The 57,671-nt window shown below is 67.1% G+C and carries 54 protein-coding genes (2 of these 54 running past the window's edge); 8 read left to right on the top strand and 46 right to left on the bottom strand.

Annotated elements, in window-relative coordinates; translation table 11 throughout:
• Positions 1-234, top strand: the final stretch of a protein-coding gene (gene ald / locus FHU31_RS12400) for an alanine dehydrogenase (protein WP_167158651.1). Its footprint begins 882 nt before the window's first position; 234 of the gene's 1,116 nt are visible here — the last part of the coding sequence; the start codon falls outside the window, past its left edge; it ends in the stop codon at positions 232-234.
• Between the two features lie 54 nt (positions 235-288).
• Here the strand turns inward: ald and bla are convergent, their stop codons facing one another.
• The 6 genes from bla to FHU31_RS12370 all read right to left on the bottom strand — a co-directional run bounded on the left by bla (position 289) and on the right by FHU31_RS12370 (position 6,922).
• A complete protein-coding gene (gene bla / locus FHU31_RS12395) occupies positions 289-1,191 on the bottom strand; it encodes a class A beta-lactamase (protein WP_167158649.1) in 903 nt (300 codons plus the stop codon).
• Between the two features lie 16 nt (positions 1,192-1,207).
• Positions 1,208-2,551, bottom strand: a complete 1,344-nt coding sequence (locus FHU31_RS12390) for a M16 family metallopeptidase (RefSeq protein ID WP_167158647.1) — start codon at positions 2,549-2,551, stop codon at positions 1,208-1,210.
• Positions 2,529-4,775, bottom strand: a complete 2,247-nt coding sequence (locus FHU31_RS12385; protein ID WP_167158646.1) for a polyribonucleotide nucleotidyltransferase — start codon at positions 4,773-4,775, stop codon at positions 2,529-2,531. The genes FHU31_RS12390 and FHU31_RS12385 overlap by 23 nt, the downstream gene beginning before the upstream one ends.
• A 273-nt stretch (positions 4,776-5,048) precedes the next feature.
• A complete protein-coding gene (gene lppU, locus FHU31_RS12380; protein WP_420372086.1) occupies positions 5,049-5,546 on the bottom strand; it encodes an LppU family putative lipoprotein in 498 nt (165 codons plus the stop codon).
• Complete coding sequence (rpsO, locus tag FHU31_RS12375) at positions 5,543-5,812, bottom strand: 30S ribosomal protein S15 (RefSeq protein ID WP_090356648.1); 270 nt, start codon at positions 5,810-5,812, stop codon at positions 5,543-5,545. Before rpsO ends, lppU begins: the two co-directional genes overlap by 4 nt.
• A 96-nt stretch (positions 5,813-5,908) precedes the next feature.
• Positions 5,909-6,922, bottom strand: coding sequence for a bifunctional riboflavin kinase/FAD synthetase (locus tag FHU31_RS12370; protein ID WP_090356650.1), 1,014 nt, complete (start codon positions 6,920-6,922; stop codon positions 5,909-5,911).
• Between the two features lie 91 nt (positions 6,923-7,013).
• Between FHU31_RS12370 and mntR the strand changes: the two genes are divergently transcribed.
• Positions 7,014-7,715, top strand: a complete 702-nt coding sequence (mntR, locus tag FHU31_RS12365) for a manganese-binding transcriptional regulator MntR (protein WP_167158642.1) — start codon at positions 7,014-7,016, stop codon at positions 7,713-7,715.
• A gap of 21 nt (positions 7,716-7,736) precedes the next feature.
• On the opposite strand, the gene FHU31_RS12360 is transcribed toward mntR, so the two are convergent.
• The 20 genes from FHU31_RS12360 to FHU31_RS12265 form a co-directional block, all read right to left on the bottom strand.
• On the bottom strand, positions 7,737-8,342 hold the full coding sequence (locus FHU31_RS12360) for a type II toxin-antitoxin system Rv0910 family toxin (protein ID WP_167158640.1): 606 nt from the start codon (positions 8,340-8,342) through the stop codon (positions 7,737-7,739).
• 171 nt (positions 8,343-8,513) lie between these two features.
• Entirely contained in the window at positions 8,514-10,535 is a 2,022-nt protein-coding gene (locus tag FHU31_RS12355) for an Ig-like domain-containing protein (RefSeq protein ID WP_167158638.1), read from the bottom strand.
• A 731-nt stretch (positions 10,536-11,266) separates the two neighbouring features.
• Positions 11,267-12,622 (bottom strand): NlpC/P60 family protein, encoded by a 1,356-nt coding sequence (locus tag FHU31_RS32040; RefSeq protein WP_167158636.1) that lies wholly within the window; start codon positions 12,620-12,622, stop codon positions 11,267-11,269.
• An 18-nt stretch (positions 12,623-12,640) separates the two neighbouring features.
• Complete coding sequence (locus tag FHU31_RS12345) at positions 12,641-14,554, bottom strand: TolB family protein (RefSeq protein WP_167158634.1); 1,914 nt, start codon at positions 14,552-14,554, stop codon at positions 12,641-12,643.
• A 113-nt stretch (positions 14,555-14,667) separates the two neighbouring features.
• A complete protein-coding gene (locus FHU31_RS32035) occupies positions 14,668-16,083 on the bottom strand; it encodes a sensor histidine kinase (RefSeq protein ID WP_167158632.1) in 1,416 nt (471 codons plus the stop codon).
• A gap of 56 nt (positions 16,084-16,139) precedes the next feature.
• Positions 16,140-16,853 (bottom strand): response regulator transcription factor, encoded by a 714-nt coding sequence (locus FHU31_RS12335; protein WP_208410211.1) that lies wholly within the window; start codon positions 16,851-16,853, stop codon positions 16,140-16,142.
• Positions 16,854-16,971: 118 nt separating this feature from the next.
• Positions 16,972-18,471 (bottom strand): aldehyde dehydrogenase family protein, encoded by a 1,500-nt coding sequence (locus tag FHU31_RS12330; protein WP_167160962.1) that lies wholly within the window; start codon positions 18,469-18,471, stop codon positions 16,972-16,974.
• On the bottom strand, positions 18,464-19,327 hold the full coding sequence (locus FHU31_RS12325; RefSeq protein ID WP_234901414.1) for an SDR family oxidoreductase: 864 nt from the start codon (positions 19,325-19,327) through the stop codon (positions 18,464-18,466). The genes FHU31_RS12330 and FHU31_RS12325 overlap by 8 nt, the downstream gene beginning before the upstream one ends.
• 50 nt (positions 19,328-19,377) lie before the next feature.
• A complete protein-coding gene (locus FHU31_RS12320; protein WP_167158628.1) occupies positions 19,378-20,964 on the bottom strand; it encodes an acyl-CoA synthetase in 1,587 nt (528 codons plus the stop codon).
• On the bottom strand, positions 20,961-21,794 hold the full coding sequence (locus tag FHU31_RS12315; protein ID WP_167158626.1) for an alpha/beta fold hydrolase: 834 nt from the start codon (positions 21,792-21,794) through the stop codon (positions 20,961-20,963). Before FHU31_RS12315 ends, FHU31_RS12320 begins: the two co-directional genes overlap by 4 nt.
• Positions 21,791-23,065 carry an acyl-CoA dehydrogenase family protein gene (locus FHU31_RS12310; protein ID WP_167158624.1) on the bottom strand — a complete coding sequence of 425 codons (1,275 nt, stop codon included), beginning with the start codon at positions 23,063-23,065 and terminating at the stop codon, positions 21,791-21,793. Before FHU31_RS12310 ends, FHU31_RS12315 begins: the two co-directional genes overlap by 4 nt.
• Complete coding sequence (locus FHU31_RS12305; RefSeq protein WP_167158622.1) at positions 23,062-23,931, bottom strand: SDR family oxidoreductase; 870 nt, start codon at positions 23,929-23,931, stop codon at positions 23,062-23,064. The genes FHU31_RS12310 and FHU31_RS12305 overlap by 4 nt, the downstream gene beginning before the upstream one ends.
• Before the next feature lie 3 nt (positions 23,932-23,934).
• Positions 23,935-24,825, bottom strand: coding sequence for a MaoC/PaaZ C-terminal domain-containing protein (locus tag FHU31_RS12300; RefSeq protein WP_167158620.1), 891 nt, complete (start codon positions 24,823-24,825; stop codon positions 23,935-23,937).
• Entirely contained in the window at positions 24,822-25,262 is a 441-nt protein-coding gene (locus FHU31_RS12295) for a type II toxin-antitoxin system Rv0910 family toxin (RefSeq protein WP_167158618.1), read from the bottom strand. Before FHU31_RS12295 ends, FHU31_RS12300 begins: the two co-directional genes overlap by 4 nt.
• Before the next feature lie 23 nt (positions 25,263-25,285).
• On the bottom strand, positions 25,286-26,476 hold the full coding sequence (locus FHU31_RS12290; protein ID WP_167158616.1) for a lipid-transfer protein: 1,191 nt from the start codon (positions 26,474-26,476) through the stop codon (positions 25,286-25,288).
• A 298-nt stretch (positions 26,477-26,774) separates the two neighbouring features.
• The gene (locus tag FHU31_RS12285; protein WP_167160960.1) at positions 26,775-27,458 is read right to left on the bottom strand and encodes a PE-PPE domain-containing protein; all 684 of its coding nucleotides are present in this window, start codon (positions 27,456-27,458) and stop codon (positions 26,775-26,777) included.
• An 81-nt stretch (positions 27,459-27,539) separates the two neighbouring features.
• Positions 27,540-28,187: a TetR/AcrR family transcriptional regulator gene (locus FHU31_RS12280; RefSeq protein ID WP_167160958.1), complete on the bottom strand. Its 648-nt coding sequence runs from the start codon at positions 28,185-28,187 to the stop codon at positions 27,540-27,542.
• Between the two features lie 198 nt (positions 28,188-28,385).
• The gene (gene truB, locus FHU31_RS12275) at positions 28,386-29,294 is read right to left on the bottom strand and encodes a tRNA pseudouridine(55) synthase TruB (RefSeq protein WP_167160956.1); all 909 of its coding nucleotides are present in this window, start codon (positions 29,292-29,294) and stop codon (positions 28,386-28,388) included.
• 20 nt (positions 29,295-29,314) lie between these two features.
• Positions 29,315-29,980: a 4'-phosphopantetheinyl transferase PptT gene (pptT, locus tag FHU31_RS12270; protein WP_167160954.1), complete on the bottom strand. Its 666-nt coding sequence runs from the start codon at positions 29,978-29,980 to the stop codon at positions 29,315-29,317.
• Positions 29,977-30,939 carry an ACP phosphodiesterase PptH gene (locus FHU31_RS12265; RefSeq protein WP_167158614.1) on the bottom strand — a complete coding sequence of 321 codons (963 nt, stop codon included), beginning with the start codon at positions 30,937-30,939 and terminating at the stop codon, positions 29,977-29,979. Before FHU31_RS12265 ends, pptT begins: the two co-directional genes overlap by 4 nt.
• A gap of 157 nt (positions 30,940-31,096) precedes the next feature.
• Here FHU31_RS12265 and FHU31_RS12260 point away from each other — a divergent pair, with 157 nt between their 5' ends.
• Positions 31,097-31,669: a DUF3558 domain-containing protein gene (locus FHU31_RS12260; RefSeq protein WP_167158612.1), complete on the top strand. Its 573-nt coding sequence runs from the start codon at positions 31,097-31,099 to the stop codon at positions 31,667-31,669.
• Positions 31,670-31,697: 28 nt separating this feature from the next.
• Positions 31,698-33,350, top strand: coding sequence for a CocE/NonD family hydrolase (locus tag FHU31_RS12255; protein WP_263988100.1), 1,653 nt, complete (start codon positions 31,698-31,700; stop codon positions 33,348-33,350).
• Here FHU31_RS12255 and FHU31_RS12250 read toward each other — a convergent pair.
• A complete protein-coding gene (locus FHU31_RS12250; RefSeq protein WP_167158610.1) occupies positions 33,339-33,908 on the bottom strand; it encodes a DUF1802 family protein in 570 nt (189 codons plus the stop codon). The two genes, FHU31_RS12255 and FHU31_RS12250, sit on opposite strands and share 12 nt — an antisense overlap.
• Positions 33,905-34,171: a DUF2277 domain-containing protein gene (locus FHU31_RS12245; protein WP_167158608.1), complete on the bottom strand. Its 267-nt coding sequence runs from the start codon at positions 34,169-34,171 to the stop codon at positions 33,905-33,907. The genes FHU31_RS12250 and FHU31_RS12245 overlap by 4 nt, the downstream gene beginning before the upstream one ends.
• Before the next feature lie 22 nt (positions 34,172-34,193).
• Here FHU31_RS12245 and FHU31_RS12240 point away from each other — a divergent pair, with 22 nt between their 5' ends.
• Positions 34,194-34,955: an enoyl-CoA hydratase gene (locus FHU31_RS12240; protein ID WP_167158606.1), complete on the top strand. Its 762-nt coding sequence runs from the start codon at positions 34,194-34,196 to the stop codon at positions 34,953-34,955.
• 66 nt (positions 34,956-35,021) lie between these two features.
• A complete protein-coding gene (gene deoC / locus FHU31_RS12235) occupies positions 35,022-35,711 on the top strand; it encodes a deoxyribose-phosphate aldolase (protein WP_167158604.1) in 690 nt (229 codons plus the stop codon).
• Positions 35,712-35,715: 4 nt separating this feature from the next.
• Here the strand turns inward: deoC and FHU31_RS12230 are convergent, their stop codons facing one another.
• The 7 genes from FHU31_RS12230 to rimP all read right to left on the bottom strand — a co-directional run bounded on the left by FHU31_RS12230 (position 35,716) and on the right by rimP (position 43,433).
• The gene (locus FHU31_RS12230; protein ID WP_409371244.1) at positions 35,716-37,029 is read right to left on the bottom strand and encodes an MATE family efflux transporter; all 1,314 of its coding nucleotides are present in this window, start codon (positions 37,027-37,029) and stop codon (positions 35,716-35,718) included.
• Positions 37,030-37,034: 5 nt separating this feature from the next.
• Positions 37,035-38,033: a DHH family phosphoesterase gene (locus FHU31_RS12225; protein WP_167158602.1), complete on the bottom strand. Its 999-nt coding sequence runs from the start codon at positions 38,031-38,033 to the stop codon at positions 37,035-37,037.
• On the bottom strand, positions 38,008-38,502 hold the full coding sequence (gene rbfA / locus FHU31_RS12220) for a 30S ribosome-binding factor RbfA (RefSeq protein WP_167158600.1): 495 nt from the start codon (positions 38,500-38,502) through the stop codon (positions 38,008-38,010). The genes FHU31_RS12225 and rbfA overlap by 26 nt, the downstream gene beginning before the upstream one ends.
• Before the next feature lie 36 nt (positions 38,503-38,538).
• Positions 38,539-41,391, bottom strand: coding sequence for a translation initiation factor IF-2 (gene infB / locus FHU31_RS12215; protein ID WP_167158598.1), 2,853 nt, complete (start codon positions 41,389-41,391; stop codon positions 38,539-38,541).
• A 101-nt stretch (positions 41,392-41,492) separates the two neighbouring features.
• Positions 41,493-41,768: a YlxR family protein gene (locus FHU31_RS12210; protein ID WP_263988024.1), complete on the bottom strand. Its 276-nt coding sequence runs from the start codon at positions 41,766-41,768 to the stop codon at positions 41,493-41,495.
• Positions 41,769-41,898: 130 nt separating this feature from the next.
• Positions 41,899-42,900: a transcription termination factor NusA gene (gene nusA, locus FHU31_RS12205; protein WP_167158594.1), complete on the bottom strand. Its 1,002-nt coding sequence runs from the start codon at positions 42,898-42,900 to the stop codon at positions 41,899-41,901.
• Positions 42,897-43,433: a ribosome maturation factor RimP gene (rimP, locus tag FHU31_RS12200; RefSeq protein WP_263988025.1), complete on the bottom strand. Its 537-nt coding sequence runs from the start codon at positions 43,431-43,433 to the stop codon at positions 42,897-42,899. The genes nusA and rimP overlap by 4 nt, the downstream gene beginning before the upstream one ends.
• A 152-nt stretch (positions 43,434-43,585) precedes the next feature.
• Here rimP and FHU31_RS12195 point away from each other — a divergent pair, with 152 nt between their 5' ends.
• Together FHU31_RS12195 and FHU31_RS12190 are read left to right on the top strand one after the other, a co-directional pair.
• Positions 43,586-44,125 (top strand): hypothetical protein, encoded by a 540-nt coding sequence (locus FHU31_RS12195; protein ID WP_167158591.1) that lies wholly within the window; start codon positions 43,586-43,588, stop codon positions 44,123-44,125.
• Positions 44,122-44,646 (top strand): ferritin-like domain-containing protein, encoded by a 525-nt coding sequence (locus tag FHU31_RS12190; RefSeq protein WP_167158589.1) that lies wholly within the window; start codon positions 44,122-44,124, stop codon positions 44,644-44,646. Before FHU31_RS12195 ends, FHU31_RS12190 begins: the two co-directional genes overlap by 4 nt.
• Before the next feature lie 3 nt (positions 44,647-44,649).
• Here FHU31_RS12190 and FHU31_RS12185 read toward each other — a convergent pair whose 3' ends face one another.
• From FHU31_RS12185 to mqo, 11 genes are all read right to left on the bottom strand, one after another.
• A complete protein-coding gene (locus FHU31_RS12185; protein WP_167158587.1) occupies positions 44,650-46,392 on the bottom strand; it encodes a proline--tRNA ligase in 1,743 nt (580 codons plus the stop codon).
• 11 nt (positions 46,393-46,403) lie between these two features.
• A complete protein-coding gene (locus FHU31_RS12180) occupies positions 46,404-47,087 on the bottom strand; it encodes a VOC family protein (protein WP_167158585.1) in 684 nt (227 codons plus the stop codon).
• Positions 47,084-48,718 carry an MFS transporter gene (locus FHU31_RS12175; RefSeq protein ID WP_409371224.1) on the bottom strand — a complete coding sequence of 545 codons (1,635 nt, stop codon included), beginning with the start codon at positions 48,716-48,718 and terminating at the stop codon, positions 47,084-47,086. Before FHU31_RS12175 ends, FHU31_RS12180 begins: the two co-directional genes overlap by 4 nt.
• Positions 48,615-49,934: an alpha/beta hydrolase gene (locus tag FHU31_RS12170; RefSeq protein WP_263988026.1), complete on the bottom strand. Its 1,320-nt coding sequence runs from the start codon at positions 49,932-49,934 to the stop codon at positions 48,615-48,617. The genes FHU31_RS12175 and FHU31_RS12170 overlap by 104 nt, the downstream gene beginning before the upstream one ends.
• A gap of 96 nt (positions 49,935-50,030) precedes the next feature.
• Positions 50,031-51,602: an MFS transporter gene (locus FHU31_RS12165; RefSeq protein WP_167158581.1), complete on the bottom strand. Its 1,572-nt coding sequence runs from the start codon at positions 51,600-51,602 to the stop codon at positions 50,031-50,033.
• A gap of 32 nt (positions 51,603-51,634) precedes the next feature.
• Entirely contained in the window at positions 51,635-52,834 is a 1,200-nt protein-coding gene (gene cobA, locus FHU31_RS12160; RefSeq protein ID WP_167158579.1) for a uroporphyrinogen-III C-methyltransferase, read from the bottom strand.
• A complete protein-coding gene (locus FHU31_RS12155) occupies positions 52,831-54,180 on the bottom strand; it encodes a cobyrinic acid a,c-diamide synthase CobB (protein ID WP_167158577.1) in 1,350 nt (449 codons plus the stop codon). Before FHU31_RS12155 ends, cobA begins: the two co-directional genes overlap by 4 nt.
• Before the next feature lie 14 nt (positions 54,181-54,194).
• On the bottom strand, positions 54,195-54,809 hold the full coding sequence (gene cobO, locus FHU31_RS12150; protein ID WP_167158575.1) for a cob(I)yrinic acid a,c-diamide adenosyltransferase: 615 nt from the start codon (positions 54,807-54,809) through the stop codon (positions 54,195-54,197).
• 10 nt (positions 54,810-54,819) lie between these two features.
• Positions 54,820-56,706: a magnesium chelatase subunit D family protein gene (locus FHU31_RS12145; protein ID WP_167158573.1), complete on the bottom strand. Its 1,887-nt coding sequence runs from the start codon at positions 56,704-56,706 to the stop codon at positions 54,820-54,822.
• A 23-nt stretch (positions 56,707-56,729) separates the two neighbouring features.
• On the bottom strand, positions 56,730-57,197 hold the full coding sequence (locus FHU31_RS12140; RefSeq protein ID WP_090356696.1) for a GNAT family N-acetyltransferase: 468 nt from the start codon (positions 57,195-57,197) through the stop codon (positions 56,730-56,732).
• 13 nt (positions 57,198-57,210) lie between these two features.
• Positions 57,211-57,671, bottom strand: the final stretch of a protein-coding gene (mqo, locus tag FHU31_RS12135) for a malate dehydrogenase (quinone) (RefSeq protein ID WP_208410906.1). The gene runs 979 nt beyond the window's last position; 461 of the gene's 1,440 nt are visible here — the last part of the coding sequence; its start codon lies off the right edge, out of view — the gene reads right to left on this strand; it ends in the stop codon at positions 57,211-57,213.

Here is a 57,671-nt window from a genome sequence, read left to right as displayed (position 1 = left end):
TTCTACTGCGTGGCCAACATGCCGGGCGCGGTGCCGCGGACGTCGACCTACGCGCTCACCAACGCCACCATGCCGTACGTGCTCAAGCTCGCCGACAAGGGGTGGCAGGCTGCGTGCGCCGCGGATGCCGCACTGGCCAAGGGACTCTCGACACACGAGGGCGCACTGCTCAACGAGCACGTCGCCAACGACCTCGACCTGGCGTTCACCGACCCGTCGACCGTCCTGATCTGATACCTCACCCCCACCATCGCCCGGCTGGATCTCTCCGGCCGGGCGATGTGTATGTCACGGGTGATTCGGATCCAGCAGGTAGGGCAGCACCAGGGTGGTGAGCTCACCGATCAGCGGTCGCAGGGCGTCGGCCTTGGGATCGTCGGCGGCGGAACGCGTCATGATCGCCAACAGCACGCGCTGGCCCTCGGGTCCGAACGCGACACCGACGTCATTGGTGCTGCCGTAGTCGCCGCTGCCCGTCTTGTCCGCCGTCGTCCAGCCCGTCGGCAGACCGGCTCGCATGCTGGATGTCTGATTGGCCCGCATCCACTGCTCCAGCAGCAGCCGTTGCGGTGGAGCCAGCACATCCCCGGTCAGCAGCGCGCGATACCCGCCGGCCAGGGCCGCCGGCGTGCTGGTATCACGGGGGTCGCCCGGGATCGCCGAGTTCAGCTCCGTCTCCCAACGGTCCAGGCGGGTGCGGTCGTCGCCGACGCTGCGGGCGAACGCCGTGATCGCGGGCGGGCCGCCGAGGCGCCTCAGCAACAGGTTGGCGGCCGTATTGTCGCTGCGCTGCAACGCCGCCTGACACAACTCGGCCAGCGTCATCTGACTGCCCGCCCTGGGCCCGGTCACCGGCGAGTTCGCGACCACTGCACTCGGGTCGACGAACTCCGTTGCCTCTAAAGATAATTCACCACGGCCGACCTGCTCAAGCACCCGACCGGCGGCATAGGCCTTGAAGGTCGAGCACATCGCGAACATCTGGTCGGGCCGATGCGCCACCGTCCCCGGGGAATTCAGGTTCACGGCCGACAGACCCACGACGGCATTGTGCCTGCGCTCCAACGCACCGATCTGCTGGTCGAGCGGTGGCAGCGGTTCGGCGGGGTCGGCGTGCACGCGTTCGGCACTGCACGCGGCCACCGCGAAGGTCAGGCCGCCGATCAGGACAGTTCGCCGGGACAACCGCATGTCCCGACTGTACCCATCAGCCCGCGATATGACGAAGACGTTGCGGTAGTGAGCGTTTCGACTTGTACGGCCCCAAGACCGCGGCACCGAGCGGTTTGCTCAGCAGTTTGCGTGCCACCGCGTTCACCTCGTCGAGGGTGACAGCATCGATCTGTTCCAGGGTCTGGGCGATGGTGCGGTGTGCGCCGTAGTTGAGCTCGCTGCGGCCCATCCGGTGCATCCGCGACCCCGAATCCTCTAGGCCCAGCACCAGGCCACCCCGCAACGAGCCCTTGGCAATCCGGCATTCGGCTTCGGTGAGGCCGTCGCGGGCCACCTCGTCGAGCACGTCGGTGGCCAGCCGCACCACCTCGTCGAAGCGTTCCGGCAGGCAGGCCGCGTACACCGACAGCGCACCGGCGTCGGAGAACATGTCGATGGTCGAATACACCGAGTAGGCCAGTCCCCGGGACTCCCGGATCTGCTGGAACAGACGGGAACTCAGACCACCACCGAGCGCGGTGTTGAGTACCGACATGGCCCAGCGGTGTTCCCAGTACCGTCCGGGTGTACGCACACCGGCGAGCACGTGGCTCTGTTCGCCGTCGCGGTTGACCACCAGCAGACCGGGCCGTCCGGGCACCCGCCCGGCACCCTTGCGGGGCGGGAGCGGGGTGCGCCCGCGGACCAGATGCGGGCCGAAATACTCGCGCGCCAGGGCGACGACCTGCTTGTGGTCGACATTGCCGGCCACCGCGAGCACCATGCGTTCCGGCGTGTACCGGCGCACATGGAACGAGTGCAGCTGGGTGCGGGTCATCGCCTCGATGGACTCCGCGCTGCCGATCACCGGGCGCCCGACGGGGTGATCGCCGAACATCGCTGTCAGGAACACGTCACCGAGGGTGTCCTCGGGATCGTCGTCGCGCATGGCGATCTCTTCGAGCACGACATCGCGTTCGACTTCGACATCCTCGGCGGCACAACGGCCGCGCAGCACGACGTCGGCCACCAGGTCGACGGCGAGCTCCAGATCGGCGTCCAACACGTGGGCGTAGTAGCAGGTGTGCTCACGCGCGGTGAACGCGTTGAGCTCGCCGCCCACCGCGTCCATCGACTGGGCGATATGAACCGCCGAGCGCGTGGGTGTCGACTTGAACAGCAGATGTTCGAGGAAGTGCGCGGCGCCGGCCACCGACGGACCCTCGTCGCGCGATCCGACGTTGACCCACACCCCCACCGACGCGGAATGCACCGACGGGATGTACTCGGTGACCACCCGCAACCCTCCGGGCAGTGCGGTGACCCGCACTGCCTCGGAGGTGTCTGCGCCGCGACTTCCGCGGCGTAATGCGGGTTTAGGCGTCAGCGGTCGCGGCATCTGTGGCTACGGGCTCCGCCGAATCATCTCCGGTGGCCTCGCCCTCTTCGGCGACCAGCACCAGCGAGATCTTGCCGCGGTTGTCGATATCGGCGATCTCCACCCGGAGCTTGTCACCGACCTTGACGACATCCTCGACCTTGGCGATGCGCTTGCCGCGGCCCAGCTTGCTGATGTGCACCAGCCCGTCACGGCCCGGCAGCAGCGACACGAACGCACCGAAATCGGTGGTCTTGACGACGGTGCCGAGGAACCGCTCCCCGACCTTGGGCAGCTGCGGGTTGGCGATCGCGTTGATCATGTCGATCGCGGCCTGGGCCGCCTCGCCGTTGGAGGCGCCGACGAACACGGTGCCGTCGTCCTCGATGGAGATCGACGCACCCGTCTGCTCGGTGATCGAGTTGATCATCTTGCCCTTGGGCCCGATGACCTCGCCGATCTTGTCGACCGGCACCTTGATCGTGGTGATCCGCGGTGCGTACGGGCTCATCTCGTCGGGCTCGTCGATAGCCTCGGCCATCACGTCGAGGATGGTCAGGCGCGCGTCCTTGGCCTGGGCCAGCGCACCGGCGAGCACCTTGGACGGAATGCCGTCGAGCTTGGTGTCGAGCTGCAGCGCGGTGACGAAGTCCTTGGTGCCGGCGCACTTGAAGTCCATGTCGCCGAACGCATCCTCGGCGCCGAGGATATCGGTGAGCGTGACGTAGCGGGTCTCCCCGTCGACCTCGTCCGAGACCAGCCCCATAGCAATGCCTGCTACCGGCGCTTTCAGCGGCACACCGGCGTTGAGCAGCGACATGGTCGAAGCACACACCGAGCCCATCGAGGTGGAACCGTTGGAGCCCAACGCTTCTGACACCTGGCGGATGGCGTAGGGGAACTCCTCGACCGAGGGCAGCACGGGCATCAGGGCCCGCTCGGCCAGCGCGCCGTGGCCGATCTCGCGGCGCTTGGGCGAACCGACGCGACCGGTCTCACCGGTCGAATACGGCGGGAAGTTGTAGTGGTGCATGTAGCGCTTGGAGGTCTCCGGTCCCAGCGAGTCGATCTGCTGGGCCATCTTGACCATGTCGAGGGTGGTCACACCCATGATCTGAGTCTCGCCGCGCTCGAACAGTGCGCTGCCGTGCGCCCGCGGGATGATGGCGACCTCGGCGCTCAGGGCGCGGATATCGGTGACACCGCGACCGTCGATGCGGAAGTGGTCGGTCAGGATGCGCTGGCGCACAAGCTTCTTGGTCAGCGATCGGTAGGCGGCACCGATCTCCTTCTCACGGCCCTCGAACTGGCCGGCCAGGCGCTCGAGCACCTCACCCTTGATCTCATCGGTGCGCTCATCGCGCTCGGCCTTGCCGGCGATGGTCAGCGCCTGCGACAGCGCCTCGGTGGCCACCGCGGCGACCTGGCCGTAGACGTCGTCCTGGTACTCGGGGAACAGCGGGTACTCCGCGGTTTCCTTGCCGGCGGCCGCGTGCAGTTCCTCCTGCGCGGTGCACAGCGCGGCGATGAACGGCTTGGCGGCCTCCAGGCCCTCGGCCACCACGGCCTCGGTCGGCGCACCCGCGCCACCGGCGACCAGCTCGATGACCTTCTCGGTCGCCTCGGCCTCGACCATCATGATCGCGACATCGTCGCCCGCCTTACGGCCGGCGACGACCATGTCGAACACCGCACCCTCGAGCTGCTCGACGGTCGGGAAAGCGACCCACTGGCCGTCGATCAGGGCCACGCGCACGCCACCGACCGGGCCGGCGAACGGCAGGCCGGAGATCTGGGTGGACGCCGAGGCGGCGTTGATGGCGAGCACGTCGTACAGATCCTTGGGATCCAGGCTCAGGATGGTGACGACGACCTGGATCTCGTTGCGCAGGCCGGACACGAACGTCGGGCGCAGCGGGCGGTCGATCAGGCGACAGGTCAGGATCGCGTCGGTCGACGGGCGGCCCTCGCGGCGGAAGAACGAACCGGGGATGCGACCCGCGGCGTACATCCGCTCTTCGACGTCGATGGTCAGCGGGAAGAAGTCGAAATGGTCCTTCGGGGACTTGCTGGCGGTGGTCGCGCTCAGCAGCATCGTGTCGTCATCGAGGTAGGCGACGACGGAACCGGCGGCCTGGCGGGCCAGCCGGCCGGTCTCGAAGCGGATGGTGCGGGTGCCGAAGCTCCCGTTGTCGATGACGGCGGTGGATTCAAACACGCCTTCGTCGGTTTCAACTGCAGACATAGGTGTCCGTACAGCCTCTCTTGGTCAGGTATTCAACTGTTTCGCGCGTCAGCGAACGTGAGACCCGTCCCGGATACGGCTACGGCCGTCGATCGAAGCGGCCGGGATGAACTCCCGGCAGCCACTACCGAAGACCGCCCGATACCTCGAACGGTGCGGTGACGCACAGGAACGGTGCGCGCGGAAACACGCGAACCGCACCAAGTGTCAGGGCCCAGTGGCCTAAAACACCCCCATGTTACACCGGGACGACACGGCCATTGGCAAGCAGTGTCACGAGACGTCCTCGACGCACACGGTGAACTCGCGCTGGTCGTACGGGTAGCCCAGGCCACTCCCGCACTGATCGACATTGGCCACCCCTTGCAGGATCTGCGTGGCGCGCTGGCGATGCGGCTGGGTGCTGTCGCCACAATCCACCCGGATGGGGTCGCGGCCGTGCTCCGGATCGATGCTCATGCAACCGCCGGGCACCCAGTCGATATCCATACAGGTGGTGCCGCCACCGTCACCGAAGGTGCTGTGCATGGAGTAGTACGAGTCGGCATCGGTCGGACACTCGTCGCCGGTGGCGACGGTGGCGATGACCTTGTAGTTCGACTCGGCGCTTCCGCACTGCGCCTTGATGGCCTCCGGGCGGTCCGGCGGACCGCCCACTTTCAGGCAGTCCCCGGTCCGCAGATCCGCGGCAGCAGCCGACGAACAGCCGGTGGTGAGTCCCCCCACGAGAAAACAGAACGCGGCCAGCACGGCCGCGGCCCGCCGCGTCAGCGACGCAGACCGAGGCGCTCGATCAGCGACCGGTAGCGCTCGACGTCGACCTGCGCGACGTACTTGAGCAGCCGGCGCCGACGACCCACCAGCAGCAGCAGCCCCCGCCGCGAGTGGTGGTCGTGCTTGTGCATCTTCAGGTGTTCGGTCAGATCGGAGATCCGCTTGGTCAGCAGGGCCACCTGAGCCTCCGGCGAGCCGGTGTCGGTGTCATGCAGGCCGTACTGGCCGAGGATTTCCTTCTTCTGTTCGGCAGTGAGCGCCACGAAACAACTCCATCAAAAAGGTCCGCGAGGATTATCTGAGGCACGGCCGCCGCGAACTGCAGCACGCGCTGGGTCGCCGCGAAGTCTAGCAGCACCTCACTGCGCAGCGAGAATCGTGCGCGCCTTGGCGGTATCGCCTTGCATGGCGACCACCAGGTCGTCGACCGAGTCGAACTTCTCCTGGCCACGGATGCGCGCCACGAAATCGACGGCGACGTGCTGGCCGTACAGGTCTGCCTCGGTGTCCAGCACGAAAGCCTCGACCGTGCGGGTGCGCCCGGAGAAGGTCGGGTTGGTGCCTACCGACACCGCCGCCTGGTAGCGCTGTCCGGGTGTGACGGTGCCGACCACCGGGCCGTGCCCGAGCACGGTGAACCACGCCGCGTAGACCCCGTCGGCGGGGATGGCCGAATGCATGGGTGGCGCGACATTGGCGGTCGGGAAGCCGAGCACGCGGCCGCGCCCGTCACCGCGCACCACCACACCCTCGACCCGGTGCGGCCGGCCCAGCGCCTCGGCGGCGGCGACCACGTCACCGGCATCGACGCAGGACCGGATATAGGTCGACGAGAACGTCACGGTCTCGTCCCGCAGCAGTACCCCGTCGCTTCGCTCGCCCAGACCGGGTTCGGCCACTTCGGACACCAGGGTCATCCCTTCGACAGCGAAGCCGAAACGCTCACCGGCCTTGCGCAGCAGGTTCACATTGCCCGCCGCCTTCTTGCCGAAGGTGAAGTTCTCCCCCACCACCACCTCGACGGCATGCAGGCTTTCCACGAGCAGCTCGTGGATGTAGCGCTCCGGGGTCAGTTTCATGAAATCCGCGGTGAACGGCATCACCAGGAAGACGTCGATACCGGTCTCCTCGACCAGTTCGGCGCGCCGGGTCAAGGTGGTCAGCTGCGCCGGATGGCTACCGGGAAAGACCACTTCCATCGGATGCGGGTCGAAGGTCATGAGCACGGTCGGCACACCGCGCGAGCGCCCGGATTTCACCGCATGATTGATCAATTCGGCGTGTCCGCGATGAACACCGTCGAACACCCCGATGGTCACGACACATCGTCCCCAGTCTGTGGGGATGTCTTCCCGGCCCCGCCACCGTTGCACAACGCAAGCCTACGGCGCGCACGCCTCGCCGTCTGCTCCGGATCCCCGGATCAGGTGATGATTGCCTAAACTTTCTCGGTGTGAGGTCCACGTGAGTCCCAACGGCAACCCGCACGACCTGACGACGGTTGCGCAGGACTACCTGAAAGTCATCTGGACCGCGCAGGAGTGGTCCAGGGAAAAGGTGAGCACCAAGCTGCTCGCCGAACGGATCGGCGTGTCGGCGAGCACGGCGTCCGAATCGATCCGCAAGCTCGCCGATCAGGGCCTCGTCGATCACGAGAAGTACGGCGCGGTGACACTGACCGACGCCGGCCGGCGTGCCGCGCTGGCGATGGTGCGCCGACACCGATTGATGGAGACGTTCTTGGTGCGCGAACTCGGCTACGGCTGGGACGAGGTGCACGACGAGGCCGAGATCCTCGAGCACGCGGTCTCCGACCGCATGCTGGACCGCATCGACGCCAAGCTGGGCTTCCCCACCCGTGATCCACACGGAGATCCGATCCCGGCCGCCGACGGCAGGGTGCCCACACCGCCGGCCCGCCAGTTGTCGGCATGCAACGACGGCGATACGGGGACCGTGGCACGCATCTCCGATGCCGACCCGGAGATGCTGCGCTACTTCGACAGTGTGGGCATCAGCCTGGACTCGCGGTTACGCGTGCTGGCCCGGCGTGACTTCGCCGGCATGATCTCGGTGGGTATCGAAGGCGACGGCACCGAGGACGACGCTCAAACTACCGTCGACTTGGGAAGCCCTGCGGCACAGGCGATTTGGGTTGTCCCCTAGCGAGCTCGATGACCCGGTCGGCTAACGCACCAGGCGCAACTTCGGGCGCGCCGACGCAGCGCGGGCCTGCACTTCGCGGGCGCGCATGTCCAGCCCGGCCAGGCTGTCGACCAGCCGGCAGACGCCGTCGGCCTCGACGGCCTCCAGCAGCGCCGGACTCAGCAGCGCGGCGCTGAACTGTCCGCTGGCGGTGATCCACGACCCCGAACCCGCGGGTGACACGCGGAACATCAACCGCACCGACAGTCCCTCGGCGCCGGTAGCGGCCAATTCGATTCGGGTGCCCTCGTCGACCGACTCGACAACCCAGTCCAGGGTGTTGGTGACGCCCAGCATGCGCAGCTTGGCGCTGAGCCGGGTACCCGCGGCGACGGTGGCAGGCGGCTGCGTGACCCAGCTGTCGTGCACGGCGAACCACTGACCCCAGGTGCGGGGGTCCGTGAGTACCTGCCACACCGCTGCCGGGGAAGCGGACAGATGCTGCGATGCATCGATATAGCCGACGGGCGCTTCACGTTCGCGGTGCGGGAAGATCCGTGCGCGGTCTCGTCGCGACACAAGGCGCCGTCCATCGCTGTGGTCCGCGGCGTATCCGAACCACTCGGAGGGATGAGCGGGCAGCTGCATCGTCATATCTTGAACAACGCAACCCGCACGACCGCGGTTCCCGTGAATTCTTGTGGTGCTGATCTCGAATTGGTCACGACACCGGGATGGACGACAACACGCCGGACGCGTGTTTCGGATGTGGCACATGGGGCTGTGGTGAATCACGGTAGGTCGACACCGTCTGTGGTTTCAGACGGGCGTGCCCATCGTCAGATGATTTCCATCGAGCGACGACTCAACCGTGCCCGTCATCGACAGCTGATTGACGATCTTGACGTTCTCCGCCGTCAGGTAACCCCGCTCGGTGCCGTCGAAACCGGTGACGGTGATATTCGCGCTGTAGGTGATGTTGGTGTAGGTCGGGTTGTTCGTCGTCGACTCGCTGCCGTTGAGGATCATGCCCGACTCGTCTTCGAAATCGGTGTAGGTCACGACTGTTGTGGTGATATTGCCGTTTTTGGTGGTGACCACGTCGGCCCGTCCCCCCACCCTGCCCGCCCGCGAGGGCTCCAACGGGGTCTGCTTCGGCACAACGGTCGACAGCGCCGGCGCCCACGACGACGTATCGGGGGTGGCGATATCGGACGGCATCGTTCCGCCGTCAATATTGTGCAGCTGCGCCACCACCAAGCGGGTATCGGTCGGATCGGTCGAACTGCGCTCCCAGAACGCGATGCTGTCGCCATCCGGACTCCAATTTGCCACCGGAACAGAGATATATGCTCCGCTCGGGTCGCCGAGGAACACTCCGTTCTCACCGGCAAGCTCACCCTCACGCGAAACGACCCAGGCTTGGTTGAGCGTGCCCTTCTTTGCCTGAAACGTGGGGAAGACAACGTAAGCAGGAACGAACGTGGGACGAACGATCTGCGACATCGGGGTGAGATAGTCCCTTGTTCGCGAGCTGCCGACCGCCAGCCATTCCCCGTTGGGTGACATGTCGACCGACTCGTCGTAATCGAGGTTCCCGGTAATTCGAGATACCCGCCCGGAGCCCAGGTCGACAAGGACGTCGTCGGCGTTTCCGGCTTCGTACTTGCCGGAAAAGTCTGTCACCATGACACCCTTACCGTCCGGCGTGAAGTTTTTCAGCTCACCTCCGACGTACACCACTCGGGCGTCCTCGACGTCGTATCCCGTATCGGAACGCTGCAGGGTGCCCACCGACGACACCAATTGCGTGGCCGTGCCCGCGCCCAACAACTGAGTGAAGCCGACGTGGATGCCGTCGGGGGCGACTCGCAACTCCCGCTCCTTTTGTATGACCGTCACGCCCGGTGCCACGGTGGTTGGCACTCTGATCTGAAGCAGCGTCGATCCAGCTCCACAGGAGCTGACCCCACCCGCACACTCGAGGATGTAGTGGTCGGCGGTTTCCCCGCCCGAATCGGATTGCGTTCCCGCGCTCAACAGCACGCGATTGCCGTCATCGAAGACGAACGGCTTTGACAGATTCGTCGTGAGATCGGGTGCGAGACCCGCGGTGAGACACTGCAAGCCCGTTCCGTCGAGGTTCACCCGATAGATCTCCGAGCGGGTGCCACCCGCTGGCGTCGCGCGGAAAACGAGCGCCTGTCCGTCCGCGGTGAAGGCAGCATTCTGCGGCTGGAGGATGTCGTCAGGTAGCGGCACGACGAAGCGCTGCGCACTGGGCAGGATGCTGTCGACACTGAGCCCAATGACCGCCTTACGCGAACCGTGATCCCAGCGGAAGAGATCGCGAACGCTCCACACGTTGTCAGTCACCTTCACCACGAACGAATCGCTACCGCCCGCCTGCGCGTAGTCCAGATCAGGTGTGTAGGTGAAGCTTCCGCTGGCTTGATCGATGGTGACGATGCCGTGTTGAGGGCCCTTCACCAGCTTGTACGCAATCACGTCGCCTTCTGGGTCCACGGCACCGATGTTGCCGGTGACGACACCGTACTGTGCCTGCACGTTGATGGTGGGGTCGTAGTGCAGCGATGGTGATTTGTTGAAGAATGACCGCCTGACCCAGGCCAGCAGCGCTGACGCGAAGGGAGGCTCGACAGGCTTGCCGGCCGGTCCAGTGTCGATGAGTGGATTCGTGACCGAGGCAGCGACTCTGGCGATACCGACGGGCGTCGGTGTGACGGCCGCACTCTCCGTGGCAGACCTAGGCCTCCCCGAGACCCCAACCGAAGAAGACGAATCGTTCGCGCCAGGCGCAGTGCGATGAAACGGTTTCACCGGACGCGCTGCGTGCGTGGGAACATCCCTGCCGCCTGCTCGTTCCGACCCATCAGCTTCGTTCTCCGAAGGCACATCTCGCCGGGGCGCACCGCCTGGCGTTGGCAACGAGACGTCATTCCGCCTATCAGATGCGGGGCCGGTCTCCGAATCTTGGGCGGACTGGCCGGATCCGCCACCGGACTCTTCGCGGCTCGACTGAGTTCTCGATTTCGGCTGCGTTGCAGGATGTTTCCTACCCGACCGCGACTTTGCAGCGGGATCGGTTGACGCGTCCCCTTGACTCGAGACCGACGCAGACGCCCCGCCGTGCGCGGTCGAATCGCTTTCCGAAGCGTCAGCATGGGCGAAACCATGGCCAGGACCCAGCGCCAGCGCGGCGACAGTTGCCAGAGCCACCGAGCCGTACTTGACCGCAGGCACGAGCTTGTCTCCCCAGCCGAGATCCGCCGGTGACACGGCGTCTCTGCGCGCGCGAAGACCGGGATCAGCATCGGCGTGGGCACCTCCGGCATAGGAAAGCGGTCTGGCTTCGGGGCGATTCGGCACGATACCTCCACATGTCTTCGTCCAGCGACAGATACATACATACTCGACTGCATGTATATGCTGCGAACTGTAGGCGACCGATCCGACCATGGCAAGAAATTGTCGGTTCCGATGATTCCTGTCGCACCTCATCACCTTGCCGGCCGAAATCGTCCCCCGGCGGTGCCCCCTTCCCTGGGTGCTCAGGACTCGATGTACCTCACCGCGTACGGGGCCATATCGCTGGTACGCAGTGGCGACACAGTGACGACACCGCCCGGAGTCGGCGCCTCCACCATCACGTTGTCGCCGAGATAGAGCGCCACGTGCTGTCCGCCGCCCTCGCCGTAGAAGACGACATCGCCTCGGCGCATCTGGGCCACCGGGATCTTTCTGCCCAACTCGTACTGCCGGCCGGAGAAGTGCGGAAGTTCGATCCCTACCCCCGCGAACGCGTACAGAATCAACCCTGAGCAATCGAAGCCCACCGTGTCGGCGCCCCCGCCGATACCGCGGCTGGGCCCCGTCGCAGTGCCGCCGCCCCAGGAATAATCCACGCCCCGCTGCGTCAGGGCTCGCGCGATGACGTATTCGCTTGCCCGCCTTCCCGCACTCACGGGTATAGGGCCCGATGAGGTCGGTCGAGCCGGCAGTGCCGGAATATCCTGTGCCGATGTACTCAATCGCGCCAAGAAGGTACGGCCCATGGCGGCGGTGGCATGAGACGATGTCTCCGCGAGCGCGAGCAACCGGTCGACCGCTTCCGTCGGGTCGGAGGACGACTGCGGCACAGGGACCGGACTCGGGTCTTGTGGCATGTTCTCATGGCTACCGGTGACCGCATCGAGCCTCTCCTGCAGCTGATTACGCTGCGCCACCAGCTCATTCAACGTGCGCTGCCAGTCGGCAGCCGCATGCTGCGAATTCGCTAGCGCCCTGACGGCATCAGCGCGGCGCTCTTCTGTCTCGACCAACGCGCGCTCAGATTCTTCCGCCGCCGCCCGAGCGCGTTGCAGGTCGTCCACCCGCCGAGTTCGCGCCTCCGACAGATCGTCGGCGGCATTCTTCCTACTGAGGACTATCGATTCCGTCAGCGCAGCGGTTGCCATCAGCTCAGCCGGGTCAGCGATCGTTTCAGCAGAGGCGATGGGGCCGTACACATAGCTCGCAGCCGCAAAGCGGTCGAATCCCTTCTGCAACAAGTCCAGTCGTCCCTCCGCGTCACCGAGCGCTCCGCTCGCCCGCAGTTCGTTTCGGTGCGCCTCGTCCGCCGCAACTCGCGCCTGCGCCGCGTCGGCAATGAAGGCATTGACCCTTTCCCGATCCTGGGCGGCCAGTGCCTGCACACGGTGCACGTTCTGTTCGGCCTCGGCGACCGCACTCACCAGTGTGGTCAGCGCATCGACGTCGATGGTTGTGGGAGCCGCATGTGCCCTGCCGGACAGGAGAAGTACCAGCACTACCAGCCCCAGGGAGATTGCTGATTTCATTTCATCGACCTTCCGACGGGCAACGATTGCAGGCGGAACCGACCCGGCCGTGCGTTCGGTGCGCTGCACGGCCGGGCCGAGCCCGTATCAGGAGCCGGCAACCTCGGTGGACGTCGCCTTGAAGCCGTCGGCTTGGGCGTTCACGGTGGTTCCGGCGGGTACCGCGATACGTGCGAATCCGCGGTCATCGGTCGTCGCACTGGCCGAGCCTGCAGTGACCTTGGCACCCCGGACGGGCCGTGGATTCGCGTCCTCGGACACGGTTGCGGTGACCTGCACGCCGCCATCCGATGCTGATACCGCCAGCGCGGGCATTCCGGGAGAAGGACAATCCCCCTGCGTCGGGATGCCGGAGTACCTCTTGCCGTTGATCTCGGAAGTCACCTCACCGGAGTACTTGTTCTGCGCGCCGATAGTGATGTTGCCCTTCAGATAACCAGAGCGTTCACCTTTACTCGTGAGGTCCGCCGACCATTCGGCGCTTGCCGCGGCGTACGGGACCACAATCCGCTCTGTTCCATCGATGAACGTCTTGCCGTCATCCGAGTAGTTCTTGTAGGCAACGGCATACGATCCGATGGCGTAGGCACCCAGGTACTGAATCGTTGCGGTTCCGGACTTCTTGCCCTTGAGCACCTTGAGCGGAGCTTGCCTGCCCATCATGGGGTTGAAGTCTTTGATCGGCACGGACCATTTTGCTATCGCCGCCGGGTTCTGGTGCACCGGTGACATCGGTGCGGTTGCATTGCGGGTCGAGAACCGGACGATGCTTGTCCGCCAAGGTGTGTCGGGCGCACCCGGACCTTGACTATCTGCGGGCCGTTCCTGTTCGTTGATGACTGCACGCGTGGAATCGGGAAACCAACTCCACCCCCGCACCGTCCAGGCCGGGTCGATGATGATGGGTTGCCCGGAGTATCCGCCGAGTTGTTGCCCCGGATCCATCTGCATCATCCACGGCTCGTTCATGCAGCGGCGGTTGTTCCACAGGCTCACCCTGGCAATCTGGCCGAATGCCCCGCTGTCGATCAGAGACGGCCTCTGCAATGCCGTGAAGACATCCATTCGGTCGAGACCGCGGGCCGAGGTGAAATACACGGTCCTACCATCCGGGGCGATATCTGCAGCCTCGTTGTAGTCCAGATCGGTGGTCAGCTGTCTCCGTTCCCCAGTGGCCGTATCCAGCAGGTAGATGTCGTAGTTGAGACCGGTCGAAGTCTCCTGGTACTTCAGGATCCGACCGCCCTCATGCCAACTGGCACCCTCGTAGAACCGCATGGCATTCTCTCGATCGGCGGCGAAGTCGGACTTCTTGACCCACGGAGGGCTGAAGACCCGCTGATCGGTCAGCTCGTATCCTTTATCGGTCTTCGCCAACTTGGCGATACTCATCCGGGTGCCTTCGATGGCTGACACCTCGTTCCACGTGACGTACTCCCCGAACGGATCCGGCTTGGCCTCGCGATTCTGCGCAGGCAGGTTCCGCTTGTCGGAAGGGAACTTCACCTTCGTGTTGCTCTTCTGCCGGCAGTCGTAGATCGACGGCGAGCACTCAAGAAGGGAGTAATTGATACTGCCTGTGCCCCCGCTGCCAGGGTCATCCGTCGACTGCTGCCCGGAAGTGTCCGCGTACCAGATTCGCTTACTATCTTCCAGTGCAAGGACTTTGGTGGCATTCGTCGCTGTTCCGCACGAGATGCATTGATAGTCGGCGCCGTCCAGGTTTGTCGATGCCACCTGTGTTTTTCCGTCGACCACAACCTCGACAAGCAGGTGCTGTGCGTCGGGACTCAAGTCGGCGGTGTTGGCCGTCACCCCCGAAGGCAACTGGAATTGGATGACTTTCTCGACACTGAAGGGCTCCAGCGCCGGCGAGGCCGGCGGTGGAGCACCGGCAGGTGCCGGTAGCGCCTGCGGCGCCGAAATCACGGATCCTAGCGCGAGGATCGACCAGGCGGCCATTGCGCCGATGACAACCCTGTGCGGTGAATGCGCAACCATGGAACTTCCTTCAGTCGTCGGGAACGTGCGATCCGGGACACTGAGGTGAACTGGCCCGGTCGTCCATAAGTCGACCGCTTCCGCTTTACCGACCCTGGATGGTTTCCTGACGATTACCTGTCGATCCTCAGCCCCCCGCCGGATGTGCGACGAACACGAGGAAGTGCGATCGTCACCTTTGTTCCCCTGCCTGGTTCCGACCACAGTTGCACGGATCCCCCGTAGCCGCTGACAATCGCCTGCACGATCGACAGCCCGAGACCACTGCCGGACCCGGTCCCCCGGGTCCTGGTGAAGAAGCGGTCGAACACCCGCGCCCTGTACACCGCAGGAATTCCCACTCCGTTGTCGGACAGCACTATTCGGACCGAAAGGTCATCCGTCTCGACGGCAATATCGACCACGGCGTCGTCGCCGGCATGGGCAAGGCTGTTGCCGACCACATTGCGTAGGACCTGAGCGAGCCGGTCTTCGTGTGCAACCACGAACACCGGATCACTCGGGAGCCGCGTTGTCACGCGTCGGTCCGGAGCAACGACCGCGACATCCTCGGCCACCACGGCGCACAGCGCGCACACGTCGACATGTTCGGTGGGTAGCTGCTGGGGCGCCTCGGCGCGGGCCAGCAGCGTCAGCTGGTCGAGCAGACCACGCATCCGGTCGCATTCCTCCACGATGCTGCGCATGGCGCGCTCGGTGCGCTCCGCCTGCGGCGGCGTTTGGAAGTGGAGTTCGGACCAACCCTGGATCTTGGTGAGCGGCGTCCGCAATTCATGTGATGCGTTCGCGACGAACTCGCGCAGTTCGGCTTCGATCCGGGCGCGACGGTCGACCAAACCTGCAATGGCATTCGCGAGCGTCGAGGACTCCTGGTACCGACTCATGCTCACGCGGCCACGTCGCAGGGACCCGACGGGCGGACGATCACCGAGCGCACCGACCAGGTCCGCCAGCCGGCTGAGCGGACGCATCGTGGCCCGCACCATGATCGTCACGGCAAGCGCAGCCCCTACCATCGTGACGACCGTGATCGCCGCCGATACCCCGATCATCACGCGAAGCAGCTTCACCGATGAACGGGTTCCCAGCGCCACGACAGCTGAGTCCGCCGCTCTCAGCTCGCCGGTCACCTTGTCTTGCAACAACACCGGAGTACCGAACCGCAGCAGCTGCGCCTTGACCATGTGCTGCACAAACGGCACATCGACGACGCCACCGGATGCGACGGACTGAAGCAGCCGCTCGAGTTCGCCTGCCGCGGGATCACCCGGCGCGGTCGACCACACCACCCGAGTACCACCACCGTCGGCAAATACAATCGTTGCCGTCGAGGGCATTCGCGCGGCGAACTGGTCGGGATCGATGATCTGCGACTGCTGCCGGCCCGAACCGACAAACGCAAGGACGCCCGCCGCCAGATCGACCTGCCTACGGGTGTAAAGGTCGAGCAGCGAGGCCAGTCCGAGCACTGCCGTCGCCGAGATCAGCAGTACAGCAATGCACAGGATCGCCACGGTCCGGCTTCGCACAGTTGCCACCATGGACGGCAAGCCCCGCGGCACCCGTCTGCGAAACGGACCAACTCTCACGAACCGGCGCTCCGGCGCAAGGTATATCCGAATCCACGCACGGTCTGAATCAGCGGCTCCCCGTTGGCATCGACCTTCTTGCGTAGGTTCGACACCACCTTCTCGACCACGACACCTTCGCCCTGAAAGCTGTATTGCCACACCTGATCGAGGATCTGACTGCGCGACACGACACGCTCGGCGTTGCGCAGAAGGTAGACCAGCAGTCTCAGCTCCGTCGGCGTCAATGCCACCGGATGTCCCGCACGTTCGACGATCAGGCGCTGCAGATCAACCGTCAGGTCACCGTAGGACAACCGTTCTCCGTCTCCGTCATGGGACCGGCGCAGCACAGCCTCGATACGGGCAACGACCTCAGTCGGATGAAACGGTTTGGTGACATAGTCGTCAGCCCCGCCGCGAAGAGCACCCACCTTGGACTCGATGTCATTTCGGGCGGTGAGCAGAATGATCGCTGTCGTCGGGCTCCGCTGGTGGATACGCGGAATCAGAGTGATGCCATCGACGTCCGGCAAGCCGATATCGACTAACGCCAGGTCAACCTCATGGGTGGACAACACGGTGACGGCCTTCAGTCCGTCGTTGGCCCGCAGCACCGAGTATCCGGCAAGGTCCAGCACCGATTCCAGCAGGTCACAGATGCCCTGATCGTCGTCGACCACCAACACCGTTGCGGGTGGATGTGCCGGTTGCCGCAGGTCACTGTACACCGCCGACTCCCGTCATCCCGCCGTCACAAACATACTAAGGGGAACGCATGTTATCGATCTACGACTCGCATACGACACGCGGAGCCTGGCCCTGCCGGCTTGGAAACCGGGGGCGCCGTCACCGGCAAAACTGTCGGATGACATCGCGCGCACCAAGGATGCGCGATACCCGATGCACGAACGCCCCACGCAGCGGCGCATACGGATACCAGGTCGGTTCGCGGCGCGGCCGGAACCGTGCGGTCACCACCGCTTGTGGCCGGCAGTACTTATAGACGGCACCGCTACCGTTCCGGGTACCGACACCCGATTCACCGCGGCCCCCTTGCGGGAGCGCCAGGGTGAACAGATTCGCGAAAACGTCGTTGATGTTGACGGCACCCACATCGAGCCGATGCGCCATCCGGTGCGCAAGCTCGACATCCTCGGCGAATATCGTGGCGGACAGTCCGTACCGAGAGTTGTTGACCAAGGCAATCGCTTCGTCATCGGTGGTGAATCGCATCACCGGCAGGATCGGACCGAACGTCTCGTCCCGCATACAGCTCATCGAATGGTCGACATCGACCAGCACGATCGGTGGATACAGGTTGGACGAACTCGGACACGACGGCACCCGGCCGGCGCCAGCCACCCTGGCGCCCTTGCGAAGGGCGTCGTCCACATGTGCACTGACCACCCCCCACTGCGCCGCGGTGGTCAGGGGCCCGACATCGAATCGGTATCTACGATCGTCGCAGCCGACTCGTAGCTCACCGACCTTGGCGGCGACCAGGGAAACGAATCTGTCATGGATATCGGCGTGGACGTAGACGCGTTCGATGGAGGTACACATCTGTCCTGCATTGGCCACCGCGCCCCAGACCGCCGCGTTGGCGGCACGGTCGAGATTGGCATCAGCCCGGACGATCAGCGCGTCCTTGCCGCCAAGTTCCAGCCCGCAGGGAATGAGCCGTTCCGCAGCCCGGTGCGCGACAACGCGGCCGGTGGCGGACGAGCCGGTGAACTGGATATAGTCCACGCTGTCGACAAGAGCACCACCAGCCACCGCACCGCCAGTACATACCGAAAGCACCGGCGGTGCACCGATTGCCGCCCATCCGCGCACTGCAGCACAAACCGTCAACGGGGTGTATTCCGACGGCTTGATCGCCACGGCGGCGCCGGCGACCAATGCCGGAACCGCGTCCAGCAGCGACAAACCGAGCGGGAAGTTCCACGGGGTGATGATGCCGACCACCGGATACGGGTGCCAGCGCAGCATCTGGCTCTTGCCCAGCGCCAGAGGGCCGTGTCTTCTGACGGCCTTCGACCGTAGCTGGCCAGGCGCCAGCCGCCCGTAGTAGTTGATTGCTTCGACAATATAGGGAATCTCCAGATTCGCTTCTGCCCAGGGCTTCCCAGTCTCATCCTGCAGCAACTTTGCGAGCGCGTCCTCATGATCCAATAGCCAGTCTCGATATCGATGAAGCCACCGAACACGTTGCGTGACGGCCATATCTGCCCAATCACCTTGCGAAGCATGCAGATTGTCGACCGCCGCGACCACGTCGTCGCCGGTCATATCGGCCACCCGCCCCACGATCTGACCCGTTGCCGGCGCCGTGACGTCAAACATTGTCACGTCTGGTCTCCAGAATCCGCCCGTGGTAGCGCGCCCGGGCATCCGAATCCGTGGCGGTGAAGGCGGCGTCGAGATGCGCCAACCGTTCCAATCTGCTGCGCACACGCGTCGGCAGCAGTTGCACGGCTCCGAGCAGGACACCGAGCGATCGCGGCACCACGACCTTGTCACGACCACGCACAACTGCGTCGACGACAGCCGAAGCCACATCCTCGGGATCCACTTCGCTGACCGGTCGGACCCACAGCGGTGTTCCGCTCCCTGCCGACAGATCTGTTCGCACCAACCCCGGAAGGACCAGCGTCACACCGATTCCGCTATCGCGCAGTTCGAGGCGAAGCGAATCCGAGAACCCGACCACTGCATGTTTGGTGCCGCAGTACGTGGCTACACCGCGGTGCGCGCTGATGCCCGCCAGCGAGGCGATGTTGACGATGCGGCCGGTGCGTCCGGAGAACCTCCGCACTGCCAGTTTGGACCCGTTCAGCACACCTGCGAGGTTGATGGACACCATGAGGTCGGTCATCGTGTCGTCCTCGTCGGAGAACAACCCGGTGGGCATGATGCCGGCATTGTTGACCAGCGTGTCGAGCGGGCCCAATCGAGACTCGGCCGCGTCCAGAAAATCCGTGAAGGCAGATCGATCAGTGACGTCTAGGGGTAATCCGCACACCTGTCCGCCGGTCGCCCTGGATATCTCGTGCGCGACATGGGCTGCCAGATCGCCATCGATGTCACCGATGGCGACTCGAGCTCCTGCTCCCGCGAATGCCTTGGCGGTGGCGCGACCTATACCACGGGCACCACCGGTCACCGCAACGATCCGGTGAATATTGTGATAGCGACGCATCATTGAACATCCCCTCTGATAGCGAATTCGAATCGGCGCACCTTCCCCGTTCACTCCCGCCCGAGCTGAACCTTGAGGAGCTTTCCTGTTTCGTTGCGTGGCAACGCGTCAAGGAAGACCACATCGCGTGGCACCTTGTGCCGTGCCAGATATGTCCGCACATAGCTTCTGATGTCGTCGGCAGCCAATTTCACGCCCGGAACACCTACGACATACGCACGCAGACGTTTTCCGAAGTCAAGGTCGTCCACGCCCACGACGGCCACATCGAGCACCGCGGGGTGCCCGGCAAGCAGGTTCTCGACTTCGAGCGGGAAGACGTTCTCGCCACCTGAGACGATCATCTCGTCGTCGCGACCGTCGACAAACCACAGTCCGTCCGCGTCGAAGTGGCCGGTGTCCCCCGAGGAGAGCAATCCGTCGACGGACTCCTTCTGCCCGCCATCTGTGTAGCCCGTGAAGCTCAGTCCACTCGATACGAAGAGCGTTCCGACGCAGCCCGGTTGGGTGATCCTGCGCCGCTGCTCGTCATAGGCGGCCAGCGTGCAGCCAACTGGCGGTCGCCCCACCGTACCGGGAGCAGCGCGCAATTCGCTCGGTGTCGCCACTGCGGCAACCGCCACCTCGGTAGACCCGTACAAGTTGTAGAGAACGTCTCCGAAGGTCTCAGCGGTCCGCCGGCACAGGTCCGGCGACAGCGCCGAACCCGCCGCGAACACGACTTTCAGCGATGACGTGTCGTAGCGAGCCAGCACCTCGGGCCCTACATCGAGGATACGGACCAGCATGGTGGGCACGAGAATCAGCGCCTCGACCCGGTGACGCTCGATCGCAGCGAGGGTGGCCTCGGCGTCGAATCGTCTGGCCAACACAACCCGGTTCCCGAGCGCGAGACCAAGTGCGCAGGTAGCCAGCCCGGTGGCGTGGAACATCGGCGCGGCAACGTAGTACGCGCCACCCTTCGGCCACGGAATGCGGTCGAGCAGTTGCGCAGACTGCAGCGGGCTCACCTTGTTGCGAGGTGCGCCCTTGGGGACGCCGGTTGTGCCGCTGGTCAGCAGAACCATGCCACCGACGCCCCCCGGAACGGGCAGGCGCGCCACCGACCGCCCGGCGGCCAATGACGCCAAACCCGCGCCGGACCAGCCGACTATCTGATCGATATCCGGTGAGAGAGTATCGAGCAAGCCACGGTATTCCTCATCGGCGATGACGACGGTGACATTCTCCCGTCGGCACACGTCGGTCAACTGAGGGGCAGCGAATCCGGTGTTCAACAGCACCACCTTGACGCCCAGCTTCCCGGCGGCGAACAGCGCCAACAGCAGGCCGCGGTGGTTACGAACCAGCAGGCCGATCACGCCGGTGACACCGCGCTCGCCTAATCCGCGCGCCAGTGCATTGGAAGTATCCTCGAGTTCACGGAAGCTCAGGGTGCCGTCCTCGTCCGTGAGTGCCGGGGCATCTCCGTATCTCGCTGCGGTATGTTCCGAGAGTCCACCGAACGACCCGTAGCGCCGCAGTGCCTGGGAGGCGCGCAGCGCCTGGTGCGGTTTGCGAACGTCGACCATTCCCCTGTGCTGTAAGACCAGGGCAGCCGAAGCGATATCACGCAGGTGGCGCAGAATCCTTGTCATGTATCACCTTTCAGCGCGACGATCAGTCGCGCGACGGCATCTGGATCGTCGAGTTGCGGGCAGTGTCCCGATCCCGGAAGGACCACCAGTTCGCTCCCCGGAATCTGTTGATGTAGAACGCGGCTCGCGTCGACTGGGATGATTCTGTCTCTGGCTCCGTGCACCACGACCGTCGGGCAGCTGACGCGGACGCCACAGTGACCGGCCGCGGTCTCACGTGCGTACTGAAGGGCGTATCGGCCGAGGTTAGCGACCGCGGCCTGACTGGCCACCGTCCGGTTCCACCGGGCGAGCACATCGGGGTCCGCGGGCGCGCCCGGACCGTAGAGCACCCGACGCACGCCCCGCTCGGTTGCCCAACGTAACGTGACCGCGGGTATGGGTAGCCGAGCTGCAGTGCGCCAAAACCCGGTCGGAACCTCACGGTAGCGCGCGGCGCGGGCCAACCAGTGCCTGGCGTTGATCGGATCATCCAAAGCCACCAGTGCCCGCACAACGTCCGGACGGCGATCGGCGGCGCGCACCGCCGTAGCCGCGCCCAGTGAATTCCCCACCAGGACTGCGGGTCCCGTATCGTCGAGCAGGGCGTCGGCGAAGGAGTCGAACTGTGGGAGCATCGGACCCGACCGGCGTCGACCTGCCCGGCCGAAGCCGGGCAGGTCGACGGCCAGCGCCCGTCGCCCGGCTGCCGCTAGCCGGGCGAGCACGGCCCGCCAGGTGTCCGCGCTGTCGGCGTAACCGTGCAGCAGGATCACCGGGGTTCCGCACCCGGACACCGATAGCACCCGGGTGCCCACACCGTTGTAGGTGGCCCGAGATTCGGCGATCATCCGGCGAGCAGGCCCTTGGCAATGTGGGTGACCTGTACCTCGTTGCTGCCCGCGTAGATCATCAGCGACTTGGCGTCACGGGCGAGTTGTTCCACCCGGTACTCGGCCATGTAGCCGTTACCGCCGAATAGCTGCACGGCCTCCATCGCCACCTCGGTGGCCGCCTCCGAGGAGTACAGCTTGATCGCTGACGCCTCTGAAAGGCTGGGTAGTGAGCCATGTTTCAGGCGCTCCAAAGTCTGGAACACCATGTTCTGCACGTTGATCCGGGCAATCTCCATCTTGGCCAGCTTGAGCTGGATCAGCTGGAAGGTCGAGATCTGCTTACCCCACAGCGTGCGGGTTTTTGCGTAGTCCAGGCACAGCCGGTGGCACTCGTTGATGATGCCGAGCGACATCAGCGCGACCCCTACCCGTTCGGCTGCGAAACTGGCTCGAGCGCTGTCGCGTCCGTCGCCGCCGGTGTGGGACTCCGTTTCTCCGAGCAACCGGTCCGGGGTGAGCCGGACGTTGTCGAAGAAGAGCTCACCGGTCGGCGAGGACATCATGCCCATCTTCTTGAACGCTTTGCCCTGAGTCAGTCCGGGCATCCCCGCGTCGAGCACGAACGTCAGCACCGGGCGGTCCCGTCGATCGATACCGCTGCCATCGTCGAGCTTGGCGTAGACGATCAGAATGCCGGCCTCCGGGCCGTTGGTGATGAACGTCTTCTGTCCGTTGAGGATATAGGCCCCGTCACCATCACCGGAGCGCTTGACGGTGGTCTTCATACCGCCGAAGGCATCCGAGCCGGCATCCGGCTCGGTGATCGCCCACGCCGCGATCTTGTCCAAGGTCATCAGTTCGGGCAGCCAGCGCTCCTTCTGTGCCAGCGTGCCGCGACTCATGATGGTTGCCGCGCCCAGTCCCAGACTGACACCGATGGTGCTGAGCAGGCCGATGCTCACGCCGGCGAGTTCGGAGACCATCACCGCGGCCATCGACGCCTGCGCACCGATATCGCCGAGACCACCTCCCTCGTGGGAGACCTTGTCCGTGGCGGTTGCGCCGGCAGCGACGGCCGTCTCTTTGGCCCGTTGCTTGTCCAGCATCGTCTTGACTGCTTCGGCGGCCATGGCGTCAAGACCGAATTCGCTGAACAGCTTGCGAGCCAACGGATACGGAGACATCTCTCCACGCTCCAGGACATCCAGGTGCGGTCTGATCTCCTTGTCGATGAACTCGCGGACGGTATCCCGCATGATCACATCGGTATCGGACCATTCGATCATGACGGCAGCCGCCCAGCGATATCATCGATGCGCCACAGCCCGTCGGTCTCGATGGTCTCAGTATCGTGCCAACCTCGCAGTTGCGAGATCGCACCGCCTTGAACGGCGTACACCTGACCCGTCACCGGGCACTTCTCAGTCGCAAGATAGGCCACCAGTGGTGAAATGTTGGCAGGGCTGAACAGGTCGACCTCGCCGTCGTCCGGCTCTGCCATCAACGCACCCATTCCTGGAGTCGCCAGGGTGAGCCGGGTCCGCGCGATCGGGGCGATGGCATTGACACGCACACCGTAGCGTTCCAACTCATCGGCCCCGACCAAGGTCAGCGCCGCGATGGCGGCCTTGGCGGCCCCGTAGTTGGCCTGCCCGGCATTGGGAATCGTGGTACCCGATCCCGATGCGGTATTGATCACCGCCGCGTTGGGCTGATCACCCGCCTTGGACTGCGCCTTCCAGTACGCCGCAGCGTGGCGCAGCACCGAGAAGTGACCCTTGAGATGTACCGCGATCACGGCGTCCCAATCGGATTCAGCCATCGTGGGGATGAACGCGTCCCGCAGGATGCCGGCATTGTTCACCACCACATCGAGCCGCCCGAACTCGTCGACTGCCTGCTGCACCAGCGACTGGGCGCCGTCCCAGGTAGCTATGTTCTCGGTATGGGCAACGGCGGCGCCTCCGGCCGCCCGGATCTCGGCGACGACTTCGTGCGCCGGGCCAGCGTCGGTGCCGTCCCCGGAGTTGGTGCCGCCCAGATCGTTCACCACGACGCTGGCTCCCTCTGCGGCGAACAGCAGTGCATGCTCGCGCCCGATCCCCCGACCTGCGCCGGTGATGACGGCAACGCGCCCGTCCAGTGCTCCCATATGTTATGCCTCCTCGGCAATTTCGGCCAACCCGTCGGTGATGACCAGATCAGCTCCACGTGCGGTTTCGAATGCGTAAGTGGTGACTCCGGCTGCGCTGGTGCTCTGCCAGATACGCGTCTGCAGATCGTCGCCGGGCAACACCATCTTCGAAAAGCGCACCGCGAACCGCTTGAGCCGGTGCACGTCCGAACCCGCCAGCTCGGTCAGCACCGCCCACGAGGTGAACGCCATGGTGCACAGACCGTGGGCGATGATGCCGGGCAGTCCGGCATCGCGAGCCACCTCCTCGTCCAGGTGGATCGGCATCGGATCGCCGGCCGCTGGACTGTACCGGAACGTCTGATCATCATCGATATGCTGAACCACGGTGGCGACAGGAGCCCTAGCACGCAGCGCCTCGTCGAAGCGGTGGGTGGGGCTGAGCTCCCCCACCGCCTTACCAGCATCGAATCCCCGGACGAACGTGGTGACATACTGTTCATTGACCAGTTCGCCGTCTTCCGTGCGGCATTCGAGATAGATCGCCGCACGGGTGCCGTTTTCCAGTCCTTCGTAGCCGATCATCTTGCCGCGCGATACGAGCTTGTCCCCCGGCCTGATCGGACGATGGAAGTGAAAGTCCTGCTCCCCGTGCACCACTCGCGGGATGAGTTCGACAGGCAGCACATCGACGGCAGGAACCAATAGTGCCTCGAATACCGGGACGATGGCGAACACCGGAGGCGCGACCTCGCCCGAGCGATGCGCCGGGATCGGATCGTTGGTGGCCGCCGCGTACTCGGCAAGCCGATCTCGGGTCACATCGAATCGCTCTTCATCGGTCCAGGTGTTCAGGCCGCTGTCATCGAAGACGAGTTCGTCGGTGTCCGCAGCGCTTTTCGTCGACGTCATGCGGACGCCGCGGCTCGTGCGTCGAGCGCATCGAGGCTCTTGTCGAGCTGCTTTACGCCGTCCTTCTCGACGGCCTTCGCGAGGGCGCCCTTGACGAGAGCTCCTTCGAAGTCGCCGCTGACGGTGAACCGGGACCCGCCGGCGATCGGTTGGATGTCAAAGACAAATCGAGCTTTGACACCGGCCATTCCCGTGCCACCCAGCACGAGGCTGTGGGGAGCGTCGACGGATTCGATATTCCATTCGATCTTGTTCGCCATACCCAGCATGACGATCTTGGCGGTGAGTTTCGTCCCGGGAGTGAGCGTTGCGGGCGGTTCCTCCAGCCACTTGTCGTGCACGGTGAACCAGTCACCCCAGGTGTTGGGGTTCGATACCGTCGCCCACAGTTCGTCGGGGCCGGCGGCCAGCTCGCGGGTTGCCTCGATATGTCCCATTGGTGTTCTCCTCTTGTGTTCGGTCAGCGCTCGGCGCGCTGATAGGCGGTGACGACGGCGGCGCCACCGAGGCCGATGTTGTGTTGCAGAGCTGCGGTTACGTTGTCCACCTGCCGTTTATCGGCGATACCACGCAGCTGCCAGGTGAGTTCGGCGCATTGGGCCAACCCGGTGGCTCCTAGCGGGTGCCCCTTGGAGATCAGCCCACCCGACGGGTTGACGACCCATCGCCCACCGTAAGTGGTGTCGTTGTTGTCGATCAGCTTGGCCGCTTCGCCTTCCTCGCACAGGCCCAATGCCTCATAGAGCAGCAGTTCGTTGGCAGAGAAGCAGTCGTGTAGCTCGATGACCTGGAAGTCTTCGGGCCCCAGACCGGACTGCTGGTAGACGCACTGCGCCGCAGCGACATTCATGTGGTACCCGATGAGCGCTTTGCAGCTGCCGTCGAAACTGTTCGCAAAATCGGTGGTCATCGCCTGGCCGACGATCTCCACCGCCTTCTCGGCCAACCCGTGCTTGTCGACGAAGTCCTCGCTGGCGAGGATGGCGGCGCCCGAACCGTCCGAGGTCGGTGAGCACTGCAGTTTGGTAAGGGGGTCGTAGATCATCCGCGCGCCGAGGATGTCATCGAGACTGTACTCGTCCTGAAACTGGGCAAATGGGTTGTTGACCGAGTGCTTATGGTTCTTGTACCCAATCTTCGCGAAATGCTCAGAAGTAGAACCGTATTGCCGCATATGCTCTCGGCCGGCCGCCCCGAACATCCACGCCGCAGGCGGGAACAGCACCTCTGAGATCTCGGCCAATGCCAGGAAGTGTTTGGCCATCGGCTGCTCGCGGTCGTCGTAAGTGGAACCGAGCGACCCTGGTTGCATCTTCTCGAACCCCAGTGCGAGCGTACATTCGGCGAGTCCGCTACGGACCGCCCGCGCAGCGAGGTACAGCGCGGTGGATCCGGTCGAGCAGTTGTTGTTGACATTGACGACCGGGATGCCGGTCATGCCGAGTTCGTAGACAGCCCGCTGGCCCGAGGTCGACTCGCCATACACGTAGCCGACGTAGGCCTCCTGGACGTCTCGATAGTCGATGCCGGCGTCGGCCAGCGCTTTCGTCCCCGATTCGCGAGCCATATCGGGGTAGTCCCACCCCTCGATCGCTCCGGGCTTCTCGAACTTCGTCATACCGACGCCGATGACGTATGTCTTCCTGGGCATGGCCCTCTCTTTCCGTGGGATGGATTTAACATACCATCCTGTTGGTATGTTTTACAAGAAGTGGCCAGGTCTGTTCCGTGGTGCCGTGTGAATCAGGTGTGCGAAGTCCCCGGAAGGGCCTACTGTGCGGTCGACTACGCCACCAGATCGCCTCCGTCCAAAGCCGCGGATTGATTCGGGTCGGTGGTGGCACCTGCCTAGGACCCGGGTCCATCGCCACGATTTCGAGCGCGTCGGACATCATCAGTCCTTCCCGCCAGATTCGCGCCCGGCGTGTCAGACCAAGTCAGGTCCACCGTTATTCAGACAATCCCCCACCAGCGGCCCGCGCCTTTGTGCCTTTCGGGGCATCGGAGTGTGCCGTTTTCAGAGCTCGATGGCTCATCCCACGTAGGACGCGCCCAGCCGCTCGGTTGCTAGCCCGGGCAGTGCGATCCGTACCGGAACCCTCGAATTCCGACTGCGGTTCAGCCGCCCCAGGTCGTTCGCCGCTGTAGCCGGTGTTGATGATCCGTCGCAGCGGTCTGTCCATCCGGTTCACTATCTTGTCCGGTACGCCGACAGACCTCGCGGTCGCGTAAGCGGAAGCTCGTCGGTTGGTTACCAACACGTGAGTAGTGGTGCCGCCCAATGAGTTCGTACTTGTCGTTACGACGTTGCTCGGATCTGAAAGATCGACGCCGCGCTTGTTGGGGTGCTCATGTACGACGCCGGCAAGAGCGTTCAAGTCGGCCAGCAGATTGAGCGGTCTATCGGGGAAATCCGCATAGCCGTCGTACTCATGGACGATCTCGACCGTGTTGTACGGCGTTTCGACGGGAGGCTTCGGAATGGTCGCATCCAAGATCGGTATGTGGAGATGAGGAGGTCTCGCCCGGAGGCCACCGTCGATGTTTGTGGGGTCCCCGATCGTGACTAGCGAGATGTCTTGTGGCGGTGGCGGACTCGGAAACCGGAGTCCAGCTGAGACAGTGACATACAGTCATCGCGGTATGTATATATCGCAAATGACTGGGCAGGATTGGGTCAGCCCCGCCACATCGCTTCCCCACCTGACAAAGTCCTACGAGGAGCGCAGCTCCGGGCTCAGAGAATCAGCGAGTAGATCGCGCAGCTGTCCGCATACCCGGTCCCATCGCTTACGCGCCCGCTCGGGATCACGGTCGGCAAAGCTGGACAGCAGGATCCCTCGCAATGCGTCCATCGCGGTGAACGCCAGATCGCGGAGATTTTTCTGAGCCGCTTGATCCGGGACCATCTGAGCCAATGCGCCAATCAGCGCGCCGGTAACGATGGGCTCAACTCGCTCGATCTGCGCCGCGAGCACCGCATCGGTACGTGATGCAACCCAAAGTTCCAGGGTGGCAACGAATACCGGACCTTGATGCGACTCCCAGAGATAGTCAAGAACCAACGACGCAGCATCCGGCGCCTCCGACACCCGACCGAATTCACGCACCGCCGCCTGCACGCGCTGTTCCGCAAGATGCTCGATAGCAGCCACCACGAGGTCCTCCTTGGACCGGAAGTGATGAACCTGGGCCCCACGGGTAACCCCGGCGACCTCCGCGACACGCTGCGTAGTGGTGCCGGCGTATCCGTACGTGACCAGGCACTCCACCGTCGCGTCCAGCAGTCGCGTGCGCATCGCCGCGCTGCGCTCGGCCTGCGTACGCCGCCTGTTCGGCCCATCGACAGGTGCACTCACCAACACATGCTAACCGGCATCGACGCATGATCCGTTGAAAGAAACGTTTCGGACGGTATGTACATCCAAGGCGCGGGGATCGCGCACACGGTGAGCACGCGCCCGCGGTGAACTACAGAAGCTCAAATACCGACTCGACCGGCAGAGATTCAGCCAATACCGCCGGCGACATCAACACGCGCACAGGTAGCCATCCCCCGACTACAGGGTGGCCGGCCGCAGCACGACGACCGATTTGGTACGGGCGGAACCGTCCTGCAACAGCGCGATCACCCGGCCGTCCGGCGCGGTGGCTGCGTACACCCCGTCGATACCCGCGGGCGTGAGCGCCCGCCCATGCCGGGCGTCCTCGGTCTCGGCATCGGTGAGATCACGCCTCGGGAACCCGAGCAGGCAGGCCGCGTCCAACCCGTAGGACAACCGCGCGGCGTCACCCAACTCGTCGAGCGTGCGGGCCTCGTCGAGTCCGTAGCGCCCGACCCTGGTGCGCCGCAGCGCGGTCAGGTGCCCGCCGACCCCCAGAGCGGCACCGACATCGCGGGCCAGCGCCCGGATATAGGTACCCGACGAGCAGTCCACCTCGACGTCGACATCGACGAATTCGCCGGCCGCCGGCCCCGCGGCCTGAGCGTCCGATCTGCGCACGGCGAGCACCTCGAACCGGTCGATGCGCACCGGCCGCGCGGGCAGTTCGACTGTCTGCCCTTCCCGGGCCAGCTTGTAGGCCCGCTGGCCGTCGACCTTGATGGCGCTGACCGACGAGGGCACCTGGGAAATGTCTCCGCGCAGGGCCGCCACCGCCGACTCGATCTGCTCATCGGTGAGATGCGTCGCGGAGATGTCTTGGAGCACTTCGCCTTCAGCATCCTCGGTGGATGTGGTCCGGCCGAGCCGGATGGTCGCGGCATAGGACTTGTCGGTGGCGGTGAGCAGCCCGAGGATCTTGGTGGCCCGTTCGATGCCGACCACCAGCACGCCGGTGGCCATCGGATCCAGCGTCCCCGCATGTCCCACTTTGCGGGTACCGAACAGCCGCCGGCAGCGGCCCACCACGTCATGGCTCGTCAGGCCGGCCGGCTTGTCGACGATCACCAGGCCCGGCGGGATCACGCTGCTGCCCGCGGTGCCGGTCACAGCGTGATCGCCGTCAGCGCCAGACCGTCTCGCACGGTCCACCGCCCGGCCAGCACCTTCAGCGGCGGCCCGGACTCGGCGGCGGGATCGATGAGGATTCTCGACTCGAAGGTGCCGGCCGAACCCGAAGAGTCGGTGGTGAACTCGATGTGCGCATCCTCGAATCCCAGCCAGCGATGGGTCAGGGGAAACCACGCCTTGTAGGTGGCTTCCTTGGCGCAGAACAGGATCCGGTCCCAGTGCAGTCCCCCCGGCAGGCCGCCGAGCGCGAGGCGTTCCGCGGGCAGACTGATCGCGTCGAGCACACCCTTGGGCAGCGTGTCGTGCGGTTCGGCATCGATCCCCAGCGCGCGCACCTCGGCGCTGCGGCCCACCACCGCGCCACGGAACCCGTCGCAGTGCGTCAAACTCCCGACCACCCCGTCGGGCCAGCACGGTTCGCCCTTGTCTCCCTTGAGGATCGGCACGGGCGCCAGCCCGAGTTCGCCGAGGGCTTGCCGGGCACAGTGGCGCACCGTGACGAATTCGTTGCGCCGCTTGGCCACCGAACGCGCCACCAACGGCTCCTCCTCCGGTAACGGCGCCAGGCCGGGAGGATCGTCATAGGTTTCGGCGGTCACCACGACCTCCGACACCACCGTACGCAATAAACTCACGGTCAGTACCCCCGCCGGGTCTTGATGCGTTCCTGCATCTTCTGGGCGTTCTCGCGCATCTCCGTGGTGATCTCGAAGTGCCCGCCGAATTCGTTGAGGTAGCCGGGTGCGTAATTGGGGTCCGGCAGGATCTGCCGCAACCAGCGATATGGCTTGCGGCGCCGCCATTCCCGCGGATAGCCGACCGAGACCTCCTCGAACCGCACGCCGTCGTACCAGGTGGTGCGCGGGATGTGCAGATGCCCGTACACCGAGCAGATGGCGTTGTATCGGGTATGCCAGTCCTTGGTCGCCGTGGTGCCACACCACAGCGCGAACTCGGGATAGAACATGGCGTCGCAGGGTTCGCGCACCAGCGGGAAATGATTGACCAGCACCGTCGGGTTCATCCAGTCCAGATCCTCCAGGCGCTTGCGGGTCTGGGCCACCCGGTCCCGGCACCACGCGTCGCGGGTGGCGAACGGTTCGGCGGACAGCAGGAACTCGTCGGTCCCCACCACGTTGCGTTCCCGGGCCACCGCCAGTCCCTCGGCCTTGGTCGCGGTGCCCTCGGGCAGGAACGAGTAGTCGTAGAGCAGGAACATCGGCACGATGGTGGCCGGGCCGCCCTCCTCGTTCCACACCGGGAAGGGGTGCTCCGGGGTCACGATGCCCATCTCGTCGCACATGGTGACGAGGTAGTCGTACCGGGACTGCCCGAAGATCTGCATGGGGTCCTTGTTGGTGGTCCACAACTCGTGGTTGCCCGGCACCCAGATCACCTTGGCGAACCGCCGGCGCAGCAGATCCAGCGCCCAGCGGATCTCGTCGGTGCGCTCACCGACGTCACCGGCCACGATCAGCCAGTCCTCGGGCGAGGACGGGTAGAGCGATTCGGTGACGGGCTTGTTCCCCGTGTGACCGGTGTGCAGGTCGCTGATGGCCCACAGCACAGGCCGGCGCTGATCTCGTGACGTCGCGGACACAACGGATCAGCCTACTTGCGCCACCCGTGGCCCTCCGGGCCAGCACGCGCCGAGCAACTAGAACCTGTTCTCATTTCCTGTCCGGACGACCGATGCACCCTTGTACACTCCCCCGCAGTGCTCGATTGGGACGCACTGCGAAGTTCGAGGGGGTGTGATGGCTGCCAAACTGCGTCTGCTGTCGGCGCTGTGCGCGCTGGTGGCCGCGGTGATCGTGGTGTGGCAGGCCAACCCGGCCGGCGCTCCTGTGCAGGTCCGCGCCGCAGACCTGCCGCTGACCAACGTCTCCACGACCATCAAGTGGCCGGTCATCGAGACCACCGATCCGTCCCCGTTCGACCCCTGCCGGGACATTCCGCTGGACGTGGTGCAGCGCATCGGGCTGGCCTTCACGCCGCCCACCCCGGAGGACGGACTGCGCTGCCACTACGACGCCGGCAACTATCAGATGGCCATCGAAGCCTTCGTCTGGCGGACCTACGAACAGTCCCTGCCCGCCGATGCGGTCGAACTGAACATCGGCGGCCACCGCGCGGCGCAGTTCTGGATCATGAAGCCCACCGACTGGAACGACCGCTGGTGGATCACCTGCATGATCGCCTTCAAGACTAGTTACGGCGTCCTGCAGCAATCGCTGTTCTACTCGCCGATCGATTCACCGGATCGTCCGGACTGCCTGCAGACCAACCTGCAGCGCGCCAACGAACTGGTTCCGTACTACAAGTTCTGAGCCCGCCAGCGTGGGTAATGTTCGTTAGGTGAGCTCCAGACTCTCGCAGCTGTCCCGGCACGCCCTCGGCCGCGCCCTTCACCTCCCTCCGCCGATCTGTGACTACGCCGTGCGTCGGGCGGTGCCGGTACCCATGCGCGACGGGGTGGAGCTGCTGGCCGACCATTACCGTCCACTGACCCCCACCCCCGCTGGCACCCTGCTGGTTCGCGCCCCGTACGGACGCCGATTCCCGTTCACCATATTTTTCGGCAGTATCTACGCCGCCCGCGGCTACCACGTCGTATTCCAAAGCGTGCGTGGGACGTTCGGATCCGGTGGCACGTTCACGCCGATGGTCAACGAGGTCTCCGACGGGATCGACACCGCCGCCTGGTTGCGCGAACAACCCTGGTTCACGGGGACCTTCGCCACCATCGGGTTGTCCTACCTGGGCTTCACCCAGTGGGCGCTGCTCACCGATCCCCCACCGGAACTGGTCACCGCGGTGATCAGTGTCGGTCCGCATGACTTCGCGCAATCCTCCTGGGGCACCGGGTCGTTCTCGCTCAACGACTTCCTCGGCTGGAGCCACATGATGTCCCATCAGGAGGACCCGAACCTGGTGCGGGCGGTCGTGCGTCAGGCCCAGGCCGGCCAGCGCGTCGGCGCCGCGACGATGGATCTGCCGGTGGGCGCGGCCGGGCGGCGGCTCCTGGGCGACGGTGCACCCTGGTACGAGTCCTGGCTACAGCCGCCGGACGCAGACCCCGAGCAGTGGGCCCGCCTCGCGGTGACCGAGGCGCTGGACCGGGTCGACGTCCCGGTGTTGTTGATCAGCGGTTGGCAGGATCTGTTTCTGGACCAGACGCTGGCGCAGTACCGGCATCTCCGCGAGCGCGGCATCGACACCGCGCTGACCGTCGGGTCCTGGACGCACACCCAGTTGATGCAGCGGGGCGCCTCGGTTGTCCTGCGCGAGACGCTGGACTGGCTGGGCACCCATCTGGCGGGGCGGCCCAGCACGCCTCGCAGTCCGGTGCGGATACACGTCAACGGCGGTGCGCCCGGGGATGGCTGGGTCGATCTGCCGGACTGGCCGCCTGCATCGACGGACCACGCGCTCTATCTGCAGGCCGCGGGCGGGCTCTCGGACGCACCCGGACAGGGTGGTCTCACCTCGAGTTTCACCTACCATCCCGCCGACCCCACCCCCACCGTCGGCGGACGGCTGCTCTCCGCCAAGGGCGGCTACCGTGACGACACCGCGCTGGGCGCCCGCGCCGACGTCCTGACCTTCACCGGCGCCCCGCTGCCCGCGGATCTGTATGCGGTGGGAGTTCCCGTGATCGAACTGGCCCACCACACCGACAATCCGCATCACGACCTGTCCATCCGGGTCAGCGAGGTCGATGCACGGGGGCGGTCACGAAACGTCACCGACGGTTTCCGGCGATACACCGGCCGCTCCGCGGACGTCGTCCGGATCGAACTCGACGCGATCGCCCACCGCTTCGCCGCCGGTACCCGCATCCGGGTCGTGGTGGCGGGCGGGTCGCATCCGCGGTTCGCCCGCAACCTCGGCACCGGTGAACCCACCGAGACCGGTCAGACGCTGCGCCCGGCGACCCACACCATCACCCACGACGATCGGTCACGGCTGATCCTGCCTACGGGCCGCCCGACCCCGTCAGCCGACTGAATCGCGGACCCGGCCGGCGATCGCCGCCAGCGTCTGCGCATCGTGCACCGGCGCACCGAAATCCTGCGGCGCGGCGAGCTGTACCCAACTGGCGCAGCCCGCGTGTTCGGGTGTGCGGGGCAGCCGGATCGGTACCGCCAGCGGGTGGGCCTGCACCACCAGCACGGTCAGGCGATGTCTGGGGCGGAAATCCAGCCGATCGGCCCGCACCGACTCGGCGGTCCAGATGTGCAGGTCGGCGATCTCTTCGATGGCCTCGGGCCGATTCACCTGCACCGCGGCCACCACCTTCGCCCCGGCCCGCAGCACGACCGCCTCCTCGGTGCTGTCGGCCTCCTGACCGTCGGGGGCCAACAGGTCCCGGTGCTCCGGGCGTACCCGCTGCGCGTGGCTGTGCGCCACCGTGGGAAACAGCAGAAACGGCGCCGCGGCCGCCGCCGCCGGATCGAGGGCGAAGCGCTTCTCGTGGATACCGCCCTTGCGCAGCAGCACCGTCTGGCGGCCGTCGAGCAGGGCCCGCACCGCGGCGCTCCACTCCTTGAGCGCAGGTGAATTCACTTGGCCGCCAGGCGAGCCCGCACCTCGGGACGCCGCAGCGGCGGCACCGTCTTGGGCGGTTGACGGCGCGGCGGCAGTTGCCGCAGCAGCCTGGTGGTGATCTCGGTGACCTCGGCGACCGCCGTCTCGAACGCCGCTTCGTTGGCGGCGGTAGGCCGGCTGATTCCGCTGACCTTACGAATGAACTGCCGGGAGGCGGCCTCGATCTCCTCAGCGGTGGCGGCCGGTTCCAGACCGCGCAACTCGGTGATGTTTCGGCACATACCCCCACGATATGTTCATGCGATGACCTCTGCTGACGTCCTTCTCATCGAGACGACCGACCGTGTCCGCACACTGACGTTGAACCGCCCGCAGGCGCGTAATGCGCTCTCGGCGCAGCTGCGCACCGCGTTCTACGCAGCGCTGCGCGCCGCCCAGGCCGATGCCGCCGTCGACGTGGTGATCCTCACCGGTGCCGACCCGGTGTTCTGCGCAGGGTTGGACCTCAAGGAGCTCGGCGACACCACCGAACTACCCGATATCTCCCCCAAGTGGCCGGCGATGACGAAACCGGTCATCGGCGCGATCAACGGTGCCGCGGTCACCGGCGGACTCGAGCTCGCGCTGTACTGCGACATCCTCATCGCCTCCGAACAGGCCCGCTTCGCCGACACCCACGCCCGGGTCGGATTGCTGCCCACCTGGGGCCTGTCAGTGCGGCTGCCGCAGAAGGTCGGCGTCGGGCTGGCCCGGCGGATGAGCCTGACCGGGGACTACCTGTCCGCCGCCGACGCGCTGCGCGCCGGACTGGTCACCGAGGTCGTGGCCCACGACGAGTTGCTGCCCGCGGCGCGCAAGGTCGCCGCCTCGATCGTCGGCAACAACCAGAAAGCCGTTCGCGCCCTTCTGGATTCGTATCACCGAATCGATGCCGAGCAGACCCAGGCCGGTCTGTGGATCGAGGCCGAGTCGGCGCGGGCCTGGATGTCGGACACCTCCGGCGACGATATCGCCGCCAGCCGGGCATCGGTCTTCGAGCGGGGCCGCGAGCAGGTGCGCCCGTAGCCGCTGCACCGGCCTGATCCTGATCGCGGCCTGACCGCACCTCACGACCACACCCGAAGGAACCCGATGAGCATCTCCCCCACGCCCACCGCCCCCGCCGTCGCGGCCGTCATCGACCACACCTTGCTCAAGCCGGAAGCCACAGCCGCCGACGTCGCCGCACTGGTCTCCGAAGCCGAGGAACTGGGCACCTATTCCGTGTGTGTGTCACCCTCGATGCTCCCGATCACGGTGCCCGCACGCCTGAAAGTGGCCGCGGTATGCGGGTTTCCCAGCGGGAAGCACACCTCGGCCGTGAAGGCTGCCGAAGCGGCCGAGGCCGTGCGCAACGGCGCTGACGAGATCGACATGGTCATCGACGTCGGCGCCGCCAAGGAGGGGGCATTCGACCGGGTGCAGGCCGATATCGCCGCCGTGCGCGCGGCCGCGCCGGCACCGACCGTCCTGAAGGTGATCATCGAATCCGCGGCGTTGACCGACCACGAGATCGTCGAGGTGTGCCGCGCCGCGGTGGCCGCCGACGCCGATTTCGTCAAGACCTCCACCGGGTTTCATCCCGCCGGCGGGGCGAGCGTGCACGCGGTGGAGTTGATGCACCGCACCGTGCGCGACGCCGGGTTGCAGGTGAAGGCGTCCGGCGGGGTGCGCACCATGGAACAGGCCGTGGCGATGATGGCCGCCGGGGCCACCCGGCTGGGGGTGTCCGGCTCGCGTGCGCTGCTGACCAGCGCCGGCGGCGGGGACACCACGTACTGACGCCTCAGCCGGTGCCCGCCACCAGCCATCGTCCCGAGAACGCGCGCCAGCCGACGAACACCAGGCGCAGCACCATGAAGGTGCTCAGCCCGGACCAGATCCCCACCAAACCCCAGCCGAACGCCAGCGACAACCAGATCAGCGGCAGAAACCCGACCAGTGCACTGATCAGGGTGGCGTTGCGCATGAACTTCGCGTCCCCGGCGCCGAGCAGCACACCGTCGAGGGCGAACACCACCCCGGCAACCGTCAACTGCCCCACCATGAACCACCAGGGCGCGACGATCTCGTCGAGCACCGCGGCATCGGAGGTGAACAACCCGGGCAGCATCGGCGCCCCGAGCGCGAACATCAACGCCAGCACCGCGGCGGCCACCGTCGAGTACACCGTCACCCGCCACGCCACCCCTTTGGCGTGTCCCAGCCGGCCCGCCCCCAGCGCCGCACCCACCAACGACTGCGCCGCGATGGCCAGCGAATCCAGTACCAGCGCAAGGAAGTTCCACAACTGCAGGACCACCTGATGGGCCGCCACCGCGGCCGCGCCGAAGCGAGCCGCGACCGCCCCCGCCGAGACGAAACAGGCCTGGAACGCCAGCGTCCGCAGTGCCAGATCGCGGCCCATCACCAGCTGGGCCTTGAGCAGCGTCGGCCGGATGCCCAGCGGTACCCGCTCCACCAGCAGGGCCCGCACGAACAAGCCGGCGGCCAGCCACTGCCCCACCAGGTTGGCCACCGCCGACCCGGCCAGCCCGAGCCGCGGAGCCCCGAGGAGGCCGTACACCAGGGTCGGGCACAGCAACGCTGAAACAGCGAAGCCGACAAGCACATAGCGCAGCGGGCGGGCGGTGTCCTGCACGCCGCGCAGCCAGCCGTTACCGGCCATCGACACCATGATCGCGGGGGCACCCAGGATTGCGATCCGCAACCAGGGCAGCGCCGCGGCGGCGATCTCCCCGCCTCCGGAGATGGCATTGCACAGCGGCACCGCGAAGATCTGCACGATGAGCACCACCAGCAGCCCCAGCCCCAGCGCCAGCCAGGTGGCCTGTACGCCCTCGCCCACCGCGGCGCGGCGGTCGGCGGCACCGAAGAAGCGGGCGGAGCGTGCCGTGGTGCCGTACGACAGGAAGGTCAACTGGGAGCTGACCAGCGACAGCACCAGACCGCCGATCGCGAGCCCGGCCAGGCTCAGCGCACCGAGCCGCCCGACGACTGCGATATCGAACAGCAGGTAGACCGGTTCGGCGGCGAGCACCCCGAGGGCGGGCAGCGCCAGACCGGCGATGCGCCGTGCGGTGACCGGCTGGTCGGACAAATCGCTCAGCCGAGGACTCGGCGCAGCCCCGCGGCCACTTCGTCGGCGGTGCCGGTGGCCGTGTATCCGGCCGCGCGACGATGCCCGCCGCCGCCGAACTCACTGGCCACCAGGGAGATGTCGAGCGATTTCGACCGCATCGACACCGACCAGGTCCCGGGTTCGATCTCCTTGAACACCGCAGCCACCTCGGCCTCGGCGGTGGTGCGCACGATATCGACGATGCTCTCCACTTCCTCAGACTGCGCCTTGGACCATTCGTCGTATGCCACCACGACATACACGAGTCCGCGGCCGTCGGCAGCGTCGGCGATCAGCTGAGCCGAACCGAGCACGCGCGAGAGCATCGGCAGCCACGCGAAGGGATGGGTGTCCATCAGGGTGCGGCTGATCCCGGCGTTGTCGACGCCGAGGTCCAGCAGCCGCTCGGCCAGCCGATGCGCCCTCCCGGTGGCCCACCGGAACGAGCCGGTATCGGTGGTCAGCCCGGCGTACAGGCAGTGCGCGACCGCACCGTCGATCGGTTTACCCCAGGCGTCCAGCAGCTCGGCCACCATCATGGTGGTCGAATCGGCCGACGAATCGACGTAGTTGGCGGTGCCGAACAGTGCGTTGGACGCGTGGTGATCGATCACCAGCACACCGCGCTCACCGTCGACGAGGTCGGACAGACTGCCGAGCCGGTTCACGCTGGGGATGTCGACCGTGACGACGAGATCGGCGTCGCGGCGCACCCGGTCCGGCGCGACCAGCAGGTCCACGCCGGGCAGGCTGCGCAACGATTGCGGTAGCTCCGCCGGGGTCGCGAAGACGACCTGGACGTCGATCCCGGCCCCGGCCGCGACCTGAGCCAGCGCCAGCCCGGCACCGATCGTGTCGGCATCGGGATAGACGTGAGCGACCACCACGATGGAGCGGGCTGCGGCGCACAGCTCTGCCGCGCCGTGCGCGTCGACCCGCGCACCGGTGACCGCTACCTCAGCCCTCGGATCGGTCGTCGTCACTGGTGTCCTCAGCCGTGCTGGTCGTACGGTCACCCTCCACCCCAGTCACACGGTACGGGTCGGGGTCACCTGCCGGCACGGCACCCTCCCTGGCCCGGGCCAAGTCGGCGTCGGCCGCCCGGACCCGTGACAGCAGCTCCGCCATCCGGTTGGCGGCATCGGGCACGGTGTCCCGGGCGAACGCCAGCGTCGGGGTGAATCGCACCCCGGTGCCGGCGCCCACCTTCGACCGGAGCACACCCTTGGCACTCTCCAGCGCCGCGGCCGCGCCGGCATAATCCGGCTCGTCCTCCAGTGTCGACCCCAGCACCGTGTAGTACAGCGTGGCGTCGTGCAGGTCCGCGGTCACCTTGGCGTCGGTGATCGTCACACCCGCCAGTCGCGGATCCTTGATCTCGTACTCGATGGCCGAGGCCACGATCGTGGAGATCCGCTTGGCGAGCCGTTTGGCGCGTGCGGGATCAGCCATTTAGCCCCGCCTTATCTGTCTTCTTCGCTCCGCTCATCAGACGCGCGCTTTTTCGACCAGTTCGTAGGCCTCGATGACATCGCCTTCTTTGATGTCGTTGTACGTCAGCGTCAGACCGCATTCGTAACCGTCGCGGACCTCGGTCGCATCGTCCTTCTCCCGCTTCAGCGACGAGATGGTTACCGTCTCGGCCACCACGACGTTGTCGCGGATGAGGCGCGCCTTGGCGTTGCGCCGCATGATGCCCGAGGTGACGAGGCAGCCGGCGATGTTGCCGACCTTCGACGACCGGAAGATCGCCCGGATCTCGGCGCGGCCGAGCTCCTTCTCCTCGTAGACCGGCTTGAGCATGCCCTTGAGCGCGGCCTGGATCTCGTCGATGGCCTGGTAGATCACCGAGTAGTACCGGATGTCGACGCCCTCGCGGTTGGCCAGCTCGGTGGCCTTGCCCTCCGCCCGGACGTTGAAGCCGATGATGATCGCGTTCGAGGCCGACGCCAGGTTGACGTTGGTCTCGGTGACGCCACCGACACCACGGTCGATGACGCGCAGCTCGACCTCGTCGCCGATGTCGATCCCCAGCAGGGCTTCCTCCAGCGCCTCCACGGTGCCGGAGTTGTCGCCCTTGAGGATCAGGTTCAGCTGGCTGGTCTCCTTCAGCGCGGCATCGAGATCGTCGAGGCTGATGCGCTTGCGGCTACGGGCGGCCAGTGCATTGCGCTTGCGCGCGCTGCGCCGATCGGCGATCTGCCGGGCGATGCGATCCTCGTCGACGACGAGCAGGTTGTCGCCCGCGCCGGGCACCGACGTGAAGCCGATGACCTGGACCGGCCGCGAGGGCAGCGCCTCGTGGATGTCCTCGCCGTGCTCGTCGACCATGCGACGCACACGTCCGTAGGCGTCGCCGGCCACGACCGAGTCGCCGACCCGCAGGGTGCCGCGCTGGATGAGCACCGTGGCGACCGGGCCGCGACCGCGGTCCAGGTGCGCTTCGATGGCCACACCCTGGGCCTCCATATCGGGGTTGGCCCGCAGATCCAGCGCCGCGTCGGCGGTCAACAGCACCGCTTCCTCCAGCGCCTGGATATTGGTGCCGTTCTTGGCCGAGATGTCGACGAACATGGTGTCGCCACCGAAGTCCTCGGCGACCAACCCGTACTCGGTCAGCTGGGCCCGGATCTTCTGCGGATCCGCACCCTCCTTGTCGATCTTGTTGACCGCGACCACGATCGGCACATCGGCGGCCTGCGCGTGGTTGATGGCCTCCACCGTCTGCGGCATGACACCGTCGTCGGCGGCGACCACCAGGATCGCGATATCGGTGGCCTTGGCACCACGGGCACGCATGGCGGTGAACGCCTCGTGACCGGGGGTGTCGATGAAGGTGATGAGCCGCTCGGCGCCGTCATGCTCGACGGCGACCTGGTAGGCGCCGATGTGCTGGGTGATGCCACCGGCCTCACCCTCACGGACGTTGGCCTTACGGATGGTGTCGAGCAGGCGGGTCTTGCCGTGGTCGACGTGACCCATGACGGTGACCACCGGCGGACGCTGTTCGAGATCCTCTTCGCCACCCTCGTCCTCGCCATAGGTGAGGTCGAAGGATTCGAGCAGTTCGCGGTCCTCGTCCTCCGGGGACACGACCTGCACGACGTAGTTCATCTCGCTGCCGAGCAGTTCCAGGGTCTCGTCACCCACCGACTGCGTCGCGGTGACCATCTCACCGAGGTTGAACAGCGCCTGCACCAGCGAGGCCGGGTTGGCGTTGATCTTGTCGGCGAAATCGGAGAGCGACGCGCCGCGGGCCAGCCGGATGGTCTCGCCGTTGCCGTGCGGCAACCGCACCCCACCGACAACCGGGGCCTGCATGTTCTCGTACTCGGCGCGTTTTGCGCGCTTCGACTTGCGGCCACGACGGGGCGCACCACCGGGACGGCCGAAGGCACCCGCGGCACCGCCGCGCTGACCGGGACGGCCACCGCCGCCACCACCGGCACCGGGCGCACCGCCACCACCGGGACGACCGCGGAATCCACCGGCCGCACCGGCACCTGCACCGGCACCACCGCCGGCGCCGCCGCCGCGGTAGTTACCGCCGCCGCCACCGGGACGCGCACCCTGACCGGGGCGGGGACCGCCGCCGGGACCGGGACGGGGACCGCCGGGACGACCCGTTGCGCCGGGTCGGGCGCCGGGCGGACGAGGCGGCATGTTGCCGGGCGAGGCTCCGCCCGGACGAGGTGCGCCGGGACGCGGGCCACCGGCACCGGGGCCGGGGCGCGGACCGCCCGGGCCGGCCTGCGGACGCGGGGCCGGACGCTCGACCGGCTGCTGGGACGAGAAGGGGTTGTTGCCGACGCGGGGTGCCCGCGGAGCCGGCTTGGGACCGGGACGCGGACCCGGACGGGCATCAGACGGGGCGGCCGAGGCGGCAGGCGCCGCCGGAGCAGCGGGGGCCGGTGCGGCCGGCGCCTCGGGGGCGGCCGGTGCGGGGCCGGGCCGGGGGCCCGGACGCTGGGCAGGCGCCGCGTCGGCCACTGGGGCCTCGACGGGAGCTGCGGGCGGAGCCGCGGGTGCCGGCGGCGGAGCTGCCGGGGCCGGGGCGGCCGGGGCCGGGGCGGCCGGGGCCGGCGGTTTGGGGCCGGGCCGGGGTCCGGGGGTCGGCGTGCCACCGGTGGGCGACGACGGCCGAGCGGCGGGGCTCGCGGACTTAGCGGGTTTGCCGCCGCCGAACGATTCCCGCAGACGGCGGGCCACGGGGGCCTCGACCGTCGATGATGCCGATTTCACGAATTCGCCCTGATCGCTCAGTCGGGCGAGCACTTCCTTGCTGGTAACACCGAGTTCCTTAGCCAACTCGTGTACACGGGCCTTACCTGGGGCTGCCACTACATCTCCTCATCTGGAGGCGACAGCGGTGGTAGGGCCGCGCCTCGGGTTTAGCTATGACGCATGGTCATCGGGACTTCACGGTGTGCTCATGTTCTTCGCTACCTGTTCTCTTGACCGTGATGATCGGGCGGCCGAATTGCTTCGACATACTCGACCACCCCGGAAACTTCCGGTGAACCGGTGATCCGTAACGCTCGGACGAACGCCCGCCGCCGGATCGCCGCTTCGAGGCATTGCCGGTCGGGATGCAACCATGCACCCCGCCCCGGCAGGCTACCCGCTGAGTCGACGGTTACGGCGCAATTACCGGTCCCGTCGAGGACAGCGGCCAGCCGAAGCAGATCGACGGCCAACTCTCGCTTCCGGCAACCCACACACGTTCGCACCGGTCCATCAGGGCTTCGGTGCGCACGAGGCTGGGAAGTCGGAGTCTCGCGCTGGATCACGGCTCAGTCTACCGTCACCGTTCGCCCGGACAGAATCGCGTGTCGGGGTGGCTCGCCCTCAGGCCGTTCCGGGCTCGGCGGCATCGCTGCGGATGTCGATCCGCCAGCCGGTCAGCCGCGCCGCGAGCCGGGCGTTCTGCCCTTCCTTGCCGATCGCCAGCGACAGCTGGAAGTCCGGTACCACCACCCGGGCGGCGCGGGTGGCCTCGTCGATGACGGTCACCGACACCACCTTGGCCGGGGACAGCGCATGGGCCACGAACCGCGCCGGGTCGGGGTCGAAATCGATGATGTCGATCTTCTCGCCGGACAACTCGCTCATCACATTGCGCACCCGCTGCCCCATGGGGCCGATACACGCCCCCTTGGCGTTCAGCCCGGACACCTTCGACGCCACGGCGATCTTGGAGCGGTGGCCGGCTTCCCGGGCCACCGCGACGATCTCCACCGATCCGTCCGCGATCTCGGGCACCTCGAGCGCGAAGAGCTTGCGCACCAGATTCGGGTGGGTACGGGACAGCTCGATCTTGGGTTCGCGCACGCCGCGGCTGACGCCGATGACATAGCAGCGCAAGCGGTCGCCGTGCTCGTAGCGCTCCCCCGGCACCTGCTCGGCCGGACGGATCATGCCGTCGGATCCCTTGGCCTCGGTGCCGACGCGGACCACCACGTTGCCGCGGGCGTTCTCCCGGGCGTCGCGCTGTACGACGCCGGCCACGATATCGCCTTCGTGCGCGGCGAACTCGCCGTACATCTGCTCGTTCTCGGCGTCGCGCAACCGCTGCAGGATCACCTGGCGCGCGGTGGTCGCCGCGATACGCCCGAATCCCTCTGGGGTGTCGTCCCATTCGTTGATGAGATTGCCGTCATCGTCGGTCTCCCGGGCGATCACCTTGACCACACCGGATTTACGGTCGACGTCGATCCGAGCGTCCGCCTCGTGGCCCTCGGTATGCCGATAGGCCGTCAGCAACGCCGACTTGATGGTCTCGACGACAACATCTACCGAGATGCCCTTGTCGGTTTCGATGGCATGCAGCGCCGCCATGTCGATGTTCACGCGTCGCCCCCCTTTCCAGACTGCTCCACCAGATCCAATTCACGTTGATTGGGTGGCGAAAATTCGACTTGTACAACAGCTTTGGCGATCTCAGATAATTTCAGTTCCCGGACCGTCAGCTTGCCCCGATCGGCGATCACGAGGCGTAGGACGCCATCGCCGACATGGCCGATCCGCCCGGTGACGGCGGACCCGTCCTCGAGCACCACTTCGACCTTGCGCGTGCGGGCCCGCCGGAAGTGTTTTTCCTCGGTCAGCGGGCGATCGACGCCGCGCGATGTGATCTCCAGCACGTACGGTGCGGTATCGGCACTGTCGAGGGCGTCCAGCAGCGGCGAAGCGATCCGCGACAGGGCGGCGATGGCTTCCAGGTCCAGACCGTCATCGCTGTCGGCGATCACCGTGATCCGCGGCGGCCGGGTCGACGAGTTGACCACGACGTCCTCGATTTCGTAACCCGCGCGCGCGAACTCACCGTCGAGTAGCTCGAGCACTTGCTTCTGCGTCGGCAGCAGCGGGACGTCCGGTGCCACGGCGAGCTCCTCATCTTGAGTTGTGCGGACACATTCCAGGCTGGTTGTGACCGAGTAATCGGTTACCAAACGATACGCCAGGCGCGGCCGCGCTTTGGCCAAACGAACCGCAGTGCAGCGAAGGGCCCCGCACACCATGGCAGGATGTGGGCGTGCCGAGCGCCTTGCCCACGATCACCCGCCGGCGGCTGTTGGCCACGGCACTGCCCGCGGGGATGGCCCTGACCGTGCTCGGTTCGGCAGCCGCGTGCGCGCCCCCGCCGCCGCCACCCGAACTCGCCGATCTGGTAGGACAATTCGAACGCGCGCACGCCGACAGCCGGCTCGCGGGGCTGGCCGCCACCACCGCACGACCCCAGATCGCCCCCATCCTGACCACGGTCGCCTCCGAACGCGCCGCCCACGCCAGGGCCCTCGGCGACGAGATCACCCGGCTCACCGGCGGCCAGGCCCCCACCACGCCGTCGGCACCGACATCGGCGGCCCCGACGTCGACCGCATCCGGCGCCGCCCCGGCGCCCACGGTGGCCACGGTGGCCGACGTCACCGCGGCCCTGCAGGCCTCGGCAGAGGACGCCGCGCACCTGGCGGTGAAGCTCTCCGGCTATCGCGCCGGACTCCTCGGTTCGATCGCCGCGGCGTGCACGGCGTCTTACCAGGTGGCCCTCGCCGACCCGGGACAGGCCCGATGACCTCCCCACAACCGCCGTCGACCACCACCACCACCACCACAACGGCCCGGACCAGCTCGACACCCACCCCAAACCCGAATCGACCGACCGACGCGGCCCAGGGCGCACTGTTCGACGCGGTCGCCACCGAGCACGGCGTGATCTACGGCTACGGCGTGGTATCCGCGCACTCCACCCCCGACGACAACGACCTGGTGGCCGAGTCCATGGCCCAGCACCGGGAGCGGCGCGAGCAGGCGATCGCCCTGCTCGCCGCGCGGTCGGTGCCGGCGCCGCAGCCCGCCGTGGGCTATCAGCTGCCGCTGGAGGTCTCCGATCCCACCCAGGCCGCCCAGCTCGCCGTCCGGATGGAAGAGGACGCGGCGGTGGCCTGGCGGGCGGTGCTCGAACAGGCCACCACCGGTGCGGACCGCACGTTCGCGGTGACCGCCCTGACCCAATGCGCGGTGCTGGCCGCACGCTGGAGTCAGGTGCTCGGCACCGCCCCGGTCACGCTCGCGTTCCCGGGCGGCACCGAGTAGCGCCTATCCGGTGAGCGCGGCCGCGATCTCGGCCGCCGCGCCGTCCACCGCGATCTCCCGGGTCTCGCCGGTGAAGCGGTTGCGCAGCTCGACCACGCCATCGGACCAACCGCGGCCCACCACCACGATCCACGGAACGCCGAGCAGTTCGGCGTCCTTGAACTTCACCCCGGGCGAGGCGGTGCGGTCATCGAGCAGAATCTCGACACCGAGCCGATCCAGCTCGCCGGCCAGCTCGATCGCACCGGTCCGGGCGGCGGCGTCCTTGTTGGCGATCACCACGTGGGCGTCGAACGGCGACACCGAGGCCGGCCAGCGCAGACCGATCTCGTCGTGGTTCTGCTCGGCGATCACCGCCACCAGCCGCGACACCCCCACGCCGTAGGAGCCCATGGTCAACCGCACCGGCTTGCCGTTCTCGCCGAGCACGTCCGCGGCGAAGGCGTCGGTGTACTTGCGGCCGAGCTGGAAGATATGGCCGATCTCGATGCCGCGCGCCGAGGTCAGCAGGCCGGCACCGTCCGGCGACGGGTCACCGTCGCGCACATCGGCGGCCTCGATGGTGCCGTCGGCGACGAAATCGCGGCCGGCGACCAGACCCACCACATGCTTGCCCTGCTCGTCGGCACCGGTGATCCAAGCCGTGCCGTCCACCACCCGCGGGTCCACCAGATACCGAACACCGTTGGCCTGCAGCGCTTTCGGCCCGATGTAGCCCCTCACCAGGAACGGGTTCTCGGCGAAGTCGGCATCGTCGAGCAACGCGTACTCGGCGGGCTCGAGCGCCGCGCCGAGGCGCTTGTCGTCGATCTCCCGGTCACCGGGGATGCCGATGGCCAGCAGTTCCCACTCACCGCCCGGCTCGCGCACCTTGAGCAGCACGTTCTTGAGCGTGTCGGCCGCGGTGGTCGCACCGGGCAGCGCCTGGTTGGCCCAGTCCACGAGCGCGGCAATGGTCGCGGTGTCCGGAGTCTCGTGCACGACGGGCTCGGGCTGCCCGTCGATCGGCAGGGCTTCCGGGACCGCGGTGATCACCGCCTCCACGTTGGCGGCGTACCCCGATTCCAGGCAGCGCACAAAGGTGTCCTCACCGATCGGGCTCTCGGCCAGGAACTCCTCCGAGGCGCTGCCGCCCATCGCTCCCGACACCGCCGACACGATCACGTACTTGATGTCGAGTCGGCCGAAGATGCGCTGATAGGCCTCGCGATGCGCGTGGTAGGCGTTCTTGAGACCTTCGTCGTCGACGTCGAAGGAGTACGAATCCTTCATGACGAATTCGCGGCCACGCAGGATGCCCGCCCGGGGGCGGGCCTCATCCCGGTACTTGGTCTGAATTTGGTAGAGCCGCAACGGGAAATCCTTGTACGACGAGTACTCGCCCTTGACCGTCAAGGTGAACAGTTCCTCGTGGGTGGGGCCGAGCAGATAGTCGTTGCCACGGCGGTCCTGCAGGCGAAAGAGGTTGTCGCCGTACTCCGTCCACCGATTCGTGGCCTCGTACGGGGCGCGCGGCAACAGCGCCGGGAACAGGATCTCCTGGCCACCGATCGCGTTCATCTCCTCACGGACGATGCCCTCGATCTTGCGCAGCACGCGCAGGCCCAGCGGCAGCCAGCTGTACAGCCCGGGCCCGATCGGGCGGACATAGCCGGCGCGGATGAGCAGCTTGTGGCTGGGCACCTCGGCATCGGCGGGGTCTTCGCGCAGGGTTCGCAGGAACAGTTCGGACATCCGGGTGATCACAGCGGGCCAGCTTAATCGCGGCCCTGCCACGTGCAGACACACACCTCGTTGCCTTCGGCATCCGCGAGCACCGTGAACGCCGGCGCCCTGCGGTCGCTGAGCAGCACACCGCCCGCCGCCAGCGCCGCCCCGATACGGGCCGGCGCCTCGTCGTGCGGGACGTCCACATCGAGGTGGAGGCGATTCCGCGGCTGCTGCCCGCCCGGCACCCGCGGCGCGGCCATCTGCTGGAACCAGATCGCCGGACCGCGACCGGCGGGGTCGACCAGCCCGGCGGTCAGGTCGGAGGGACCGGACTCGTCGATATACCCGGTGACCGCCTTCCAGAACGGCCGCACCGCCGGGATGTCCAGCGCGTCGATCGCGATCTCCAGGGCCTGCACCGACACCGCACCCACCGTCGTGACCCGGCCACCCGCGGCCACCGCCGCCGAGATCGCCTGCGCCAGCCGGATGTCCTGTGTGGTGACCCCGCACGCCGAGCGCACTCGCAGCACCGCCCGGTCGGCCCTGATGTCGACGCCGAGGCGGTCCTGTGCGCCGTCGGCCGACGCCGCGGTCACCGCGACGGCGGCGGCATCCGTCAGCGACGGCACCCGCACCTCGGTGTGGAGGGCCCCGAGTACCAACCGCCAGCCCAGCGCGCTGACCGCATCGGAGATCTGCTGACGGCTGGGCAGTGCTGCGTCGGTCATAGCTCCCCCGCGTCCACGGCTTCCTTGGTGTGCTGTGCCTGGGCGATATCGCGGGCCGAGAATCCGATGAACAGGGCGGCCACCCCGACCAGTACGGCGATGGCCGCCACCCACAGCAACGAGTACGTGTAACCGTGGCCGAGCGCGTCCAACTGGGCCGGTGTCATGGCCCCGACCGGCCCGGTGGTGCCCCCGAGATAGAGGGTGCGCGAGGTCTGCACCGCCTGGATGACCACCAGGACCAGCGGGCCACCCAGGTTGTAGACCATCAACGTCACCGAGGACACCGGCCCGATGTCGCGCGGTCCGACCTTGGCCAGCGTGCACAGCGGCAGGATCACCGAGATGACGCCGATCCCGGCGCCACCGACCACCACCGGGACGAACAGGTCCGGGAAGTACGGGATCGACCTGTCCAAGGTGGATCCGAAGAGCATCGCGGCCAGCACCAGCAGGCCGCCGCCGACGATGACCCATCGCGGGGCCACCCGGGGCGCCAGCCGGGTCGCGACGACATTCCCGACCACGAATGCGAGGGCGAACGGCATGAAGCAGATCCCGGCCCGCAGCGGCGAGTAGCCGAGCACATCCTGGACCAGCAGGCCGATCATCACGCTCAGCGTCAGCATCACGCCGCCGGCCAGGAAATAGGCGGCGAAGGAGGCCACCCGGTTCCGGTCCTCGAACATCGACAGCGGCACCAGCGGGTTGTCGGCACCCCGCTCGTCGATCAGGAATGCCAGGAAGAACACCGCGGCCGCCACCCCGGCGCCGATCACCCACGGGTCGGTCCAGCCCAGCGGCGGACCCTGGGTGAACACCAGCACGGCGCAGGTGCAGGCCATGGTCGCCAGCAGGGCGCCGGTGACGTCCAGTTTGAGCCGCTCCTGCCTGGTCTCGGCGAGCCTGGTCACCGCGATCCAGACGATGACGATGCCGATCGGCACGTTGACCAGGAAGGCCAGCCGCCACGACAGCCCGGTCAGCGCACCGCCGAGCACCAGCCCCAGCACCGAGCCGAGGCCCTGCATGGCCGCCGACACCGCCAGCGCCTGATTGCGGGCATGGCCGACGGCGAACGTGGTGGCGATCAGCGCCAGTCCGGTCGGCGCCGCGACGGCGGCACCCACGCCCTGCACCGCGCGCGCGGCGATGAGGGTGTACGGCTCGGTGGCCAGCCCGCAAACCAGCGACGCGATGGTGAAGACCCCCACGCCCGAGATGAACGCCCGCTTGTGCCCGATCGCGTCGCCGACCCGTCCGCCGAGCAGCAGCAGGCCACCGAAGGTGAGCACATAGGCGGTGATGACCCAACTCTTGGCCGCATCGGTCATGCCGAGTTCGGCCTGCATGTGGGGCAGCGCGACGATGACGATGGTGCCGTCCAGGGTCGACATCAGCTGCATGCCGGTGATGGCGACGATGGCGACACCCATCACCTTGTCCGACAGGCGCGCGATGCCACGGTCTGACGCTGACATGCCACCCGACCCTACCTGCGGCGCGCACCGCCTACCGGGACGATCGTCAGGCGGCGTGGGTGGCGGGGTTGGGCGTCCCGGGGATGCCGAGCCGGTCCGCCAGCCACGGCAACGTCGCTGCAAATGCCCGGGAGGCGAACAACCAGTCATGCCGGCCCGGCCAGGTCTGCACGGCGCCGTCGATCCCGTAGGTGCGGGCGAGGGCGTTCAGCGTGTTCGCGGCGACATCCTGCCCCTCGGGGTTGGCCAACGGGTCATGCCCCGGTCCCCCGCTGGGCACCACGAACCGTGCCGACAGGTTGGTGTACCGACCGTGGCGGGCCATCACCGTCGCCGGATCGAATTCGGCCCATGCGGCCGAGTCGCCACCGAACAGGCGGTCGATGGATTGCTCCTTGGTGCCCGAGTTGGGGCCGAGGTCACCGGCGATATCGACGAAAGCGCTGAACATCTCCGGGCGCCGCACACTCAGCTCGACCGCGCAGGTACCGCCCATCGACCAGCCCATGATGCCCCACCTGCTCCGGTCGGGGCTCACCCCGAAGTTCGAGATCATGTAGGGCACCACATCTTTGGTCAGGTGCAGCGAAGCGTTTCCCCGCGTCCCGTTGACGCATTCGGTGTCGTTGTCGAAGCTTCCGGTGGGGTCGACGAAGACAAAAACCGGTGCCCTCCCGCCGTGAGCGCTCGCGAAGGCGTCGATCGTGGCGGCCGCGTCGCCGGCCCGCAGCCAGTCCGCCGGGGTATTCAGCTGCGCGCCGATCATCATGACCGTCGGCAGCTTGGGCGGCGGATTGCTGGCGAACCAGGCGGGCGGCAGGTAGACCAGCTCGTCACGATGGGCGAAACGGGAGGCCGCCGCGCTGATCGTCACCGGCAGGACCACCCCGTGTGCCGGATGTGCGTGCGCCAACTGCAATTCGGTGACCGTCATCCGGTCGGCCTGATCCGGTACCGCGGGGGCTGCCAGCCTGGTCCACGCGCTGTTCACCGTCGGGAAGTACCCCACCCAGACATTGATCATCAGCACCGCACAGAGCCCACAGGCCGGCACCGTGGCCACCGATACCAGTCGCCGCCACCACCGTGCCCGCACCCAGCCGAGGACGGCGACGACAGCACAGAATCCGGTCAGCGCGATCCACAGCCACAGCGGCCGTGGCGCCGGATCACCGGCGATGCCGATGGCCGCGATATAGGCGTGCGCACCGACCGCCAGCGCCACCCCACCGACCGCGGCGAGCATGAGCATGAGCCGACGGCCCCGACGCACCGCGGCCAGCACTACCAGGGCCAACGTAGCGATCTCGATCAGATGCGGCAGTAAACCGTGTGTCAGCGGGACGGTGCCGAGGAAGTGCCACACCGTCAGAGGGCGGGCGCGGGCATACGGGTCACGGCGTCAGGCTAGAACGGCTGCCTGTGAGGCAACTGACCGCTCAACCGTCGAGCTCGCCGGTGCTCAATTGTCGAGCTGAAGCTCTCCGGCGTCCAGCGCGTCCTTGACTTCCTGCGCGTGGGCGACCTCTTCGGCCGAGTAGCGGATGAACAACGCGACCGCACCCACCAGGACGGCCACCGCGGCCACCCACAACAGACCGTAGGTGTAACCCTGGTCCAGCGCGTGGTGTTGGGCGGCGTCCATGTTCTTGACCGGGCCGGTGGTACCGCCCAGGTAGAGGGTGCGCGAGGTGATCACGGCCTGGATGATCGCGAGCACGACCGGCCCGCCGAGGTTCTGCAGCATCAGGGCGATGGCCGAGACCGGACCGATCTCGTCGAAACCGACACCGGCGATGGCCGAGACGGTCAGCGGGACGACGATCATGCCGATCCCGAAACCGCCGATCGTGATGGGCAGCACCAGGTTCGGGAAGTACGGGATACCGGCGTTGAGTGTCGAGCCGTAGATCATGGCACCGAGCACCAGCACACCACCGGAGATGACCAGCCAGCGCGGCGCGAACTTGGACACCAGCACCGAGGAGACACCGAGTCCGATACCGAGCGCGATGACGAACGGGATGAAACCGATACCCGCCTTGAGCGCGCTGTAGCCCATGATGTCCTGCACATACAGGCCGATCAGCACGGTCAGTGTGAACATCACACCGCCGGCCAGGAACACCGCGGCCAGGGTCGCGACGCGGTTGCGGTCCCGGAACAGCGAGAACGGCACGACGGGGTTCTCCGCGGAGCGCTCCACATAGAAGAAGGCGAACCCGAACAGCACCGCGCCCGCGCCGGAGGCCAGGGTGAGCGGCGACAACCAGCCCTGCTCCGGGCCCATCGAGAAGCCGAACACCGCGGCGGTGCACGCCAGGGTGGCCAGGATGGCACCGGCGGCATCGAGCTTCATCCGGGCGCGGTCGGTCTCCTTGAGGGTGGTGTGCGCCAGGTAGAGCATCACCAGACCGATGGGGATGTTGACCAGGAACGCCAGCCGCCAGGACACCTCGGTGAGTGCCCCACCGACCACCAGACCCATCACCGAGCCGACGCCCGTCATGGCAGCGAACACGGCGGTCGCGGCGTTGCGGGCCGGACCCTTGGGGAAGGTGGTGGCGACCAGCGCGAGGCCGGTCGGTGAAGCGATGGCCGAGCCGACACCCTGCAGCAGGCGGGCGATGACCAGGGTGGCCTCGTCCCAGGCCACACCGCACAGCACCGAAGCGATGGTGAACAGCGCGACACCGACGATGAAGGTGCGCTTGCGCCCGATGGTGTCGCCGAGACGACCGCCGAGGAGCATCAGTCCACCGAAGGTCAGCACGTAGGCGGTGATCACCCAGCTGCGGCCGGCATCCGAGAGCCCGAGTTCGTCCTGGATCTTGGGCAGGGCGACGATCGCGACGGTGCTGTCCATCGTGGCCAGCAGCTGCATGCCGCCGATGGCGATGACCGCGGCGATGAAGTTCCAGGACGGCAGCCAGGCCGGAAGCCGGCCTGAGCGCTGCGCCCCGTCATGCTCGATGCGAACAGGCAGCGCGCGGTTGTTCCCGCGTGCTCGCTCTGCGTCGTTGAGAGCCGTCATGCGGGTTACCTTACAGTAATCTTAAGAATCCTTTAACTCCCGAAACCGGCCACGGGCCCGATCACGATGATCGCCGGCGGCCTGATTCCCTCGCTGCGGACGGTTTCGGCAACGTCGGAAAGCCGGGCGCGCACCGTCCGTTGGGCGGCCGTCGATCCGTGCTGCACCACCAGGACCGGCGTATCCGCAGGTCGGCCGCCCGCCAGCAGGACGTCGGCGAACAGTTCGATGCGTTCGACGGCCATCAGCAACACGATGGTCCCCGTCATCTGGGCCAGCGCATTCCAATTCACTAACGATTCGGGATGCTCAGGCGCGACATGGCCGCTGACCACCACGAACTCATGGTTGACGGCGCGGTGCGTGACCGGGGTACCGGCCAGCGCGGGAACCGCTATGGCACTGGTCACACCCGGCACCACGGTGACCGGGATCCCGGCCTCGGCGCACGCGAGCACCTCTTCGTAGCCGCGGGCGAAGACGAACGGGTCACCGCCCTTGAGCCGCACCACGAACTTGCCAGCCTTGGCGCGGTCGATGAGGACCTCGTTGATGGCCTCCTGTGCCATGGCCCGCCCGTACGGGATCTTGGCGGCATCGATCACCTCGACGTGCGGGGCCAGTTCGGCGAGAAGTTCCGGCGGGGCCAACCGGTCGGCGACGACGACATCGGCGTGGGCCAGCAGCCGCCGTCCCCGCACCGTGATCAGTTCCGGGTCACCCGGTCCCCCGCCGACCAGTGCCACCCCCTCGTGCACGGTGTCGGGCGCCTGCCCGGAGATCAGGCCCCGCAGCAGCGCTTCGTGGATCGCGGTGCGGATGGCCGCCGACCGCCGGTGCTGCCCGCCGGCGAGCACGCCGACCGACAGGCCGTCGAACTCGAAGGAGGCCGGGGTGACCGCGGTGCCGTCACGCGCGGCGTCGGCGCGCACGCAGAAGATGCGGCGGCGCTCGGCCCCTTCGACGATGGCGGCGTTGACGTCCGGATCGTCGGTGGCGGCCAGCACGTACCAGGCGCCGTCCAGATCCTCATCGCGGAAATCGCGCAGGGTCAGGGTGATCGGGTGCATGGCCTCGACCGCCGGGGTGGCGGATCGGGTGACGACATGCACATCCGCCCCGACCGAGATCAGCAGCGGCAACCGGCGCTGGGCCACGCTGCCACCGCCCACGACGACAACTTTGCGCCCTTGCAGGCGCAGACCGACGAGGTAGGCGTTCTCTGAACTCACCCGGCGAGCTTAAAGGTTGCGCCGGCGGCCACGAACCGGGTGATGGCCTGCGGGTGCGCGGCCGGGTGGGTGTGCAGGTAGCCGGCATGGACGCCGCGGTGCACCGCGCCGTCGCGGCCCAGCCCGCCCCGATAGGCCCAGGCCTGGTCATAGTCGGTGGCGAAAGTGACTGCGGTGCGATGGAATTCGTGCCCGGAGACCCGCTCGCCCACCCGGTGCAGCGACGAGTCCGTGACCGCCACCGCGTCCCGGTAACCCAGCGTCAGGCGTTCGGTGAACCGCGCCGTGCCCGCCAGCACACCGCACATCGGTACCCCGTCGAGATCGTCGACCAGATAGGTCAGCCCGGCGCACTCGGCGTGCACCGGGGCGCCCGCGGCGGCCAGCGCCCGGATCTGGGCCCGTACCGTCTCGTTGGCCGAGAGCTCGGCGGTGAACTGCTCCGGGAAACCGCCCGGGATGACGACGGCGGTCGCCGCGGCAGGTAGTTCGTCGGCCAGCGGGTCGAAGTCGACGACATCGGCGCCGGCCGCGACGAGCAGTTCACGGTGTTCGGCGTAGCCGAAGCTGAAGGCCCGCCCGGCGGCCAGGGCGACGGTCACCCCGCGCACCGGTTCGGCCGCCGCGGGACTCCACGGCGCGGCGGTGACCCCGGACCCGGCGGCGGCGACCACGGCGGCCACGTCGACGTGCCGGGCCACCAGATCGGCCATCGCCGCCACGGCCCGTTCGGCATGCCGGCCATACTCGACGGCGGTCACCAGGCCGAGATGGCGGGACGGCACCTCGAGTTCTCCCGCGCGCGGGATGGCGCCCAGCACCGGTATGCCGACCTGTTCGCAGGCCTGCCGCAGCACCTGCTCATGGCGCGGTGAGCCGACCCGGTTGAGGATCACCCCGGCGAAGCGCAGCCCGCTGTCGAAGGTCGAGAAGCCGTGCAGCAGTGCGGCGATGCTCTGACTCTGGCCCCGCGCGTCGACCACCAGCACCACCGGCGCACCGAGCAGGCCCGCGACCTGGGCGGTGGATCCGCGGGCCGGCCCGGGGTCGGGTGCGATACGGCCGTCGAACAGACCCATCACGCCCTCGACGACCGCGATATCGGCGTGTGCGCTGCCGTGTCGGTACAGCGGGCCGATCAGGTCCTCCCCCACGAGCACGGGATCCAGGTTCCGGCCCGGCAGCCCGGTGGCCAGGGCGTGATAGCCCGGGTCGATGAAGTCGGGGCCCACCTTGAACGGGGCGACGCGGTGTCCGGCACGGCGCAGCGCGCCCATCAGGCCCGTCGCCACCGTGGTCTTGCCGCTGCCCGAGGCGGGGGCGGCGATGATGACGGCTGGTGTCACCGCACTCACCGTCGCTACCACTCGATACCGCGCTGGCCCTTGCGGCCGGCGTCCATCGGGTGCTTGATCTTGGTCATCTCGGTCACCAGATCGGCGGCCTCCAGCAGTCGCTGCGGGGCGTCGCGGCCGGTGATCACCACATGCTGGTTACCGGGGCGGTCGGCCAGCACCTCGACCACCTCGTCCACGGAGATCCAGCCCCACTTGAGCGGATAGGTGAACTCGTCGAGGACGTAGAAGTCGTGGCGCGCCTCCGCGAGCCGGCTGCGGATCTCGGCCCAGCCGTCCCGGGCCGCCTCGGCATGGTCGACCTCGGACCCGTGCTTACGCGTCCACGACCAGCCCGACCCCATCTTGTGCCACTGCACCGGCCCGCCGACACCGTGCTCGTCGTGCATCCGGCCCAGGGCGGCGAAGGCGCTCTCCTCGCCCACTTTCCACTTGGCGCTCTTCACGAATTGGAACACCGCGATATCGAAACCCTGGTTCCAGGCGCGCAGCGCCATCCCGAAGGCTGCGGTCGACTTCCCCTTGCCGGGGCCGGTGTGCACCGCGAGCAACGGGGCATTGCGGCGCGCCTTGGTGGTCAGCCCGTCATTCGGAACCGTGAGCGGTTGCCCTTGTGGCATCAGACATCTCCTAGGCTGCTGATTTGACCAGCGAGGTCAGCTCGCCGGCCTGCAACTGACTCAGACGGACCGCGGGGGCATCGAGCTGCTGAGCCAGCCGGGTGGCCAATCCCAGTCGCACGTAGGACGTCTCGCAGTCCACCACCACGGCGGCGACACCCTCGGCCACCAGTAACCGGGCGGCCGTCTCGGTGCGGCCCAGCGGATCGGCACCGCCGGTGGCCCGCCCGTCGGTGAGCACGACCACCAGCGGGCGCCGGGACCGGTCCCGCGCCTTCTCCCGCAGCACGACGTCGCGTGCGGCCAGCAGGCCCTGCGCCAACGGGGTCTTCCCCCCGGTGTCGAAGCGCGCCAGTCGTCGTCCGGCGATGTATACCGAGGAGGTCGGGGGCAGCAGCACCTGCGCCCGGTCCTGACGGAAGGTCACGACCGCAACCTTGTCGCGACGCTGGTAAGCGTCCCGCAGCAGCGACAGCGTGGCACCGCTGACCGCCGACATCCGGTCCCTCGCGGCCATCGACCCGGAGGCGTCGACCACGAAGATCACCAAGTTGGCCTCCCGGCCTTCACGCACCGCGCGCCGGACGTCCTCGGGCCCGATGCGCGGCCGGCCGGCCCGGCGCTGATTGCCCGCGGCCGCCAGCACCGAGGCGAAGACGTGCACCCCGTGACCGTCGCCCGGCACGTCGGTGGCCGCCACGGTGGCGCCGGTGCGGTTGCGCGCCCGCGAACGGCGGCCCGGCGCGCCCTCACCGACACCCGGGACGAGCAACGCCTTGGTCCGGAAGGTCGCCGCGGGCGGCGCGCTGGGACGGCTCGCACCGTTACCCGAATTCGTCTGCGGCGCAGAGCTCTCGGCGCCACCGGACGCCTCGGCGCCATTGGCTGCTTCGGCCCCACCGCCGCCCGGCGGGTCGGGATCCGGTTCCGGCTCCTGCTCCGGTCCCGATTGATCGGCCGCGGCCAACGCCTCGTCCAGGCGGTCCTGATCCAGTCCCGGATCGTCGAACGGGTCACGGCGGCGGCGGTGCGGCAGCGCCAGCTCCGCGGCGATCCGGATATCTTCTTCGGCCACGGTCACCTTCCCCGTCGCTGCGCTCGCCCCGGTCGCGCTGCCCCGCCAGGCCGCGTGCGCCACCGCGGTGCGGGCCAGCACCAGATCCGCGCGCATCCCGTCCACGTCGAAGGCCGCGCACAGGGCGGCGATCCGCCGTAACTCGTTGTCCGGCAACACAACATCGACCAGCGCGGCCCGAGCGGCGGTGATCCGGGCCGCCAGTGCGGCATCCTGGTCGGAGTAGCGGTCGGCGAACCCCCGCGGGTCGGCTTCATACGCCAGCCGCTGCCGGATCACCTCGACGCGCACATCGACATCACGTGAGGCGGCCACATCGACGGTGAGCCCGAACCGGTCCAGCAGCTGCGGGCGCAGCTCCCCCTCCTCCGGATTCATGGTGCCCACCAGGACGAACCGGGCGTCGTGGCTGTGTGAGATACCGTCCCGCTCGATGTGCACGCGGCCCATCGCGGCGGCGTCCAGCAGTACGTCGACCAGATGGTCGTGCAGCAGGTTGACCTCGTCGACGTAGAGCACCCCGCCGTGGGCCCGGGCCAGCAGACCCGGTTGGAAGGCCTGCTCACCGTCACGCAGCACCCGTTGCAGATCCAGTGATCCGACCACCCGGTCCTCGGTGGCACCGATCGGCAGCTCCACCAACCGCGCCTCGTCGTCGACCTGGGACAGCACGGTCGCCAGGCCGCGGACCGCGGTCGATTTGGCGGTGCCCTTCTCGCCGCGGATCAGCACCCCACCGATATCGGGGCGCACCGCGCACAAGATGAGCGCCAGCCGGAGCCGGTCGTGGCCCACCAGCGCGCTGAACGGGTAGTTCGCCATCGTAGAGCTCACTGTCGAGGTCACTATTGCTGTCCCGCTCCCAAGCCCGGCCGGATCATCGGCACGTGGGGAATGCCGTCCTCCAGGAATTCGTCACCGTCGCGGACGAAACCGTGCGCGCTGTACATCTCCTGCAGGTAGGTCTGTGCGTCGATCCGGCACGGATAGTCGCCGACCTCCGCGATGGCGGCCTGCATCAGCCGGGCGGTGTGCCCGTTGCCGCGTTCGGTGCGTTTGGTGCAGACCCGCCCGATGCGGAACACCTTCTCCCCGCGGGGGTGCTCCTCCATCAAACGCAACGTCGAAATCACCTGTCCGTCAGGGCTTTCCAGCCAGAAGTGCCGGGTCTCGGCGAGCAGATCACGGCCATCGAGCTCCGGGTAGGGGCAGGCCTGCTCGACCACGAACACCTCGACGCGCAGCTTGAGAAGCTCATAGAGGGTGGCGGCGTCGAGATCCTGCGCCCAGCTCCGGCGCAGCGCGACCGTCATCGGCGCACCGTCGTCACACGGCTGCGGGAGTGTCGAGCTGCAGCACCTTGGTGCCCCAATCCCACACCTCGCGGTACAGGCCGGGTTCGCCGGACAGCTTGGTTCCCAGCGACGGCACCATCTCCTTGAGTTTGGGCTGCCAGGACGGGTACCGGTCCCCGAAGCAGCGCTCCAGCACCTCCAGCATGGCGGGCACCGCGGTCGACGCTCCGGGCGAGGCCCCGAGCAGACCGGCGATGGAGCCGTCCGCCGCCGAGAGCACGGTGGTGCCGAACTCCAGCACGCCGCCGGCACCCTGGCGCCTGATCACCTGCACACGCTGGCCCGCGATATCGAGCTCCCAGTCGGAATCGCGTGCGCTGGGTGCGAATTCGCGCAACGTCTCGACCCGGTCGGCCTCGCTCAAGAGCAGCTGGCCGATCAGGTACTTGAGCAGACTCGTCTCGGTCAAGCCGACGCCGAGCATCGAGGCCA

Source organism: Mycolicibacterium fluoranthenivorans, from assembly GCF_011758805.1.
GTDB lineage: Bacteria > Actinomycetota > Actinomycetes > Mycobacteriales > Mycobacteriaceae > Mycobacterium > Mycobacterium fluoranthenivorans.
Note: the sequence above shows the minus strand (reverse complement) of the source record. Positions and strands in the feature narration are given on the sequence as shown.

Excerpts from the sequence above, each read along its gene's own strand:
- bla (WP_167158649.1), bottom strand. The coding sequence starts at position 1,191 with ATGCGGTTGTCCCGGCGAACTGTCCTGATCGGCGGCCTGACCTTCGCG.
- FHU31_RS12390 (WP_167158647.1), bottom strand. The coding sequence starts at position 2,551 with ATGCCGCGACCGCTGACGCCTAAACCCGCATTACGCCGCGGAAGTCGC.
- FHU31_RS12385 (WP_167158646.1), bottom strand. The coding sequence starts at position 4,775 with ATGTCTGCAGTTGAAACCGACGAAGGCGTGTTTGAATCCACCGCCGTC.
- FHU31_RS12360 (WP_167158640.1), bottom strand. The coding sequence starts at position 8,342 with ATGCAGCTGCCCGCTCATCCCTCCGAGTGGTTCGGATACGCCGCGGAC.
- FHU31_RS12345 (WP_167158634.1), bottom strand. The coding sequence starts at position 14,554 with ATGGTTGCGCATTCACCGCACAGGGTTGTCATCGGCGCAATGGCCGCC.
- FHU31_RS12330 (WP_167160962.1), bottom strand. The coding sequence starts at position 18,471 with ATGTTTGACGTCACGGCGCCGGCAACGGGTCAGATCGTGGGGCGGGTG.
- FHU31_RS12325 (WP_234901414.1), bottom strand. The coding sequence starts at position 19,327 with ATGCGTCGCTATCACAATATTCACCGGATCGTTGCGGTGACCGGTGGT.
- FHU31_RS12320 (WP_167158628.1), bottom strand. The coding sequence starts at position 20,964 with ATGACAAGGATTCTGCGCCACCTGCGTGATATCGCTTCGGCTGCCCTG.
- FHU31_RS12315 (WP_167158626.1), bottom strand. The coding sequence starts at position 21,794 with ATGATCGCCGAATCTCGGGCCACCTACAACGGTGTGGGCACCCGGGTG.
- FHU31_RS12310 (WP_167158624.1), bottom strand. The coding sequence starts at position 23,065 with ATGATCGAATGGTCCGATACCGATGTGATCATGCGGGATACCGTCCGC.
- FHU31_RS12305 (WP_167158622.1), bottom strand. The coding sequence starts at position 23,931 with ATGGGAGCACTGGACGGGCGCGTTGCCGTCATCACCGGCGCAGGTCGG.
- FHU31_RS12300 (WP_167158620.1), bottom strand. The coding sequence starts at position 24,825 with ATGACGTCGACGAAAAGCGCTGCGGACACCGACGAACTCGTCTTCGAT.
- FHU31_RS12295 (WP_167158618.1), bottom strand. The coding sequence starts at position 25,262 with ATGGGACATATCGAGGCAACCCGCGAGCTGGCCGCCGGCCCCGACGAA.
- FHU31_RS12290 (WP_167158616.1), bottom strand. The coding sequence starts at position 26,476 with ATGCCCAGGAAGACATACGTCATCGGCGTCGGTATGACGAAGTTCGAG.
- FHU31_RS12260 (WP_167158612.1), top strand. The coding sequence starts at position 31,097 with ATGGCTGCCAAACTGCGTCTGCTGTCGGCGCTGTGCGCGCTGGTGGCC.
- FHU31_RS12245 (WP_167158608.1), bottom strand. The coding sequence starts at position 34,171 with ATGTGCCGAAACATCACCGAGTTGCGCGGTCTGGAACCGGCCGCCACC.
- FHU31_RS12240 (WP_167158606.1), top strand. The coding sequence starts at position 34,194 with ATGACCTCTGCTGACGTCCTTCTCATCGAGACGACCGACCGTGTCCGC.
- deoC (WP_167158604.1), top strand. The coding sequence starts at position 35,022 with ATGAGCATCTCCCCCACGCCCACCGCCCCCGCCGTCGCGGCCGTCATC.
- rbfA (WP_167158600.1), bottom strand. The coding sequence starts at position 38,502 with ATGGCTGATCCCGCACGCGCCAAACGGCTCGCCAAGCGGATCTCCACG.
- FHU31_RS12190 (WP_167158589.1), top strand. The coding sequence starts at position 44,122 with ATGACCTCCCCACAACCGCCGTCGACCACCACCACCACCACCACAACG.
- FHU31_RS12180 (WP_167158585.1), bottom strand. The coding sequence starts at position 47,087 with ATGACCGACGCAGCACTGCCCAGCCGTCAGCAGATCTCCGATGCGGTC.
- FHU31_RS12175 (WP_409371224.1), bottom strand. The coding sequence starts at position 48,718 with ATGACTGGTTGTTCGCCTCCCGGGCATTTGCAGCGACGTTGCCGTGGC.
- FHU31_RS12165 (WP_167158581.1), bottom strand. The coding sequence starts at position 51,602 with ATGACGGCTCTCAACGACGCAGAGCGAGCACGCGGGAACAACCGCGCG.
- cobO (WP_167158575.1), bottom strand. The coding sequence starts at position 54,809 with ATGCCACAAGGGCAACCGCTCACGGTTCCGAATGACGGGCTGACCACC.
- FHU31_RS12145 (WP_167158573.1), bottom strand. The coding sequence starts at position 56,706 with ATGGCGAACTACCCGTTCAGCGCGCTGGTGGGCCACGACCGGCTCCGG.
- FHU31_RS12140 (WP_090356696.1), bottom strand. The coding sequence starts at position 57,197 with ATGACGGTCGCGCTGCGCCGGAGCTGGGCGCAGGATCTCGACGCCGCC.